Source organism: Nostoc sp. (assembly GCF_036917315.1).
In the GTDB taxonomy this organism is placed as follows: domain Bacteria; phylum Cyanobacteriota; class Cyanobacteriia; order Cyanobacteriales; family Nostocaceae; genus Nostoc.
On the sequence record NZ_JBALDR010000053.1, the window covers coordinates 1 to 57,671 of the forward strand.

45 protein-coding genes and 3 pseudogenes (1 of these 48 running past the window's edge) are annotated in these 57,671 nt (G+C 41.5%); 23 read left to right on the forward strand and 25 right to left on the reverse strand.

Translation table 11 applies throughout. From position 1 onward, the window contains the following. Window positions 1-825: 825 nt before the first annotated feature. On the forward strand, window positions 826-1,197 hold the full coding sequence (locus V7K84_RS25815; RefSeq protein ID WP_292719525.1) for a DUF2237 family protein: 372 nt from the start codon (window positions 826-828) through the stop codon (window positions 1,195-1,197). Between the two features lie 118 nt (window positions 1,198-1,315). Here V7K84_RS25815 and V7K84_RS25820 read toward each other — a convergent pair whose 3' ends face one another. The 6 genes from V7K84_RS25820 to V7K84_RS25845 all read right to left on the reverse strand — a co-directional run bounded on the left by V7K84_RS25820 (window position 1,316) and on the right by V7K84_RS25845 (window position 7,816). Next, a complete protein-coding gene (locus tag V7K84_RS25820) occupies window positions 1,316-3,544 on the reverse strand; it encodes a hybrid sensor histidine kinase/response regulator (protein ID WP_334842296.1) in 2,229 nt (742 codons plus the stop codon). A gap of 4 nt (window positions 3,545-3,548) precedes the next feature. Further along, window positions 3,549-4,121: a chemotaxis protein CheB gene (locus V7K84_RS25825; protein WP_334842299.1), complete on the reverse strand. Its 573-nt coding sequence runs from the start codon at window positions 4,119-4,121 to the stop codon at window positions 3,549-3,551. Window positions 4,122-4,185: 64 nt separating this feature from the next. Further along, entirely contained in the window at window positions 4,186-5,049 is an 864-nt protein-coding gene (locus tag V7K84_RS25830) for a metal ABC transporter permease (RefSeq protein ID WP_334728224.1), read from the reverse strand. Between the two features lie 24 nt (window positions 5,050-5,073). Then, a complete protein-coding gene (locus V7K84_RS25835; RefSeq protein ID WP_334842302.1) occupies window positions 5,074-5,853 on the reverse strand; it encodes a metal ABC transporter ATP-binding protein in 780 nt (259 codons plus the stop codon). A 150-nt stretch (window positions 5,854-6,003) separates the two neighbouring features. After that, window positions 6,004-7,005: a metal ABC transporter substrate-binding protein gene (locus tag V7K84_RS25840; RefSeq protein ID WP_334842304.1), complete on the reverse strand. Its 1,002-nt coding sequence runs from the start codon at window positions 7,003-7,005 to the stop codon at window positions 6,004-6,006. Between the two features lie 670 nt (window positions 7,006-7,675). Then, window positions 7,676-7,816, reverse strand: coding sequence for a hypothetical protein (locus V7K84_RS25845; protein WP_334842448.1), 141 nt, complete (start codon window positions 7,814-7,816; stop codon window positions 7,676-7,678). Between V7K84_RS25845 and V7K84_RS25850 the strand changes: the two genes are divergently transcribed. The 5 genes from V7K84_RS25850 to V7K84_RS25870 all read left to right on the forward strand — a co-directional run bounded on the left by V7K84_RS25850 (window position 7,798) and on the right by V7K84_RS25870 (window position 12,329). Continuing rightward, window positions 7,798-8,298 carry a DUF2231 domain-containing protein gene (locus tag V7K84_RS25850; RefSeq protein ID WP_322637220.1) on the forward strand — a complete coding sequence of 167 codons (501 nt, stop codon included), beginning with the start codon at window positions 7,798-7,800 and terminating at the stop codon, window positions 8,296-8,298. The genes V7K84_RS25845 and V7K84_RS25850 overlap by 19 nt on opposite strands. After that, entirely contained in the window at window positions 8,295-8,912 is a 618-nt protein-coding gene (locus V7K84_RS25855) for a DUF2231 domain-containing protein (RefSeq protein ID WP_334842307.1), read from the forward strand. The genes V7K84_RS25850 and V7K84_RS25855 overlap by 4 nt, the downstream gene beginning before the upstream one ends. 88 nt (window positions 8,913-9,000) lie before the next feature. Further along, on the forward strand, window positions 9,001-9,915 hold the full coding sequence (locus V7K84_RS25860; RefSeq protein WP_334842309.1) for a cytochrome c oxidase subunit II: 915 nt from the start codon (window positions 9,001-9,003) through the stop codon (window positions 9,913-9,915). A gap of 13 nt (window positions 9,916-9,928) precedes the next feature. Further along, window positions 9,929-11,590 carry a cytochrome c oxidase subunit I gene (ctaD, locus tag V7K84_RS25865; protein ID WP_334842310.1) on the forward strand — a complete coding sequence of 554 codons (1,662 nt, stop codon included), beginning with the start codon at window positions 9,929-9,931 and terminating at the stop codon, window positions 11,588-11,590. A gap of 136 nt (window positions 11,591-11,726) precedes the next feature. Beyond that, entirely contained in the window at window positions 11,727-12,329 is a 603-nt protein-coding gene (locus V7K84_RS25870; protein ID WP_334842311.1) for a cytochrome c oxidase subunit 3, read from the forward strand. Window positions 12,330-12,443: 114 nt separating this feature from the next. On the opposite strand, the gene V7K84_RS25875 is transcribed toward V7K84_RS25870, so the two are convergent. The 3 genes from V7K84_RS25875 to V7K84_RS25885 form a co-directional block, all read right to left on the reverse strand. Next, complete coding sequence (locus V7K84_RS25875) at window positions 12,444-13,040, reverse strand: hypothetical protein (protein ID WP_292723666.1); 597 nt, start codon at window positions 13,038-13,040, stop codon at window positions 12,444-12,446. Window positions 13,041-13,242: 202 nt separating this feature from the next. Next, window positions 13,243-14,595 carry a helix-hairpin-helix domain-containing protein gene (locus V7K84_RS25880; RefSeq protein ID WP_334842314.1) on the reverse strand — a complete coding sequence of 451 codons (1,353 nt, stop codon included), beginning with the start codon at window positions 14,593-14,595 and terminating at the stop codon, window positions 13,243-13,245. A gap of 227 nt (window positions 14,596-14,822) precedes the next feature. After that, window positions 14,823-14,948: a hypothetical protein gene (locus V7K84_RS25885; RefSeq protein WP_334842317.1), complete on the reverse strand. Its 126-nt coding sequence runs from the start codon at window positions 14,946-14,948 to the stop codon at window positions 14,823-14,825. On the opposite strand from V7K84_RS25885, the gene gatA reads away from it, so the two are divergent. Beyond that, complete coding sequence (gene gatA, locus V7K84_RS25890; RefSeq protein WP_334842319.1) at window positions 14,947-16,407, forward strand: Asp-tRNA(Asn)/Glu-tRNA(Gln) amidotransferase subunit GatA; 1,461 nt, start codon at window positions 14,947-14,949, stop codon at window positions 16,405-16,407. The two genes, V7K84_RS25885 and gatA, sit on opposite strands and share 2 nt — an antisense overlap. Window positions 16,408-16,581: 174 nt before the next feature. On the opposite strand, the gene V7K84_RS25895 is transcribed toward gatA, so the two are convergent. After that, window positions 16,582-17,046, reverse strand: a complete 465-nt coding sequence (locus tag V7K84_RS25895) for a helix-turn-helix domain-containing protein (RefSeq protein ID WP_334842322.1) — start codon at window positions 17,044-17,046, stop codon at window positions 16,582-16,584. Between the two features lie 294 nt (window positions 17,047-17,340). After that, on the reverse strand, window positions 17,341-22,794 hold the full coding sequence (locus tag V7K84_RS25900) for a Calx-beta domain-containing protein (RefSeq protein WP_334842324.1): 5,454 nt from the start codon (window positions 22,792-22,794) through the stop codon (window positions 17,341-17,343). 519 nt (window positions 22,795-23,313) lie between these two features. Here V7K84_RS25900 and V7K84_RS25905 point away from each other — a divergent pair. Beyond that, window positions 23,314-24,441, forward strand: coding sequence for an acyltransferase family protein (locus V7K84_RS25905; RefSeq protein WP_334842325.1), 1,128 nt, complete (start codon window positions 23,314-23,316; stop codon window positions 24,439-24,441). A gap of 264 nt (window positions 24,442-24,705) precedes the next feature. After that, a complete protein-coding gene (locus V7K84_RS25910) occupies window positions 24,706-25,410 on the forward strand; it encodes a CAP domain-containing protein (RefSeq protein WP_334842327.1) in 705 nt (234 codons plus the stop codon). Between the two features lie 139 nt (window positions 25,411-25,549). Here the strand turns inward: V7K84_RS25910 and V7K84_RS25915 are convergent, their stop codons facing one another. From V7K84_RS25915 to V7K84_RS25935, 6 genes and pseudogenes are all read right to left on the reverse strand, one after another. Beyond that, complete coding sequence (locus tag V7K84_RS25915; protein WP_334842329.1) at window positions 25,550-26,932, reverse strand: carotenoid oxygenase family protein; 1,383 nt, start codon at window positions 26,930-26,932, stop codon at window positions 25,550-25,552. A gap of 131 nt (window positions 26,933-27,063) precedes the next feature. After that, on the reverse strand, window positions 27,064-30,255 hold the full coding sequence (locus tag V7K84_RS25920; protein ID WP_334842331.1) for an efflux RND transporter permease subunit: 3,192 nt from the start codon (window positions 30,253-30,255) through the stop codon (window positions 27,064-27,066). 120 nt (window positions 30,256-30,375) lie between these two features. Further along, a complete protein-coding gene (locus V7K84_RS25925) occupies window positions 30,376-31,965 on the reverse strand; it encodes an efflux RND transporter periplasmic adaptor subunit (protein ID WP_334842333.1) in 1,590 nt (529 codons plus the stop codon). Window positions 31,966-32,331: 366 nt separating this feature from the next. Continuing rightward, window positions 32,332-32,388: pseudogene (locus V7K84_RS34345) on the reverse strand (hypothetical protein); the annotation flags it as partial. A 529-nt stretch (window positions 32,389-32,917) separates the two neighbouring features. Beyond that, window positions 32,918-34,207: a glycosyltransferase family 4 protein gene (locus V7K84_RS25930; RefSeq protein ID WP_334842335.1), complete on the reverse strand. Its 1,290-nt coding sequence runs from the start codon at window positions 34,205-34,207 to the stop codon at window positions 32,918-32,920. Window positions 34,208-35,073: 866 nt separating this feature from the next. Then, complete coding sequence (locus V7K84_RS25935) at window positions 35,074-35,652, reverse strand: PEP-CTERM sorting domain-containing protein (protein ID WP_334842336.1); 579 nt, start codon at window positions 35,650-35,652, stop codon at window positions 35,074-35,076. Window positions 35,653-35,904: 252 nt separating this feature from the next. On the opposite strand from V7K84_RS25935, the gene glyS reads away from it, so the two are divergent. Together glyS and murD are read left to right on the forward strand one after the other, a co-directional pair. Further along, complete coding sequence (gene glyS, locus V7K84_RS25940) at window positions 35,905-38,058, forward strand: glycine--tRNA ligase subunit beta (RefSeq protein WP_334842338.1); 2,154 nt, start codon at window positions 35,905-35,907, stop codon at window positions 38,056-38,058. An 84-nt stretch (window positions 38,059-38,142) separates the two neighbouring features. Beyond that, the gene (gene murD, locus V7K84_RS25945) at window positions 38,143-39,636 is read left to right on the forward strand and encodes a UDP-N-acetylmuramoyl-L-alanine--D-glutamate ligase (RefSeq protein ID WP_334842339.1); all 1,494 of its coding nucleotides are present in this window, start codon (window positions 38,143-38,145) and stop codon (window positions 39,634-39,636) included. Window positions 39,637-39,775: 139 nt separating this feature from the next. Here the strand turns inward: murD and V7K84_RS25950 are convergent, their stop codons facing one another. The 4 genes from V7K84_RS25950 to V7K84_RS25965 form a co-directional block, all read right to left on the reverse strand. Beyond that, the gene (locus V7K84_RS25950; RefSeq protein WP_292719064.1) at window positions 39,776-40,000 is read right to left on the reverse strand and encodes a type II toxin-antitoxin system HicB family antitoxin; all 225 of its coding nucleotides are present in this window, start codon (window positions 39,998-40,000) and stop codon (window positions 39,776-39,778) included. Then, the gene (locus V7K84_RS25955) at window positions 40,000-40,191 is read right to left on the reverse strand and encodes a type II toxin-antitoxin system HicA family toxin (protein WP_334842341.1); all 192 of its coding nucleotides are present in this window, start codon (window positions 40,189-40,191) and stop codon (window positions 40,000-40,002) included. Before V7K84_RS25955 ends, V7K84_RS25950 begins: the two co-directional genes overlap by 1 nt. Before the next feature lie 136 nt (window positions 40,192-40,327). Further along, window positions 40,328-40,936, reverse strand: a complete 609-nt coding sequence (locus V7K84_RS25960; protein WP_334842343.1) for a hypothetical protein — start codon at window positions 40,934-40,936, stop codon at window positions 40,328-40,330. Between the two features lie 175 nt (window positions 40,937-41,111). Further along, window positions 41,112-41,699, reverse strand: a complete 588-nt coding sequence (locus V7K84_RS25965) for a thylakoid membrane photosystem I accumulation factor (RefSeq protein WP_334842345.1) — start codon at window positions 41,697-41,699, stop codon at window positions 41,112-41,114. Between the two features lie 364 nt (window positions 41,700-42,063). On the opposite strand from V7K84_RS25965, the gene V7K84_RS25970 reads away from it, so the two are divergent. The 3 genes from V7K84_RS25970 to V7K84_RS25980 all read left to right on the forward strand — a co-directional run bounded on the left by V7K84_RS25970 (window position 42,064) and on the right by V7K84_RS25980 (window position 44,985). After that, window positions 42,064-43,401 carry a Mur ligase family protein gene (locus V7K84_RS25970; RefSeq protein WP_334842347.1) on the forward strand — a complete coding sequence of 446 codons (1,338 nt, stop codon included), beginning with the start codon at window positions 42,064-42,066 and terminating at the stop codon, window positions 43,399-43,401. A gap of 56 nt (window positions 43,402-43,457) precedes the next feature. Continuing rightward, complete coding sequence (locus tag V7K84_RS25975) at window positions 43,458-44,276, forward strand: type 1 glutamine amidotransferase (RefSeq protein WP_334842349.1); 819 nt, start codon at window positions 43,458-43,460, stop codon at window positions 44,274-44,276. An 85-nt stretch (window positions 44,277-44,361) separates the two neighbouring features. Beyond that, complete coding sequence (locus V7K84_RS25980; RefSeq protein WP_334842351.1) at window positions 44,362-44,985, forward strand: Uma2 family endonuclease; 624 nt, start codon at window positions 44,362-44,364, stop codon at window positions 44,983-44,985. Window positions 44,986-45,088: 103 nt separating this feature from the next. On the opposite strand, the gene V7K84_RS25985 is transcribed toward V7K84_RS25980, so the two are convergent. Both V7K84_RS25985 and V7K84_RS25990 read right to left on the reverse strand, forming a co-directional pair. Then, the gene (locus V7K84_RS25985; RefSeq protein ID WP_334842352.1) at window positions 45,089-45,655 is read right to left on the reverse strand and encodes a hypothetical protein; all 567 of its coding nucleotides are present in this window, start codon (window positions 45,653-45,655) and stop codon (window positions 45,089-45,091) included. Between the two features lie 112 nt (window positions 45,656-45,767). Further along, complete coding sequence (locus V7K84_RS25990) at window positions 45,768-46,364, reverse strand: DUF4360 domain-containing protein (protein ID WP_334842353.1); 597 nt, start codon at window positions 46,362-46,364, stop codon at window positions 45,768-45,770. A 1,122-nt stretch (window positions 46,365-47,486) separates the two neighbouring features. Here V7K84_RS25990 and V7K84_RS25995 point away from each other — a divergent pair. The 6 genes from V7K84_RS25995 (at window position 47,487) to V7K84_RS26020 (ending at window position 53,167) form a co-directional block, all read left to right on the forward strand. Beyond that, window positions 47,487-47,882, forward strand: a complete 396-nt coding sequence (locus V7K84_RS25995) for a hypothetical protein (RefSeq protein ID WP_334842355.1) — start codon at window positions 47,487-47,489, stop codon at window positions 47,880-47,882. Between the two features lie 241 nt (window positions 47,883-48,123). Beyond that, window positions 48,124-49,044, forward strand: a complete 921-nt coding sequence (locus tag V7K84_RS26000; protein ID WP_334842357.1) for a DUF4351 domain-containing protein — start codon at window positions 48,124-48,126, stop codon at window positions 49,042-49,044. A gap of 27 nt (window positions 49,045-49,071) precedes the next feature. Further along, complete coding sequence (locus V7K84_RS26005; protein ID WP_334842358.1) at window positions 49,072-49,311, forward strand: DUF4351 domain-containing protein; 240 nt, start codon at window positions 49,072-49,074, stop codon at window positions 49,309-49,311. Between the two features lie 292 nt (window positions 49,312-49,603). Continuing rightward, window positions 49,604-52,234 (forward strand): bifunctional aconitate hydratase 2/2-methylisocitrate dehydratase, encoded by a 2,631-nt coding sequence (gene acnB / locus V7K84_RS26010; protein WP_334842443.1) that lies wholly within the window; start codon window positions 49,604-49,606, stop codon window positions 52,232-52,234. 256 nt (window positions 52,235-52,490) lie between these two features. Beyond that, window positions 52,491-52,937 (forward strand): DUF29 domain-containing protein, encoded by a 447-nt coding sequence (locus V7K84_RS26015; RefSeq protein WP_334842359.1) that lies wholly within the window; start codon window positions 52,491-52,493, stop codon window positions 52,935-52,937. Window positions 52,938-52,966: 29 nt separating this feature from the next. Next, the gene (locus V7K84_RS26020) at window positions 52,967-53,167 is read left to right on the forward strand and encodes a type II toxin-antitoxin system HicB family antitoxin (RefSeq protein ID WP_334842362.1); all 201 of its coding nucleotides are present in this window, start codon (window positions 52,967-52,969) and stop codon (window positions 53,165-53,167) included. Window positions 53,168-53,225: 58 nt separating this feature from the next. On the opposite strand, the gene V7K84_RS26025 is transcribed toward V7K84_RS26020, so the two are convergent. Then, window positions 53,226-54,329, reverse strand: coding sequence for an endonuclease NucS domain-containing protein (locus tag V7K84_RS26025; protein WP_334842364.1), 1,104 nt, complete (start codon window positions 54,327-54,329; stop codon window positions 53,226-53,228). A gap of 341 nt (window positions 54,330-54,670) precedes the next feature. On the opposite strand from V7K84_RS26025, the gene V7K84_RS26030 reads away from it, so the two are divergent. From V7K84_RS26030 to V7K84_RS26040, 3 genes and pseudogenes are all read left to right on the forward strand, one after another. Beyond that, complete coding sequence (locus V7K84_RS26030; RefSeq protein WP_334842367.1) at window positions 54,671-55,090, forward strand: endonuclease domain-containing protein; 420 nt, start codon at window positions 54,671-54,673, stop codon at window positions 55,088-55,090. A gap of 375 nt (window positions 55,091-55,465) precedes the next feature. Then, window positions 55,466-57,083: pseudogene (locus V7K84_RS26035) on the forward strand (NAD(P)H-quinone oxidoreductase subunit 4). A 215-nt stretch (window positions 57,084-57,298) separates the two neighbouring features. After that, window positions 57,299-57,598 carry a helix-turn-helix domain-containing transcriptional regulator gene (locus V7K84_RS26040; protein ID WP_334842445.1) on the forward strand — a complete coding sequence of 100 codons (300 nt, stop codon included), beginning with the start codon at window positions 57,299-57,301 and terminating at the stop codon, window positions 57,596-57,598. A 61-nt stretch (window positions 57,599-57,659) separates the two neighbouring features. Here the strand turns inward: V7K84_RS26040 and V7K84_RS26045 are convergent. Further along, window positions 57,660-57,671: pseudogene (locus V7K84_RS26045) on the reverse strand (GUN4 domain-containing protein) (its annotated part continues 177 nt past the right edge of the window); the annotation flags it as partial.

Sequence of the window (57,671 nt, forward strand, 5' to 3'; positions counted from 1 at the left end):
GCCGAACCAACCGATGTAGATCCGGTTGTTGGTGCTGGTGATCCATTCGCAGAATCGATCCCATACGTTGGCGCTTTCGCGACGTTGTAAGGTTGCTGTCATGGTTTTATAAGTGCGGTTAGTTATTTATGAATCAGGCGGTTTCGTCTTTGCCTGTGAAACTACTTTACACTGCTTTACAATTTTTAATCAACTTTTGTTACTACAGTAAACCTGATGCTAGTTATTAGTTTTGCTTATTTAAAAGCAAACAAGAAGGCAGGAATAGGCCGAAGTTATCTTTATATATGACATCACATATCTGGTTATATGCCTCTTTAGAATCGGTGTCTGATTTATGTCTACGATTGCTGAATGGGAGTAACCCTCTATTCGCGCAGCCTTTCGTAGAAAAGAGAACAAGAAATTCTGATGTTGGAGGCTACAAGTATTATTTGCTTACTTCTCTGGGAATAATAAGTTTGTATATTACCGCTATTCTAAAAAAATTAACCCTCAGCTTACCACTGAGGGCTTTTTTTGTTTGGCAAAATGGCATATCTGTCAATTAGAGGGTTGCTATGGTATTTGAGTAGGATACATTCCATGCGAAAAGTACTGACTTGCATTACCCCTGGTAGTTAGCCAGGGGTTTTTATTTAAACTGAGAGCGATCGCTCTTAAATATTCTGCTGAGAAATTTATTTTTAGCGATTTTGAGATAGGTAATTTTAGAATTCCCTGCATTTGGAAATTAATTAGCGATCGCGATTTTAATTCAACCAGGGAATTGACAATAAATATAAGCTTATATCAAGTGGAAAAATCAAGTACAACGAATTAACGATGACAGACGCTAAAAATGTAATCGATGGAAACCTAGAGGTTTGCTGTACTTCTCCCATGACTGGGTTTCACCGCGACGGTTTTTGTCGTACAGGTGGTCAAGATTTCGGGTCGCATGTCGTATGTGCCCAAGTGACATCAGAATTCCTGGAGTTCACCAAATCGCAGGGGAACGACCTCAGTACAGCTGTTCCTGATTTTAATTTTCCTGGATTGAAGCCTGGCGATCGCTGGTGTTTGTGTGCTTCTCGCTGGCAAGAAGCTCTAGAAGCTGGCGTTGCTCCACCCGTAATACTTTCAGCAACCCATGCTAGAGCTTTGGAAGTGGTTTCTCTAGACGAACTGAAAAAACATGCCTTAACTTCGTCTTGATTGGGCATAAGAGGCAGAGGTCTAGGGGAACAGAGGGGAAAACTACTGTAACTTCTCCCCTGCTCCCCTGCTCCCCTGCTCCCCTGCTTCCCTGCTTCCCTGCTTTCTCCACTCCAAATCAACTCACTGGAACTTCAATAGGCAGTTCTAATATATTGGCAACCGCAGCAATCAATTTATTGGGGTCAATTGGCTTAGATAAATGCTGCTGAAACCCTGCTGAAAGGGCTTTCAAGCGGTCTTCCTCTCGCGTGTATGCTGTTAAAGCGATCGCGGGGATGCGTCCGCCTTTTTCTGGTTCTAAAGAGCGGAGTTTCCGAATCAGTGTATAACCATCTTGCCCTGACATACCGATGTCGCTAATCAGGATATCTGGTTTTGCTTGTTCAAGTACTGCTAGCGCTTCATCAACGGAAGCTACGGCAGTAGCAAAAGCCCCATACTCCTCAAACATAAAACTGAGAAAGTTACGGGTATCTGCTTCATCATCTACAACTACAACTCTTAATCCAGCAAGGGGCGTCGATGGCACAGACGAAAAAGTTTCTCCTGTCGCTTCTCTACTCGTCCTGCCACCCCTATTGTCTTGTAGCAGTGGTAGTCTCACAGTAAAGGTTGCTCCTTGTCCACTACCTAAACTTTGAGCAAAGATTGTACCTTTGTGCAGTTCCACTAGATGACGGACGATCGCTAATCCTAGCCCTAATCCATTGTGCGATCGCGTTGTGGTACTGTCTGCTTGCCGGAACCGCTCAAATACTTTGGGTAAAAACTCGGAACTGATGCCAATGCCTGTATCGATAACTTGAATTTGGGCGTACTGAGATTTTGAATTTTGAGATTTTGCGGAAAGTTTAAGACTCGGCTCTCGACCATCAGAATTTTCCAAGACGGATTTTAGATTATTGCTTTCTTCAGTGTTTGAAGAATCTAAATTTTCACTATGAGATTCAAATCCAAAATTGTTCGACTGGGTTGTACTGAGGCTTGTGGAAGTAGCGCTCACACCAAAGTCTGAAATCGAAAATCCAAAATGCTTTGATAGCCTAACCTCTACTCTACCGCCTTTAGGGGTAAACTTTATTGCATTAGTTAGTAGGTTCCAGACAATTTGCTGTAGACGGGCTGGATCGCCATAGACTGACCCGATCGAAGTATCCAGCACAGTACTTAATTGAATATCTTTCGGTTCTGCTAGAGGACGAACTGCCTCTAATGCCGCCTCCATCACTGTGAGCAGATTTACCGCAGATACGTTTAACCGCAACTGACCACGGATAATCCGAGATACATCCAAGATATCCTCAATTAGTTGCATCTGAGATATGGCGTTGCGTTCGATCGCCTCCAAAGCGCGGGAAGTGGCTTTTTCGTCAAGTTTCTTGGCGCGGAGAATTTTTGACCAGCCAAGCATTGAGGTTAGAGGTGTGCGGAGTTCGTGGGAGAGAACAGCTAGAAACTCATCTTTCATCCGATTTGCGGCTTCTGCTTCCTGTCTTGCTGTCTGTTCTCGAATCACTTGAGCGCGAACTTCTTCTGCTTGCTTGCGTTCAGTAATATCTTCAAGGGTGCCGACATAACCCAACAATTCCCCTTGACTGGAAAGCATCGGTGATGAGCGAACTTGAACCCAGCGAATGTTACCATGAGCAGCTTGAAAGCGAAATTCTTCTGAGTATTCCCGACCTTCACAAATGTAAGCAGACCAACTAGCGATCGCTCGTTCTTTATCTTCTGGATGAACAGATTCTAGCCATTTCTTTTCTAAACTCTCTGCCGCTTTCAAGCCACAAATTACCTGATAACGGGGATTAGTATATTTACAGTTGCCTTCGGTATCAGTTTCAAAAATGCCAACGGGTGAGCAGGTACTTAGCGATCGGAATCGTTCTTCACTTTGCCTGAGTTCAGTATTCACAGCTACCAGTTGCGCTGTTTGTTGCTTGACGGCTTCTGTTTTCTTAAATAGTTCTACGAATACTATGACTTTAGAAGTCAAAATATTAGGGTCTAGTGGTTTGAGCAGATAATCAACAGCACCCAAGGCATAACCTTTAAACAGCATTTGGTCGCTGGTGCTAAAGGCAGTGAGAAAGATAATTGGAGTGTGACGCGATCGCCCCCGATTACGAATTAAGGTAGCAGTTTCAAAGCCATCCATCCCAGGCATTTGCACATCCAGCAAAATCACCGCAAAGTCTTGATGCAGCAGACACCTCAAAGCTTCTTCCCCGGAAGTAGCTCTCACGAGATTCTCCCCTAATTTTTCTAGGATTGCCTCTAGTGCCAGCAAATTTTCTAGTTTATCATCTACTAGGAGGATGTTGACTTTGGGTTCCATCTGCATCGGTTTATTTCTGTGATGATTGACAAAGCTTGACCATCTGGGAAGCAATGTTTGAGAGTGTCAAAATCCAGTCTACTGTAATAGCAGAAATTGCTGCCTCTGGCATAATGTCGCTCTCCGCTGTGGCAGGTTCTTGTACAATAGTAATTCCTCCCCGCGCTTTTATTTTCTTAAAACCTTGCATACCATCTTGGTTTGCTCCTGTCAATATTACACCAATAACTTCCTCTGTGTAGACATCGGCTGCCGACTCAAACAGCACATCAATAGATGGTCTAGCATAAGAAACAGGCTCATCAGTCGAAAGGGCAAAGTGACCTGGTTCAACCAGTAAATGATAATCTGCTGGGGCTATGTAAACATATCCCGGTAGGATTTCGTCCTTGTCTTCCACTTCTCGAATTTTCAACAAAGTGGATTCTTGTAATAAATCCTGGAGTGTGTTGCTAGACTCTTTATGACGGTGTTGCACGATCGCGATCGGTACAGAGAAGTCTGCTGGTAAATTGCCCAGGATGATTTTCAATGCTGATAATCCGCCTAAAGAAGTACCAATTACCACAATTTTAAACGACACTTGTTTCGCCCTCACACCTGCGGAATGGGGGTTACGTAAATAGCAAAGGCTATTTCATACTGAATCAGTCAGTGTTTTCTTGCTTCTTTGCTCTTACCAATAACCCATGTTTAGGTGCAAAAATCATTGCTATGACAAACAACAAGGTTTGCAACACAACTATGCAACCCCCTGTTGCACCATCGATATGATAGCTGATGTAAGTCCCCATAACACTAGAAAATACACCCGATGCCATTGCAATTAGTATCATGTGGTCGAAGCGGTCTGTTAATAAGTAAGCCGTTGCTCCCGGAGTAACTAACATAGCTACAACCAGAATAATTCCCACTGTCTGGAGTCCGGCGACAGCAGTTAGCGACAGTAATGATAGTAAAATATAGTGCAGCACTCCTGTATTCAAGCCAATGGAACGTGCATGAGTGGGGTCAAAACAAAATAATAGTAAGTCTTTGCGTAAAACAGCTATTGTTACTAAAGTAATTACGCTAATAATCACCGTTTGGATAATGTCTTCATTAGAAATACCTAAGACATTCCCAAACAAAATATGCGTCAAGTCAACGCTGCTTGGAGTTTTGGAAACTAGTACCAAACCCAGAGCGAAAAATCCTGTAAATACAAGTCCAATGACAGTATCTTCCTTAATTCTCGTCTTCGCTTTGATATAACCGATCGCAATAACTGAACCCACTCCAAAGACAAAAGCGCCCACAGCAAAAGGGATATTTAAAACATAAGCAATTACAACCCCAGGCATTACCGCATGGGAAACAGCATCTCCCATTAATGCCCAACCTTTGAGGGTCATAAAACAAGATAAAACAGAACAGACCACCCCAACTAAAGCACTTACACAAATTGCCTTCACCATGAATTCATGCTGTAGGGGTGTGGTTAACCAGTCTAAGAATGCAAGAGTATTCATATTTTTAACAATATTAATTAATGATTAATCAGATTCATTTTGATTTCTGCGGATTATCTGGCTTTTGCTGAGGGATAAATCTCCCAGAGAACCGCCAAAAGTGCGTGAGAGATTTTCTTCTGTGAAGACTTCGGATGTATCACCATAAGCTAAAATAGTCCGATTAATTAGTACTACTTGGTCACAGAAAGTAGTTATAGAAGCCAAATCATGAGTAGAAATCAAAATTGTATGACCTTCTTCTCGCAATTCCAGCAATAAGTCAATCATCGCTTTTTCTGTTTTGATGTCTACCCCAGTAAAAGGTTCATCTAATAGTAAAACTGTTCCTTTTTGTGCTAAAGCACGGGCGAGAAAGGCACGTTTTTTCTGCCCGCCAGAGAGTTCTCCAATTTGGCGATCGCGCATTGACCACATTTGCACCCTTTCCAAACTCTCCCTCACCACTCTTTGATCGTTCGCCGACGGAATTCGCAGTATATTCATGTATCCGTAGCGTCCCATCATCACCACATCATGGACACTTACTGGAAAATTCCAGTCTACTTCTTCCGACTGTGGTACATAAGCAACCAAGCTTTTTTTTTGTACAGTTTTTATCGGTAAACCATTAATCAAAACCCGTCCTGTAACTGGCTTCAAAAAACCCATAATCGCCTTAAACAGGGTTGATTTACCGCTACCATTCATCCCCACTAAACCACTAATTGAACCTGCTTGAATTTGCAAAGAAGCGCCATGTAAAGCAACTTTGCCGTGGTAAGCAACTGTCAAATTTTCGACATCAATACTAGTAGATTTCACTAAAAATCACCTCTAAGATTAATCATTAGTTTGTAATGAGCGGCTCCAGCCTTTTTTGCGAATACTTAACATTTTCTAGAGAACAAAATAGGACTTTAGTCCTTACTACAAGCTAATTCTAAATAATTAAATTTATTCTTGCATACTTGCTCACTTTTCCTCTAATCCCTGAGTTAGAGTATTAATATTAAGTTCTAGCAACTTGAGATAAGTTGGTGCTGGCCCATTCGCTGGAGAGAGGGAATCAACATAAAACACTCCACCAAACCTTGCTCCCGATTCTCTAGCTACCTGACGTTGCGCTCCATCATTGACTGTACTTTCACAGAAAACTACAGGTATTTTATTTTTTTTAACTATATCAATGACTTTTTCTAGCTGTTTGGGAGTAGCTTGTTGTTCAGAGTTGACTGCCCAGAGATAAGCTTCTTTCAAGCCATAATCGCGGGTAACGTATGAGAACGCGCCTTCACAGCTGACCATGTAGCGCTTGTCTGCTGGAACTACCGATACGGCTTTTCGCAGTTTCTCATCGACTTCCTTAATTTTTTGGCTGTATACTTTGGCGTTGGTGTTATAAGTCTCTGCATTCGCTGAGTCCAAATTAACCAATGCCTTGCGAATATTATCTACGTAAATCAAGGCATTTTGTGGTGACATCCAAGCATGGGGATTAGGCTTCCCTTTGTAGGCATCCTCCGTAATTTCTACAGGTTTAATTCCCTCACTTAGAGTAACGTGAGGTACATTAGGGATGCTATTATACAATTTCTGTGCCCAACGCTCTAAATTTAGACCATTATTCAAAATTAAGTCTGCTTTTTGTGCCCTCACCAAATCGCTAGGAGTTGGTTCGTAACCATGAATTTCCGCCCCTGGTTTGGTCAAAGATTCAACAATCGCCTTGTCTCCCGCTACGTTTTGCGCCATATCTGCAATAACTGTAAAGGTGGTAAGAACCACTTTTTTACCTTTTTTATCTAGGTTGCTGGTGCTAGTTGTGCTTGAGTTTGGAGTTAACTGTGATTGAGAATTGGAGGTTGACGGGCTACACCCACTCAAACACAGCCCCAATAGCAGCACAGACGCTACAACCAATTTTTGTCCATGCTGCGGTAGTTGCATCTGAAAGTTATTGATATTAAATCTCATTATAGCAATTTCATAATCTTCTCACTTTTGTCTCACTTTAGCAGAAGTAAGTTAAAAATGAAAGAATTATGAAAATAATATCAGAGAAAAAAGCCAACCTGTTGCAATAAACTATATTTCTGAGTTCTGACTTAACCTTGATTTCTTACTTTTCTTTTTTTAAGGGGCTTTCTGAGTAGTTCAAATATTTTTGTTATTTGCATCACAAACTAATATTTTCTTATTGTGAAATACCTTACAGACAAATATTCTATTTCGAGTTTTTTATATTTAAAAAAATGCAAAAATAAATACATTGTGAAAATAGTTTTTTGTTTGTAGACTAACTTTTAAAAGTTTAATATTTATTGTTTTGACAATTCATAAAAATTTACTTAAGCTAAAGGATAGGTTAAGCAAATCAACAAACGACAGCGATTTGATTTAGCTACATCAAGAATTGCTGTTGCAGACTATTGGCATAAGGAAATGAATCAAAACAAAAATTATTCCATGTAGGCAATTTAACCAAATTTGGCTACAAAAAGCTAAGACATGATTAAGCGTATTGAACCGCGCAGATATTGAACAGAATCCGATCAATTATGGATGGATACTTGTGGTGATGTTAGTGAGTATCCATAAATTATTGAAGCTTGACTAGCGATTTTAGATTTTTGATTAGGGTCTTCTAGTTTATATCTCGTCTGGGACGGAATAAATCTAAAAGACGCTCGCTAAGACTGCGCGATCGCCAATCCAAAATCCAAAATTTATTGACCAAAGTGCGGTAGATATGTCTAGGAGAAGACGATGATTGAGTATTTGACATCCTTGAACGACCACAATTTGCCCTATCCAGATACGATTCATCCCATCGTTGTCCACTTCGTAATTGCGATGGTGTTGTTTTCCTTCTTCTGCGATGTAATTGGCTATTTTACTGGTAAATCCGGTCTTTTTGAGGTGAGTTGGTGGAATATGTTAGTTGCCACGATCGCCATCTTCGTCGCGATCATTTTTGGTCAGTTTGAAGCAGGATTAGCACAGCCTTACAGTTTAGCGAAATCGGTGCTGAATTTACATACGCTAATTGGTTGGTCGCTTTCAGGAATTATCACAGCGATTACAGCTTGGCGCTATGTAATTCGTGCCCGCAATCCCCAAAAAGTACCGATTTATTATTTGGGAGCCGGACTAATTTTAACCTTAATAGTTGGCTTACAAGTATATCTCGGCGATGAGCTTGTTTGGGTATATGGATTGCATACCGTACCAGTTGTGGAAGCAGTAAAGGATGGTGTGTTGCGATGAACTCAGAATTGATTAACCAATTAACCGACTCTCTAGGCGCAAACGGATTACCTTACACAATTCCCATTCATCCCAACTTAGTCCATCTGACAATAGGTTTATTCATCATTGCGATGACCTTTGATATTGTTGGTGTTCTCTTCCCCTTTGAAAAATGGGTCTTCAAATTTTTGGCAATTACTGTCGAACGCGACAACTTATTTGATGTCGGCTGGTACAACATGTTAGCTGCCAGCATCATCACATTTTTCACAGTGGGAGCAGGCTTTTACGAAATGCTATTGGCAACACCACCAGCGGATCTGAAGAGTGCCTGGGGATTGCAGGCAATGGAAACTATGCTTTGGCATGGTGTAGGTGGTGTGTTCTTATTAGCGCTGATTGTTGGCATGACCATCTGGAGAGCATGGCAGCGCTTCGTTTGGGGCAAACAAGAATATAAACAGACAGATAGAGAAGTGCAATGGATCTATCTGTTCGCAGGCATAGCAATCATGTTCATTCTGTACATCCACGGCACACTAGGAGCGCAACTAGCCGCCGAATTTGGCGTACATAATACAGCAGATAATTTGCTGCGATCGCACCAAGACCTCAATACAACACTCAAGTAAGTCATTTGTCCTTAGTCCTTAGTCATTTGTCCTTTGACTAATACCCAATGCCCCATGGCCAATTCCCAATGCCCAATAACCAAAGACCATGAAAATCCAGAAGATTTTAAATATTTTGACGCTGCTTACAGGCGCGATCGCAGTGACTTCTATGAGTCTCTGGATCGGCAAGCAGTCTTACTCTTGGCTTCCTCCCCAAGCAGCAGCCGAATCCCTACTGATTGATGATTTGATTAGCTTTTTAGTAACCCTCGGTGCCTTCATCTTCTTGGGAGTAACAAGTACTCTGATGTATTCTGTCATCTTCCATCGGGCAGTCAAAGATGACTTCACTGACGGCCCCCCGATTGAAGGTAACGTCGCCTTGGAAGTTGTCTGGACAGCAATCCCAATTCTGTTAGTCTTTTGGATTGCAAGCTACAGCTACCAAGTTTACGAACAAATGGGAATTCAAGGCCCATCGGAAATAGTTCACTTGCATAATCCCCTGGCAATGGAATCAGCTTATGCAGCACCAGCTAAAGCCTTAGCAGAACCCGTTGAGAAAATCGACGTACTAGCTAAACAGTGGGCGTGGGTTTTTCATTACCCAGAAAGAGATATTACCAGTACCGAATTGCATTTACCAAGCGATCGCCGGATACGTTTAGCACTGAAATCACAAGACGTTCTCCACGGCTTCTATATTCCTGCGTTCCGCCTCAAGCAGGATATTATCCCTAACCACGCGATCGACTTTGAATTTACTCCCATCCGCCCCGGCAAATACCGATTGACCGATTCTCAATACAGCGGTACATACTTTGCGACGATGCAAGCGAATGTAGTTGTTGAATCTCCTGAAGATTATCAGCAGTGGCTAGCGCAAGCTGCAACTCAAAAGCCATCCCCAGCAAAGAATCAAGCGGCTTCTGAGTATGCTCAAACATCCAATCAATCAGTCCAAACTGGTTGGGTTACAGTTCCACCTGCTGCACCTCCTCTAGTCAATTCACCTGGTTGAAAGGAAAGTAACCATGACTAATGTTCCTATTGAAGGCATCCTTCTCCCTGATGAGAAGCCTAACCACGAATCTCCGAGTAGCTGGAAAGAATACTTCAGCTTTAGTACTGACCACAAGGTAATTGGTATCCAGTATCTCGTTACCTCATTTTTCTTCTTTCTCGTCGGCGGTATATTTGCGATGGTGATGCGGGGAGAACTGATGACACCCGAATCAGATTTAGTCGATCGCACCGTCTATAACGGTATGTTCACCATGCACGGCACTGTGATGCTGTTTTTGTGGACATTTCCCTCACTCGTTGGTTTTGCCAACTATCTAGTGCCCCTGATGATTGGGGCGCGAGATATGGCATTTCCCCGCCTGAATGCCGTCGCCTTTTGGATGGTACCGGTAGTTGGGATTTTGATGATGGGTAGCTTCTTTGTCCCTGGAGGCCCAGCCCAAGCCGGTTGGTGGTCTTACCCACCAGTCAGTCTCCAGAATCCCACAGGTAACTTGATTAATGGTCAAGTTCTCTGGCTGTTAGCAGTGGCAATATCCGGCGTATCCTCGATTATGGGGGCAGTGAACTTTGTCACCACCATCGTCAAGATGCGGGCCCCAGGAATGGGCTTCTTCAAAATGCCGTTGTTTGTCTGGGCAGTATTTAGCGCCCAAATCATTCAACTATTTGGACTGCCAGCATTGACAGCTGGTGCGGTGATGCTGCTACTCGACCTCACAGCTGGCACTGCCTTTTTTGACCCCGCCAAGGGTGGAAATCCAGTGATGTTCCAGCATTATTTCTGGTTCTACTCTCACCCAGCCGTTTACGTGATTATTTTGCCTGTCTTCGGCATTTTCTCAGAAATCTTCCCAGTTTATTCACGTAAACCCTTATTTGGTTACAAAGTAGTTGCCGTTTCATCCATTTTGATTGCAGCAGTCAGTGGCATTGTTTGGGTACACCACATGTACGTCAGCGGTACACCAGGCTGGATGCGGTTGATTTTCATGCTGACAACGATGTGCGTGTCTGTCCCCACAGGAATTAAAGTATTTGCTTGGGTAGCAACTATTTGGGGAGGTAAACTGCGGCTAAATACCGCCATGCTGTTTGCCTTGGGCGGATTAATCATGTTTGTGTTCGCAGGAATCACAGGCATTATGCTTTCCTCCGTGCCCGTTGATGTCCACGTTAATAATACCTACTTTGTAGTCGGACACTTCCACTACGTCCTCTACGGCACCGTGACGATGGGCTTATTTGCAGCCATCTATCACTGGTTCCCCAAAATGACTGGAAGGATGTACTCCGAAAGCTGGGGTAAAATCCACTTTTGGTTGGCCTTCATCGGCACCAACCTCAACTTTTTGCCTATGCACCCCTTGGGATTGCAAGGAATGTTACGCCGAGTTGCTTCTTACGCCCCAGAGTACCAATTCTGGAACATCATCGCCAGCCTCGGTGGATTTCTCTTAGGAATGTCCACCTTGCCCTTCATATTCAACATGGTGATTTCTTGGATGCAAGGCGAGAAAGCACCCGCTAATCCTTGGAGAGCAATCGGACTAGAGTGGTTAGTTTCTTCACCCCCTCCAGTAGAAAACTTTGAAGAAACTCCCATCATCATCTCCGAACCCTACGGCTACGGCAAATCAGAACCCCTAACAGCCAACCTCCCAGAATAACGCCAACCATTGGGAAGACGCAAAAAGCCTCTGCGTACCTCTGCGCTTCCCTCCGCGACGGCAGTCGCTCATGGGGGAGACCCCCAAGACCGCGCTGCCTCTCCTTTGCGTTTCAAACTCCCCCTCAAAAACCAAAATGGACAGCTATATCAATTCCCACGAATTGCCCCACACAGCCGCAGAACATACCCACGACGAAGAAGGCAACAAAATGTTTGGCTTCATCGTCTTCCTCCTCTCAGAAAGCGTCATTTTCTTAAGTTTTTTCGCTGGATATGCCATCTACAAAACAACAACCCCTAACTGGCTACCAGCAGGTGTTTCTGGACTAGAAATAAAAGAACCAGCAATCAACACAGTAATTCTTGTTGCTAGTAGCTTTGTAATTTACTTAGCAGAACGCGCCCTTCAACGCCACGACTTAGTAAAATATCGTTTGTTTCTATTGGCAACAATGGCAATGGGAACTTACTTTTTAGTTGGCCAAGCGATTGAATGGAACGGCCTCGCCTTTGGTTTCACCTCTGGGGTATTTGGTGGAACCTTCTATCTGCTTACAGGCTTCCACGGTTTGCACGTTTTTACAGGTATCCTGTTGCAGTTAATAATTTTGATCCGTTCTTTCATCCCTGGAAACTACGACACAGGTCACTTCGGCGTCAATGCAACTTCATTGTTTTGGCACTTCGTCGATGTTATCTGGATTATTTTGTTTGTCCTTATCTATGTTTGGCAGTAAAGATTGATGGGAAGGAAAACCCAGATAATTTCTCTGGGTTGGTGTATGTGGCATTGTTAATTACTTTTATGCCCCATACACCATTCACTGTAATAACTATATTTGGGTCTTAGCTCAACCTTTCAAATTCACCTTCTCCTCAAACTTTGATCCATCTTGATGAGATAAAAATTTTTCACTACTGTGATAACTTCTTCGCCATTGTTCGAGCTTATCTATAGATATTGATTTAGATGTGACATTCACACCATTTCCTCGCCAAGCAACTTCTGCATCTGTTGTGAAAACCCCGCACTCTAATTGGTCTAGCCTCATATTCCAATATTCGCTAAATCTACCTTTTAAAGTGATAACTTGCTCAAATACCTTGTTTCTATGCTTATTTCTTCTTTTTCGTTCTGTTGCTCCAGTTGCTTCTGTATCAATAAACTTAGTTTCAATTAAAAACAGACTACCTTTAAAGGTTAGGAAGACAAAATCACATTTTCCTAAATCTGTATAGTCTGAAATTGGAGACTTTTCAAACAACAGCAATTCAGCACACGAAGGAAACAATTCTTTAATATTCAGAAATAAATAAGCTTGCAATAGAAGTTCCTTATCATAAGGAAACAAGATTACTCCTTCAAAAAATTTTTGAATGTCATCGTGAGTTTGGGGTTGAATTTTTTTACAGTATGAAACAAATCTATGTAGCTCGTTGACGATCATCAAGTTCTAACTCCTTCCCCCGATCGCAGCCTTAAGGGTCTTAGCATAAAAAGATACCACTCCCTCAAAGAAATTATCATCAGCATAAGTAACTAAAAAAACGATTAAAATCCTCAATACTTAAGACAATTTACTGTTGACAGTTCAATAAAACTAATTTTCAAGCTGCTTTTCAGTATTGGTGGATTTTTTACACCTGGCCTCAGCTACCAGTCAGCGATTTTATATGAGCAGGAAAACTGGCATTTTGCAAAGCTTGAACAGTTATTCGAGAATCTTGTACGCAAAATTGCCAACCTAAGCGAACAAGTTTACGAGAAGTTTCAGTTTGAATAATTCCAATTACTGGCATTTTTGCCTTTTCTTTGTCTACTGAATGATCTTGTAAAATCGTTTTCAAGCGATGTAAATCTTCCATATTACCTGCTTGCTGGGGATTTAATTCCACCATTACCATTTGTACTGTTTCCACTGGTTCTGCATCTTCAAGAATAAATTGAGTTTGCTCGTCACGTCGGTCTACTTTTCCCCAAATAATCAATCTAGTATCAACTTGGAGTATGGAACTAATGCGTTCGTAAGTTTTCGGAAAAACTACAGCTTCTGATTGTGTAGTTAGGTCTTCTATTTGCAAGATTGCCATCTGATCGCCTTTTTTCGTCACCACTTTTTTCACGTTATTTAACATCACAACTGCACAAAGCCTCGTTTCTTCTCTTTGATCTGCCAGTTGGGAAAGGTTAATTGGTGTCAAAAGTGGTGCTATTTGTCGTAAGGATTTCAGGGGATGATCTGATACATAAAAGCCTAGTAATTCTTTCTCCTTTTGCAACTTTTCCTGGGGGGTAAAATCCATTATAGGTTTAGATTTTGGAGCAGTTTCAAAGGCATTACTTGCTCTTTTATTCTGAGTCGCAGAAAAGCCGTCGCCCAATAAATCAAATAGATTCCCTTGACCACTAGCTCTATCTTTCGCACGAGATTGTGCCCAATCATACACTAATTCTGAGTCGTTAATTAACTGTTGGCGGTTAGATTCAATTTTGTCAAAGGCTCCACAGTAAATCAACGACTCCAGAGTTCGGCGGTTAACAGCACGCAAATCCACGCGATCGCAAAAATCAGCTAGTGATTTAAATTCTCCTGTCTCATTTCTCGCCTCCAAAATACAAGCGATCGCATTTTGTCCCACGTTACGCACTGCCGAAAATCCAAACAGAATCTTTCCTGCCGTTGGCGTAAAATCAACACCAGAACGATTGATATCTGGCGGATCTATGGATATCCCCATATTTGTACAGTTAGTAATGTATCTCTGTACCTTATCGGTATCGCCACTGTTCGCTGTTAACAGCGCCGCCATATATTCCAATGGGTAATTAGCTTTTAAATATGCTGTTTGATATGTTACATAACCATAGGCTGTCGAATGGGATTTATTGAAACAATTAGCAGCTATTAAGCCATTTTTTATGGTAAAATTATGGTCGCGTTCAACCCCAATGTCATAAACATTTTGTTTGGCTAAATATTTACGTGTGGCTATTTTTATCATCCTACCTTACCTCGAAAAATTTTGTGGAATCGAATAAAATTATGAAGTTTGTAGTATTAATAAGGTTGTAATACAAAATTATATCATTAGAAAACACTGCTATACTCTTACACAAAAGTAGCCAATATATATGAAAAGTTTGGCAAACTATTCAATAGATGGTTGATAGCCATGTATTTGCTGTTTTTAAAAACGTATTAAACACATTTCAATACATATTAATCCGCTTAGTCAAATGAATCGGGAATGACAAGCAGAGGAAAATAAGCAATGCTCAAAGCCCAATAACCAATACCCAATTTTGACCAATATGTACTAGAATCAATGACTTGAGTCACAAAGAGAGCAATCATGGCATCCATCCGCGAGTTGCACCAACAGCTGGTTAAAAAAGAACGTTCTGCCGTTGAAATTACCCAAGAAGCTTTAGAGCGCATTCAAGCGTTAGAGCCGAAATTGCACAGCTTTTTATGTGTGACGGCAGACCGGGCATTAGAGCAGGCGGGTGCTGTGGATGCCAAAATTGCCGCAGGAGAAGAAATTGGGCTGCTAGCGGGCATTCCTGTGGGGATCAAGGACAATATGTGTACCAAGGGGATTCCTACCACCTGTGCCTCCCGGATTTTGGAAAATTTTGTGCCGCCTTATGAATCAACGGCGACGCAAAAACTGGCAGATGCTGGGGCAGTAATGGTTGGCAAAACCAACTTGGATGAGTTTGCAATGGGTAGTTCCACAGAAAACTCTGCCTATCAAGTCACGGCTAATCCTTGGGATTTGTCACGAGTTCCAGGTGGTTCTTCAGGGGGTTCGGCGGCGGCGGTGTCTGCCCAAGAATGTGTAGTTGCTCTCGGTTCTGATACTGGCGGTTCGATTCGCCAACCTGCATCTTTCTGTGGTGTGGTGGGGATGAAACCCACTTATGGTTTGGTTTCTCGTTATGGTTTGGTGGCTTACGCTTCGTCTTTGGATCAAATTGGGCCATTTGGAAACACAGTAGAAGATGCGGCAATTTTATTAAGTGCGATCGCAGGTTACGATCCCAAAGACTCTACTAGCCTAAAAGTTGCCATTCCCAACTATGCTGCTAGCTTAAAACCAAACTTCAAACCCAGAGGTCAACTGAGAATTGGTATCATTAAAGAAACTTTTGGTGAAGGTTTAGACCCTGTAGTGGAACAAGCTGTTACCAAAGCAGTAGATCAACTACAAAGCTTGGGAGCGGAAATTCATATAATTTCTTGTCCCCGTTTTCGGTATGGCTTACCCACCTACTACATTATCGCCCCATCCGAAGCATCAGCAAACCTGGCTCGTTACGATGGCGTGAAATATGGGTATCGCGCTCCTGATGCCGATAATCTGCTATCAATGTACACTCGTACCCGTGCCGCTGGTTTTGGTACAGAAGTCAAACGCCGGATTATGATTGGCACTTACGCCCTTTCGGCTGGCTATTATGACGCTTACTACCTGAAAGCGCAAAAAGTCCGTACTTTGATTAAGCAAGACTTTGAAAAGGCTTTTGGTGCAGTTGATGTGTTAGTTTGTCCCACATCTCCCACTACAGCATTCAAAGCAGGGGAAAAAACTACTGACCCCTTGAGTATGTATCTAACTGACTTGATGACTATTCCTGTGAATCTTGCTGGTTTACCTAGTTTAAGTTTGCCATGTGGTTTTGACGAACAGGGGCTACCGATAGGATTACAGCTAATTGGCAATGTTCTGCGAGAAGACCAATTATTTCAGGTAGCTTATGCTTATGAGCAATCTACTACTTGGCATCTGCGTAAACCGCAAATATCTTGAAAATTGTCATTTGTCGCTTGTACTGAGCTTGTCCTGAGCGTAGCCGAAGGGCGTAGTCGTTGGCGCAGCCTCTCCAAGAGTTGTATTGGTCATTTGTCATAGATTCTTAATTCTTCTCCTCTACTCAGTAGAGACGCGATTAATCGCGTCTCTCCACTCTTTCTGCTTTTTTGGTCATTTGTTAGTCTGATTACTGACTATTGACTGTTGATTATTATCTTCTGGAGTCAGGGATTCAGCTGTAAGCTGTGGATTAAGTATATGAAGAAGACCAGCAGATGCACCGACCAATAATAAAATATAGGTCAGAACAAGAGGTATGTATGTATTTTGTTTGTTGTCTGAATTGTGGTAAGCATTTTTAGAATCTTGACAGACAACATTGGTTATAAGGCTGTACGATAAAGCATTTCCATCCAGCCCTAAAGCATCTCCATAACGACGGATGAATCCTTGCAGAAAAATCGGCTCAGGCAATTCTTCAAATCGATCTTCTTCTAACGCTTGCAAAATACCTACTCGAAGCATTGTCTGAGAGGCTATTTCTTCTATGCGAATAGATTTTTCTTGTCTTACTTGTCGCAAGCGTGTGGTTATTTCCTTTAGTTGCTCTACTTGAGCTTCATTTAAGAGCGTCACAGTCTTCTCCTGTATGGGCTAATTCTACTATTCATTGAGAAGACTTCAATCCGCATACGTAATTTTACTGAATATTTGATTTTAGGATAATTTTTTTTGAGAATGGCTTAATCCTGGATTGTAAAATGCTAGTCGAACTCCCGGTAAGTATAGTTTTAGTTGTAATTAATACTTTTGCTTTGCAAAATTTGGGCGCGAAAATCAAAAAATAGTAATTTATCATACAAGTATCTTGCCGACACCACTCTGGGCTGGGATAATTGCAGCGATCGCCAATGTTCTGCTCAATAACGATTAGTCATCATTCTTGATTGTGCCAACTCCTTGGTTATTATTAAATATGGCATTTGCTGCACCATAGATATTGACAAAAAATGTTTCATTGGGTTCAACTTTATTATCACCTCTGACGCCAATACTAATAACTTTGCTAGTTTCGCCAGGGTTGAAAACAATTGTCCCCAACCCGAAATTGTAATCCGAGTCAGACTCTTTGGCAGTACCATCACTCGTACTGTAATTTACGACTATCGGTTGATAGAATTCATCTGAGAGAGTGACGACAAAATTAGCATTAGTTATCATCCCTGTTGTGCCTTCTTTAAGTGACACATCTGCAATGCTAATGATGGGGGGATCATCATTTATGATAGTAGCCACTCCCAAGCTATCAGTAATCGTGGTGTTTGTAGCACCGAAGAGATTGACAAAAAATGTCTCCTTAGTTTCAGTTTTGTTATCACCTATGACACCAATAGCAAGAGTTTTGGTGGTTTCGCCAGGATTGAAAACGATTGTCCCGAAAGCAGGGTTGTAATCAGAGTCAGAAACTTTAGCAGTGCCATCACTCGTGTTGTAATTTACAGTAACCTGCTGTAAACTCGGTGCGGAGAGAGTGACGATAAAGTTAGCATTAGTTGTTGTGCCTGTGTTACCTTCAGCAATTGAGACATCCGAGATACTGACAGTTGTTAGGTTGTCATCATCAATGATGGTAGCCATTCCTAAACTATCTGCAATCGTGCCATTTGTCGCGCCTGAAAGATTGACAGAAAATGTCTCGTTGGCTTCACTTTGGTTATCGCCTATGACGCCAATACTAAGAGTTTTGCTAGTTTCACCAGGATTGAAAGTAATCGTCCCGAAAGCAGAGTTGTAATCAGAGTCAGAAACTTTAGCAGTGCCATCATTCGTGTTGTAATTTACAGTAACCTGCTGATAACTAGGATTGGAGAGACTGATAGTAAAGTTAGCATTACTTGTTGTGCCTGTGTTGTCTTCAGCAATTGAGACATCCGAGATGCTGATAGTTGGTTGGTTATCATCGTTGATGATGGTAGCAACTGCTAAATTATCTGCGATCGCGGCATTTGTTGCACCCAAAAGATTGACGGAAAATGTCTCGTCAGTTTCAAATTTGTTATCGCCTACAACACCAATGCTAATAACTTTGCTAGTTTCACCAGGATTGAAAGTAATCGTCCCTAAAGCAGAGTTGTAATCAGAGTCACCAACTTGAGCAGTGCCATCACTCGTGTTGTAATTTACAGTAATCTGTTGAGAACTAGGATTAGAAAGACTGATAGTAAAGTTAGCATTAGTTGTTGTACCTGTGTTGTCTTCAGTAACAGAGACATCCGAGATGCTGATAGTTGGTTGGTTATCATCGTTGATGATGGTAGCAACTCCTAAACTATCTGCGATCGCGGCATTTGTTGCAGCCGAAAGATTGACAGAGAATGTCTCGTCAGTTTCAGTTTGGTTATCACCTCTGACGCCAATACTAATAACTTTGCTAGTTTCACCAGGATTGAAAGTAATCGTTCCTAAAGCAGAGTTGTAATCAGAGTCAGAAACTTTAGCAGTACCATCACTCGTGTTGTAATTTACAGTAATCTGTTGAGAACTAGGATTAGAGAGAGTGACAATAAAGTTGGCATTAGTTGTTGTGCCTGTATTGCCTTCGGTAACTGAGACATCTGAGATACTGATAGTTGGTTGGTTGTCATCATCAATGATGGTACCAACTGCTAAATTATCTGCGATCGCGGCATTTGTTGCACCCGAAAGATTGACAGAAAATGTCTCGTTGGTTTCAGCTTTGTTATCACCGATGACACCAATGCTAATAACTTTGCTAGTTTCGCCAGGATTGAAAGTAACCGTCCCGAAAGCAGAGTTGTAATCAGAGTCAGAAGTTTTCGCAGTGCCATCACTCGTGTTGTAATTTACAGTAATCTGCTGATAACTGGCATTGGAGAGAGTGACAATAAAATTGGCATTACTTGTTGTGCCTGTATTGCCTTCAGAAATAGAGACATCCGAAATACTGATAGTTGGTTGATTATCATCGTTGATAATAGTACCAACTCCTAAGCCATCTGCGATCGTGGCATTTATTGCACCCAAAAGATTGACGGAAAATGTCTCGTCAGTTTCAAATTTGTTATCGCCTACAACACCAATGCTAAGGGTTTTACTGATTTCGCCAGGATTGAAAGTAATCGTCCCTAAAGCCGAATTGTAATCAGAGTCAGCAGCATTAGCAGTACCATCACTAGTGTTGTAATTTACAATAACCTGCTGAGAACTGGGATTAGAAAGACTGATAGTGAAGTTAGCATTAGTTGTTGTACCTGTGTTGCCTTCAGAAACTGAGACATCTGAGATGCTGACAGTTGCTTGGCTATCATCGTTGATGATGTTTACTGTAGCCGAACTGTTAGTAATTGTGGAATTTGGCGCTCCAGTTATGATACTGGGGTTACTCAGAATAACAGTAATGTCTTCATTGGGTTCAAATGTGTTGTCACCTAAAACATCCGCTGTAATTGTCTTTATGGTTTCCCCAGCAGCGAAGCTTAAAGTTCCAGATGTAGCAGTTCCTCCACCCGGAACTTGAATATTGTTATAGTCACTGCCAAAACTTGCCGTACCGTTAAAAGCATAATTTACGGTACTAGCCACGCCAATACCACCACTGCGAGTAACCGTGAAGGTAACAGCTTGAGTACCGCTATTACCTTCAGTTAAAGTTGAAGTGAGAGTGGAAATTGCATATTGAATTGCATCATTAGCGGCAATAGTTAGAGTAGTTTCAGTTATTGTCCCCAAATCAGCCCCTGTTAGCGTGCCGAAGTTGAGTACAACTGTTTCTGCATTCTCTGGTAAATCGTCTGGGTTAATAGTAAAAGTAATTAGCTGTGTTAAATTTGCGCCTGTTGCCCCAGCAGTAAAGGAGATGGTAGCGGGGGAAAAAGTGTAATCGTTGCCATTACTAGCAGTACTATTATTTTTGACGACAATAGGAACTGTGACAGTGGTTTCAGGAGAGGCATCTAAGGTAACAGAAATAGTTACTGTAGTGGCGGTACTATCTTCTGTTGTATTGTACGTAGCAGCACCAAAATTGACTTTTGGAAGTACATATTCAAATGCTCCAATATCAATTCTCCCGCTTTCAATACGGTTAAAATCTATGCCGCGTTGGTCGGTATTTAAGCCACCACTGTAAGCCGGATCGCCAGCATTCCTGGCAGGACTGTTAAAGTATAGAGCATGAGTTTGTGTCGAACCACCGTAATCTCCTAGTGGTTTGAGTCCGGGGTTGGGGTTAATAATATCTGTACCTGTTCCTAGAGTCCCAGATGATTTACCAGCAATTTTGCCAATTAGGTTGTAAGCATTACCATTGAAGTTGTTACCAAAGACATCGGCACCTTGATTACCTGGGTCAATATTGCCAGCAATGATGCTATTGCTGATGCTCGCCGTGCCCCCAGATTTATAAATACCCCCACCATCACCTTGGGTATTGTTATCACTATCAGCAGTGTTCCCAAAAATAGTGCTATTGCTGACTGTGGTATTGTTGGTGCTGTAGATGCCGCCACCATGAGTTTTTGCTGTATTGGTAGAAATAGTGCTATTGCTGATGGTGACACTAGTGCTACTAAAGATGCCACCGCCATTGCTATTCGCAGTATTGCCAGAAAGAGTACTATTGCTAACTGTGGCATTGGCGCTGTAGATGCCTCCGCCAAGGTTTGCTATGTTGCCAAAAATACTGCTATCGGTGACTGTAGCAATATTGCTGTAAATGCCGCCGCCGTTAGTGTTTGCGGTATTGCCAGAAAAAATACTATTGCTGACTATGACACTACTACTGCTGTAAATGCCGCCGCCGCTAGTGCTGGCAGTATTGCCAGAAAAAATAATATTACTGACTATGACACTACTGGTACTGTTGATACCGCCACCATTTGCTGCCTTTCCTCCAGTTATGTTCAACCCATCAATTGAGAGGGAGGCACTGGCATTAAAAACACGGGAAGTATTATTACCACTGATGGTAAGTTTATTAACCCCAGTTCCTTGAATAATGACTCCTTCATTAATAGTCAATTCCCCAGAAGTGAGGGTAATAATGTCGGGGGTAGCATCACCGAATATTCCAGTCTGATCAAAGAGGATTGTCTCAATCCCTGGATCGTTATTAGCATTGATAATAGCTTGCCTTAAGGAGCCAGCACCGCTGTCATTGGTGTTAGTTACTATATAGGTGGTGCCATCTACTTTGACAGATACATCATCAATGGCTAAACCATGATCGTTGCCTGTATCATCTATGTCTTCCCAACGCAATATAATCTCTTCACCGTTAACTATTGGGGTAGCTAGGTTAAATATTACAGGCGCTATAACAACTCGATTGGCACCTTGATTGCCAATTAGGGAACCTGCGGTTGCAGTTGCAATTGGCCCGGTGAAATCTAACGATGTGACAGGCGTCCATGTTCCTGTTGTTAAACTTGTGACAGTTGACCCAGTTTGATAACTAAATTTCAGCTGTTGCTGCGATGTATTACCACTATTACGCCATTGCTCACCCGTGTAACTTACTTGCAACTTAGTAATTGGTGAACCTGTGTTGTTTTGGAGGCGCAACCCATAATAAATAGCTCCTGTAGTACCAGAAGCTACAGAACCAAGTGCCCGATCTGTGGTTGTACCAAAGCTGTACAATGCACCTGTGTTATTACTGCCATTACCAGCGTTATAATTTGTTCTTGTGGAATACCAGCCTGAAATAGTTGAATCATTAGTCCAAACCTGTGTTCCGGAAGCAGCTAATGTGTTGAAGTTTTGAGAGTATGTGCCAGTAAAACTAGCTGGCAAAATAGATTGGTAAGCCTGTATTACTTCAGGTTGAAATGCTAGGGAAGCCTCAATTTTCCCTGTCTTCACCTCTAAATCCCAGTCGCCACCTAAAGCAGCACTTCCTGTTTTGTCAGTGGAAGCGGCAACATCTGCTCCAGTAATTTGGCTAATCTGCTGTACAAATTTTGTGCCTTCACCACTGGCTACATCACAGCCATAAAGTAGGATGTCAGCTTTATCAGTTAAAGCACTTGCCCACTTTTTTAACTGATTTTTGTAGCTATCCAGATTGCTAAGGTTGAAGTTGCTTGACCCTAGTTGCAAACTCCCTACACTTCCGTGGGAAACAATGTGAATTGATTGAACTGAATTGGATTCACGTTTTGCTAGAAACTCGGTGATTTGTGTTATGCCATCTCTATTGGCATCAAGAATAACAACTTCACTGCCGAGTGCGATCCCAGCTAGCAAGCTTTGGTAATCTATAACTTTTGGATCTATAAAAACAATATTTGTGCTTGCATCTATTAATTTGATAGTAGATTTATTTCTGTTTTTAGAGTGATGATTTTCTGGTACTTTTATCATAATTATTCCTGAAATAGAATTTATTAGCTTTAGCTTAGTAATATTTAGCGTGCATAACAAAATAGAAAGTGAATGACTCTGCATTCGCTTTCATTCCCAAATGAAATCGGTAATTAAACCTTTTATCTAATGAGACAAAACCGCAATATTTTTAGTTGTTATATAAGCAAGCACGCCTTAAATAAAGTTAGCCGTTTTTTAGTCACAGCTTTTGTTTATAGCAATTTATACTAAGTCAAGTGACAATACAACTGCATTTTCACTTAAATAACGATAGATAGATTGATTGAAATTTGAGTATATCTAGCTTTATTTACAGTTCTAGTACTACCAATCCTTTTTGAATAGCTAAACTAAAATTGGGTCTGGGTGCGATCGCATACTTCTAGTTTCGTACAAGATAGTATGAGCAGGAACCTTGATGAAAAACTATATTTGGTAAGTAGACCTATAAATTTTGCTTGCTTACCTGCATCAAGCGGAGTACTTTAGATACTCATGTAACATAAAATTCCGCTTATGCGCCTGACTTCACTGGATGTTTTTCGCGGCATTACCATCGCTGGAATGATTCTCGTTAATATGGCGGGTGTCGCAGATGATGTATATCCTCCCTTAGCTCACGCCGATTGGCACGGCTGCACACCAACGGACTTGGTATTTCCCTTCTTTCTCTTCATTGTTGGTGTAGCGATGACTTTCTCGCTGTCAAAATACAGCGAAGGCAATAAACCAACCTCAGCTGTTTACTGGCGGATATTGCGCCGCGCTGCTATTCTCTTTGCCTTGGGATTACTACTAAATGGCTTTTGGAATCAGGGTATTTGGACTTTTGATTTGAGTAGTATCCGTATTATGGGAGTGTTGCAGCGCATCAGCCTTACCTATCTGCTGGCTTCCCTAGCTGTTCTCAACCTTCCGCGCAAAGGTCAATGGATACTAGCAGCAGTGCTACTCATTGGCTACTGGCTAACGATGATGTATGTCGCAGTGCCAGAATATGGTGCGGGAGTTTTGACGCGAGAGGGTAATTTTGGCGCTTATGTTGACCGCCTGATTATTCCCAAACCACATTTATACAAAGGTGATGGTTTCAACTTTATGGGAGATCCAGAAGGACTTTTCAGTACTATTCCCGCGATAGTAAGCGTCCTCGCTGGCTACTTCACTGGTCAATGGATACGCAGTCAACCTGTACAGTCACGTACAAGTATCGGTTTAGGATTATTTGGAGTCGGTTGCTTAATTATAGGTTGGGCATGGGGATGGACATTCCCAATTAACAAAAAGCTGTGGACAAGTTCTTATGTAGTATTTACAACAGGTTGGGCGTTATTATTACTAGCAGCTTGTTATGAACTTATCGAAGTACGGCTGATGCGTCGCTGGAGTAAACCTTTTGAAATTATGGGCTTAAATGCGATCGCTCTTTTCGTTGCATCGGTTTTATTAATTAAAATTTTAGTCAAAACTACTATTGGCACTGGCAAAGACGCTCCTAGTACCTATAATTGGATTTACCAGAATTTTTTCGCATCTTGGGCGGGAGTGCTGAATGGTTCCCTGTTATTTGCCTTAGTCACCGTGTTGTTGTGGTGGGCTGTTGGTTTTCTGATGTATCGGCAACGCTGGTTTCTGAAAGTGTAAAAAAGATTTTTGTTATTATTTACGTTTTAGTGTTTTCAATGTTACAACAGGTGTTAAGTGATAGATTGTAACACTTTAGGAACAAAGGCAATCGCAACTTTATCAATATTATTAGCGCGTTAATCTGCGCTTTCTTTAGCGAACTCACTTAAGTCCTGATATTGTTTCTAACGGTAGAAGCGTCTACAGACTTATCTGTGCGTTTAAAATTCTTATTTCTTCTAATTCACTAAATTAATCCATAAAAAAATTGTGAGGTAATGGATGCGTCGCATGAAATTTTGGGTATTTTTGCCAATTGCCTTAATATTCGGCTGCTCAGATCAACTGTTTCAATCTAACCCGTCTGTAGCCAACTCTAACCCAGCAGTAGTTGAACAAACTAGTCCAACTTTATTAGCAAAAGCGAGTTACCTTTCACCGTTAGAACAACAGGTAATTGTTGAAACAAATAAGGTAAGAACAAATCCTAAAGCATACCTCCCAATTCTGGAAAACTATAGAAAGCGCTTTGAGGGGAACCGAGTCAAAATTTCTAATAATACTTATCTGCGAACTCAAGAAGGAGTCAAAGCAGTTGATGAGGCGATCGCATTTCTCAAATCAGCACGTCCTATAGGAGCGTTGAGTGCATCTAAGGGTATGTCTTTAGGAGCAAAAGATCACGTAAAAGACCAAGGCCCAAAAGGTGCTATAGGTCATGATGGTAGTGATGGTAGCAACCCCTTTACTCGCATCAACCGCTATGGTAAGTGGCAAACAACCGCAGGCGAAAATATCAGTTATGGGCCAAACAGCGCTCAAGATATCGTCATGCAGTTAATTATTGATGATGGTGTGCGCGATCGCGGCCATCGAAAAAACATTTTTAATGGTGCTTTTAAAGTCTCTGGTGTTGCTTATGGAACTCACAAATCATATAGAACAATCTGCGTGATTGACTACGCTGGCGGATATAGGGAAAAATAATTTGCGATCGGGAATAGAGAGGATTCTACCTGGAGATTAGAAATCGCGGTTACACAAACCAAGTCCACCTGCCAAAAAATTTGAAACCCGCCTAAGCGGGTTTTTTCTGTGTAGACACGGTTTCTAACTGCCCATTTAGCTATTCCTCGGCAAACCAAGCACCATGAAACCCATAAGGCACTCGTTGGGGAATTATCACCCGCGCTACAGGTTTAGCTGTTACATCTTGAGCATTCACTACTACTAATTCTGAGGTGTTTGAATTCTCATCGTGGACGAAAGTTATGAGCCAACCATCATCCTCAGCCGTTGCACCAGGACGCGGCGCAAATACAGCTTCACCGTTATAGCGCCCCTGTCCAAATTCATGTGTTTGAGATTTTCCACTGCTGAAGTCGTATTTGATGATACCGTCAAATAAAGGTACGGGACTGTTTGCCGCTTTGTTAGTGTAGCCATATCGGTTTTGTCGCCCCAATCGGTTTTCGTTGACGCGGGGGAATTCCGAAGCTACATCATCTAACATCTCTTCACGCACTGTCCCCGTGTTGAGGTTAAATCGCCAACGATGCAGACGGGGAATATTTGCGTTTGGATCTGGTTGCGAATCATCAGAACTCAAAACAGTTGTAGAACTCATGCGACAGGCAATCAACACTACTTCATCTCCCTCTTCGTAAGCATTGAGGGTATGAAAGACGTAGCAAGCAGGACTTTCAAACCAGCGGATATTACTGTTGTCACCGTGACGTGGTAGAATGCCAAAACGACTGGGGCGATCGCGCTCAAACATCATTACAGGTTCTCCCCGTTGCGATCGCTCGAGGTTAAAAGTCAGCGGCAAATCCATGAAAATTGTGTAGTTTTCAGTGATGGCAAAATCGTGCATCATCACCCCTATTGGCAGTTCAATTGGCACTGTTCGCAAGAGTTCGCCTTCTGCTGACACCACACTATATTGCAGATACGGTGGCGCAAACAGAGAATAGCCAAAGAAGATCATTTCCCCTGTAACGGGGTCTACTTTGGGATGGGCTGTGAAGGCAGAAACCAGCTTGCCATTGTAGGTATACTCGCCAATGGTTTCTAATTCAGGCAGCTTGATGGCGTAAGGTTTACCCCCCTCGTTCAGCGCTAACATCTGACCAGCGTGCCACACTAAGGCAGTATTGGCAGTATTTTTGTAGCGACCGTGAGGGTTATCCATTTGTGGCGGTTCTAACAACCCAGTCCAGATAGCTTTACCTGCTTCTCGTTCTTTTTTCCATCCGAAAGTCTGGACGTAGCGGTTACGATAAGTGGCTATGCCGTTGCTAATTTGCACACCATGCAACATCCCATCCCCATCAAACCAATGATATTGACCGATAGGTGTCCATTGGGGGTTAGGGCCATTACGCACAAACATCCCTGATAAATCAAGGGGTAATTCACCGATGACTGACAATTTGTCGGTGGTGATTTCTTCATGGACTGGAGCAAAATTGCCATCGAGATAGGGATTGACTGCTATTGTTACCATTGTCTTGATTTCAGCGTACATTCGTACTATACATTCTGGTTTGTTATCATGCCCACATGGAAATTTTGAGAGCGTTGTAGAATTTTTGCAAGTCCCTAAATTGATTTGCTTCAATCGATAGCGAAAGAGAATCAATCCTCAGCTTTTGGTGAATATACAGCAGTACTACCATTTAATGACACTGCTTCTACTGGTACTTCTTGATGTCGATTTGGTTTGATAAATCGCTCTGTTGTCGTTTTAATCACGATATACAAAATCGGTACTACAAACAAACTCAAGAAAGTCGCAATTAACATTCCGCCAAAAACTGCTGTTCCTAAAGATTGGCGACTACCCGCACCGGCACCTGTGGCAACAGCTAACGGAAAAATCCCCAATAGTGTAGAAAAAGCAGTCATCAGAATTGGACGTAACCGCTCTTGCGAAGCCTCAATTACTGCTTTAGTAATCGAAAGCCCTTGTTCTCGTAATTGGTTAGCAAATTCCACAATCAAAATTGCGTTCTTACTAGCTAAACCGATCAACATTACTAGACCAATTTGACAGTAAACATCATTCGCAAAACCCCGCATGGATTGAGCTATAAGCGCTCCAAAAATAGCTAAGGGAACTGATAACAGAATGATAAAGGGATCAACGTAGTTCTCATATTGAGCGGCTAGTACCAAGAATACAAAGATTATTCCTAATCCAAAGATTAGCGGTGCTAAACCACCAGAATCTATTTCTTCTAATGCAGTTCCTGACCATTCGTAACCATAACCGGCAGGTAAAACTTCTTTAGCAACTTTTTCCATTGCTTTAATTGCGTCTCCTGAACTAGAGCCAGGAGCGGCGGAACCATTAATTTCAATTGAGCGGAACAGATTATAGTGATTTATCGTTTGCGCTCCCACAGTCTGAGTAACTGTGACTAAGTTACTCAAAGGAACCATTTGATTCTTTTGAGAACGAACGTATAGTTTGCCAATATCTTTGGGATTGGAACGAAACTGTTGATCTGCCTGGATATACACCCGATAATTACGCTGCTGGAGATTAAAATCATTTACATATTGCGATCCCAAAGCAGTTTGTAAAGTACTGAAGACATCATCTATGGAAACTTGCAATGATTTGGCTTTATTGCGGTTCACTTCCACAAGCAATTGTGGTGTATCTGCGGCAAAGGTGCTAAATACAGCTTGTAATCCTGGTGTTTGATTAGCTTTACCCAGCAACTGACCCATCGACTGGACTAGATTTTCTAAGCCACTGTTACCTCTGCGGTCTTGCAGTTGAAAGACGAAGCCGCCAAAATTGCCTAAACCCTGAATTGGTGGCGGATTTACAGGAAAAACCCTGGCTTCTGGAATTGCCAACAACTTCCCTTGCAAGCTGCCAATAATCGCCTGTACTGATTGATCGGGTTTTGAGCGCTCATCCCAAGATTTTAAAGTGGTAAATATGATGCCGCTATTGGCGGTACTACCACTAAAACCAAATCCACCGATCGCAAAAGTCCCCAGTACTTCTGGAATTTGCAGAATTTCTTTTTCTACCTGTGCAATCACATCGCTAGTATATTGCAGCGAAACGCCTTGCGGCCCTTGGATAATTGTAATGAAGTAGCCTTCGTCTTCATCGGGTAGAAAGGCTGTTGGTACTGTGGTGTACAACCAAGCAGTCATTCCCAAAGAAACGATAAACAACCCAATGACAATAGCTTTGATGTGTGTTAGAAAGGTCAGCGATCGCTTATAACCATTCTGTACCCAGTCAAGAAACCGATTAATCTGGCCAAAAATCCAGCCTAACCAGCCTGAAGGTTTTTGTCCTTGACGCAGCAGCAGCGCACACAGGGAAGGTGTCAAGGTCAAAGCCAAAAAAGTTGAAATCGCAATGGAGAAAGCGATCGTCAGGGCAAATTGCCGATAAAGTGCGCCTGTGGTTCCCGGAAAAAACGCCACTGGCACAAACACCGCCATTAATACTAATGAAGTGGCAATAACCGCGCCAAACAGTTCCTTCATTGATTCACTAGCGGCTCGACGAGGATTTATGCCTTTATCCTGAATAAAACGGCTGATTTGCTCAACTACAACAATCGCATCGTCTACCACCATCCCCGATGCTAAAGTCAGACCAAATAAAGTCAAACTATTGATGGAAAAGTTAAAAACTTTGACAAAGGCAAATGTCCCAATTAAGGAAAGCGGAATGGTAAGTGCTGGAATTAAAGTAGTTCGCCAGTCCTGCAAGAACACAAAAATTACAATTACAACTAGCACTACCGCTTCAATCAGAGTCTTGATAACTTCTGACATCGACTCTTCTACAAAGGATGTCGTGTCAAAAGCTACCTGATATTTCAGCCCTGGGGGAAAACTCGGAGCTAATCGCGCTAGTTCGTCTTTGACTCCCTTAGCCACATCCAAGGCATTACTACCAGGAACTTGATAAATCCCTAAACCGACAGCATCGTTACCACGAAATCGCAGAAATGAACTGTAGTTTTCTGCACCCAGTTCCGCTCTACCGACATCTTTGAGCTTGACTAATGTGCCATCATCTCCAGTTTTCAGGACAATTTCTTCAAATTCTGATGGTTCTGCTAATCGGCTAGCAGCACGCACATCAAGTTGATATCTTTGCCCTTCAGGAGCCGGTTCTTGTCCAATTCTCCCTGCACCAACTTGCAAGTTTTGTTCAGATAAAGCATTCGCTACATCCTTGGTCGTTAGTCCCCGACTAGCAAGGCGACTCGGATCTAGCCACAGGCGCATTGCATAGCGACGTTCGCCAAAAATTTGAGCGTTGCTCACGCCTTTGACTCTTTTTAGGGCATCTGCTAAGTAAAGGTCGGCATAATTGCTTAAGAATATATTGTCGTACTCTTTATTTTCAGCGAATAAACCAATCGCTAAGAGAATATTGCTAGATTCTTTCGATACTCGCACTCCCGTGCGTTGCACAGAGTCTGGTAGTTGTGGTTGGGCAACAGAAACACGGTTTTGCACATCCACAGCCGCAATATCTTTATCCCGTGATGAATCAAAGGTGGCTGTAATGGTACTTGTACCATCGTTGCTGCTGCTAGAAGTCAGATATCTGAGTCCCTCAACCCCGTTGATTTGCCTTTCTAAGATATTTGTCACACCGCTTTCTACGACTTCGGCACTAGCTCCGCTATAGTTGGAAGTGACAGTGATTTGGGTGGGACTAATTTCTGGAAACCTAGCGATCGGTAGTGTGGGAATACTGATTAATCCGATTAAAAGGATGACGATCGCACATACCGACGCAAAAATTGGCCGCTTAATAAAGAAGTCAACAAACATAGTTTAAAAATTGGGCATTGGGTATTTGGTATTTGGCATGGTGCATGGGGGCATTGGGCATTGGTTATTTCCCCCCTGCTCCTCTGCTTCTCTGCCCCCGCGCCCTCATCTTCTCTTCAGCTAAGGCTTCTGGCTACCAACTTCTTGTGTTTCAGGAGTAATGGGAGCGCCATTGGTTAAGTTAAGAATGCCGGAAACAACAATTTTGTCCCCCGCTTTTAGTCCTTCGATAACTTGATAATTATTCCCCTCAATAACTCCTAATTTCACCGGTTTTTGTTGAGCTACTAAAGCTGGCGCTCCAGGTTTAGACTTTTCCTGCGGCGCTGCTTGCGCCACAAATACAAAAGTCTCTCCACCCAAGCGAGATATTGCTGTAACTGGAATTAAGATTCCTGGACGTTCGTTCCAGATCACTTTGGTTTGCACTGACTGAAGATTAAGCAGTCGATTTCTCGAATTACCAAAGTTGGCTTTTACCAAAACTGTCTGCGAATCGGAACTAGCATTTGGGGAGATAAAACTGATTTTACCGGTTGCGATGGGTTTGTCTTGGACATCGAGCATTTGCACAGGTAAGCCCAAGCGTAACTTTCTGGCTTCAGCTACGGGAACAGAAATATTCAGTTCTAAAGAGTCGTTTCTGGTTAGTGTAGTCAGCTGATCTGCTTTTTCCACATAATCTCCCACCTTTGCTGGAATATCACCAACAATGCCAGTGAAAGGTGCAAGGACTTTTGTGTATTGCAGTTGCACTTGGGCGGCTTGAACTTGGGCAGCTGCTTGAGTTACTTGCGATCGCGCTTGGGCAATTTCTTCTGGACGCGAACCATTTTCTAGTTGTCTTAAGTTTTGTTTCTGTTGTTCCAAAGCACCAGCTAGCTCATTAACACTCGATCTTCTGCTTTGACGGAGTTGATCTAAGCGTTTCTGGGCTACGACCAGAGCAGCTTCAGCACTTTGCTGTTCTTTGACATATCCTTCTAAGGTATCTTGGGAAACTGCGCCCTCTTTTCTCAATTGTGCATATCGTTTGGCGCGTGACTGTGCTAATTCCACATCAGATTTCGCTGACTGAATTTGAGCCTCAGCCTGAGCAATTTCTTCTGGTTGCGATCCCGATTGGGCATCTCTAAAGCGAGCTTGGGCTTGGGTTAACTGCGCTCTAGCTTGAGCAACTTCTTCTTGTCGCGTACCTGCTTTGAGTTCAGCAAGACGTGCTTGAGCTTGTTGGAGTGAGCCTCTAGCTTGTAACAATTGAGCTTGGACATTATCACTTTGCAGACTAATAATGACTTGCCCTTGTTGAACGCGGTTGCCCTCTTGGATGAAAATCTCGGTAATTCGCCCTTCAACCTGTGGCTTGATGATTACTGAACGTGGAGCTTCTAAGGAGCCAATAAACTCCGAACTTTCTTGAACGGTTTCAGTTTTCACTGTCGCTAGCTTGACTGGAACTGCTCTAGGTTGACTAGCATTTGCTTCAGCACCACCTTGTGCTTTGCTAGCATTACTAGTTTGCCACCAGCGCCAACCAAAACCTACACCTGCAATTAATAAGACGATTCCTAATAGTAGGGGCCAACGACGTTTTTGAGGTGGCTTAGGCGATCGCTGTGGCAATTGTTGCGACTCTTGACTAGAATCAGTAACAGCAGGCTGTTCTATTTCAATGGGTAAGGGAGAGTCAGGGAACTCAGAATGGGACATCTTCGTTTTCTCGTCTTGTGGATTTAGACTTGGGCAATCTACTTTTCGCTAAAAAAGCATTATTTGGAATAGTTTTTTAGCCCTTTTTTCTATATGTTGATGAAAAATATGTTTGGGTATTTGGGCGATCGCTCACGATGTCTAGCACCTAAAATGAAGCAATTTTGTTCAGCATATTATGGTTGATTTGTACATTACCTAACTCCGTTCAATTTCTTAAAGTGTAATTTATAGTTTTTTGTTAGTCAGTATAAACCCAGTGCCTTAGCTCAGAGAGAAAGCACGGTTCATGTTGTTGCAGTTCAAGCTTCTGCCTGTAAAGCGATGCTTCGGTAATTAGAGCAAGTTAGTAGTTGCTTTTCAGTTTTAGAAATGACGAAATAAAGTTACCTCATTGACCGCAGCAACACGAGCAATTTCTCGTGTTGTCGCTGTGGTTAAACTTGCCGTTGCAAATACCTTAGTTGCTGACTAGATCGAGGTGCATAAGTTTGTGCCGTACTTGACGCTAAGTTTTGTATGAGTGTTTGCAAGCGCTTGCTTGCATTATAACCACATAGCAGACAAGATTGGTATAAGTTACAGATGAGTTTATCCCCCTTGAGTACTAGTGAATACTGATCTTAAGGAAGAAAAAATCTGGAGCGATGCTTTGTTTACGAGACGCTTGTCTGCGACACGCTATGCGTAGCTTTACTTCTTTGCAGGAGTAAGCCGACGCTGATTAATTCAGCTGTCTTAATCAAAGTTGCGAGTTTCATCAAGTTATCCTCACCAAGAACGACGTGCAATCAGCCAGTGTTCTCTAGATTCCTATTTTTGAGCAGTCTCAACTTCCTACAGTTAGTTCACCCGATCGGTTGATCTTTAACTCACCCGAATGGGTGAGTTAAAGATCAACCGATCGGGGTTTTGTTTGTGTAGCCAACGAGTGAGAAATCCTCAATCCCCTTCAACCATCTACAACTGATTTTTTAGAATCGAATTTTGGTAAAATCCCCACAGTTGATTTTCGGTTGGTAACAATATGAGAAAAAAGCCACTCATACCGATCGAGCGCTTGCTCTAAGGAATAGTTTTCTTCGGCAAATTGTCTTCCTGTGCTACCTAGCTTCCTCCCTAGAGCCGGATTAGCATATAAATCATGCACCGCAGCGGCCATTGCCTGGGGCGATTCTGGTTCAACAACTATCCCACCACCGCTGAGTTCGATGGCTTTAGCAGCAGTACCAGTGGCGGGAACTGAACCCACAATTGGGCGACCACTCGCCAACAAAAGTGGTATTTTTGAAGGCATATTGAACGAAATCACATTGTGCTTTTGCACAATTAGCCCGACATCAGAAGCTGCTAGCATTTCAGGTAGTTTTTCTCGCGGCTGTAACGGTAGTAGCAAAACATTATCTGCTCCATTTGATAAACAATATTCCTGCAACCTTTGCAATGCTATTGATTCGCCAACAATGACAAAGACAATATCTTTGATATGACGTAAACAAACGGCTGCTTCGATTACTGTCTCTAAACCTTGCGTTAGAGCAATATTGCCTGAATAAAGTACTACAAATTTCCCATCTAGTTGATGGTTAGATATCCAAGAGTTGCTCTGTTTGGGTAACGGGCGAATGAAATTTACATTTACCCAATTGGGAATACAAACGATTTTATTAACCGGTACTCCCTTATTTACTAAATTCTCCCGAAACCCATCAGCGATCACACTAATAGTATGTGCAGTCCGATATGCAAATTTCTCTAAAGCTGCAAGAGTTCGGATCATCCACTTGTTTTTTAATAACCCAATACGCACAGCAGCTTCTGGTAAAATATCTTGCACATTTAGAACTACTGGGCAGTTGTATAACCAGCCCAATGTTGTTGCTGGCAAAGTACCTAGTAGCGGCGGAACTGTTAAGATAATCACATCTGGTCGCCCACCTTTAAAGGCTTGAGGTAAGCTCGTGAAAACAAAGCTCAACTCCAGTAACAGCCGATCTATGAGGTTAGGTTTAGACTTAATTCGTACGTAACTTCGCTCAATTGTGACGCCATTTTTTTGTTCCGTAAGATACCATTTATTCTGATACCCATCGTAAATTTCGCGCTGAGGATAGTTGGGCATTCCCGTAATCACCCGCACTTGATGACCTCGCTTTACTAGTCCTTCTGCCAATTCAGTCATTAACGGAGCAATTCCAATTGGCTCTGGATGATAGTTGTAGGAATAAATCAGAATATGCATGAATTATTTGTGAATTTTGTGAAGATAGCATGAGACGAGCGGATTACTTATGAATAGCCAGTGGGGCTGCTATTTTTATTATTTACAGATTTTTTTTGCATGAAGTACAAAGCTACCGTTTTGGAAGCAGTAGGCAGAGATAGAAACTGTTTATATCTGATTTGTATCCCTGCATTTTGTTACCTCATTTATTTACAAATGCTGTATTTTGACTGGTTAAATTGTTTGATTAAAAAAAATGTGTTAAACATTGCTTATAAATTTTCTTCGTAGTTTTCAAAAGATAATTTTTGTACTGCATAAAACACTTAAAAATTAAAATATGACTTTGTATACACAGCTTAGGCTATTGATAAATATAGACTTTATTTTCTAGTGATTATGACAATAGTTGGTCTGTTTATCTCCGAACTAATGCCTCAATTTATACTGGGAGAATTGTAACATTATATTCACTGTTATGCATATAACCCTCATTCCGCCTTTTCAACTGGCACATGAAGTATTTTTAACCAAGTTATCAGTATTGTATTCATTCAGCAAAATCCAACTTTTTGAGTAGTTCAAAGGCACTGAGCAAAACAGTGTTGGATGCTGAGTCATAAATGCTGGGGTAAAAGTAAAAATTAATTTCACTCAGCCCTGTAGCTTTGTAAAAGTGTTGATGACAAACTAATAGACATTTGGTGAAATTAAATATGCGTTATCCAAAATCCTTGTAGAGACTTAGCACCGCTAAGTCTCTACATTCTTTTTCACTCATATTTTAATCAGGTTATATGATAGCCCCACTAGTTAACTGAACTAGTAGGGCTAGAATAGAGATTCAGTAAATTTGGCAAGCTCTGACTAGAAAGCCCTAATTTCTAGTAAGAGGCTTGCTTTTTCTTGAAAGTTGAAGCTACACCCAAACCAGCAAATGCTAGCAAACCCAAGAGAGAAGCAGGTTCAGGGACTTTGGATACTTGGATAGAACCAGAATTTTGATCTAGTGTTGTTGACGTTCCCTGTTGATCGACATCCTGACGTAAGAACAAAGAGTCGCCAACCGTTCCCTGAAAGAAATATTCTCCAATTACACCCGTTCCTCCAGCGACATCAAAGGGGCCAAATAATGTCTGAGTGGAAGTATTAAAGTTGAAAGCAAAGAAGCTAGATTCTGACACTCCACCACTAACAGTGTTATAGGTTCCCAGAAGATTTTTAGATGGATCTAAGAAGGAGACATTCAAAGATTGTAAAAAGTTGGTGGCTCCACTACCAACTTCTGAAATGATTGTTGGTGCTGTAGTTTCGTCGTAGCTGAATGAACCCGTTGCTGAGTAACCAGCATCACCTTGCCAGTTAAAGTTTAATTCAATAGCTTGGGCTGGGTTGTTAGCACCAGCCGCGATCGCAGCAACCAGTGTTGCGATCGCGGTGATTTTGGCGAAAATATTTTTCATGGTCATAACTCCGAAATTGATTGTCATGATGCATATATCAGTGCATCAATCAAGACTAAGCTTACGATAGAAATATATATCCGTAAATACCGCACAAAACACGGTATGTAATGTAATGAATTTATGAAGAGAAGCACTTGTTTTATAAAGTTTTGCATAAAATGTCAAGTCTATGATTCAGCTAAAAATCACGAGCGATCGCCTGAGAATAACTGATAAAGTTGAGCTACGCAAAGTTGAAAACAGTGTTATATGCCTGGGTTTCTATTAGAAGTTGGTACAGAAGAACTACCTGCAAGTTTTCTCAGTGATGCTTTAGTGCAATGGCAGGAACGCATTCCCCAAAGCCTGGAAGTAAACGGTCTCAAGTCCGAAAGTGTCAAGGTGTACGGTACTCCCCGGCGGCTGGCGGTATTGATTACAGGTCTACCATCGCAGCAACCAGATCGAGAAGAAGAAATTAAAGGGCCCCCCGCCCAAGCCGCCTTTAAAGATGGTCAGCCGACAGCCGCCGCCGCAGGTTTTGCCAAAAAGCAAGGTGTGGAACTGGATGCGCTGTCAGTTCGCCCCACTGACAAAGGGGAATTTGTCTTTGTGCAAAAAAGAATTCCCGGTCGTCCTGTGGCGGAAATTTTGACAGAACTTGTTTCCCAGTGGATTTGGGGGTTAGAAGGTAAGCGGTTAATGCGTTGGGGAAACGGGGATGCGAGGTTTTCGCGACCAATTCGTTGGCTGGTAGCTTTGTTAGATGAGACAGTGCTGCCTTTAGAATTAGTGAATGGTTCTAAAACGGTTCAGAGCGATCGCATTTCCCAAGGTCATCGGGTTTTGCATCCTGAACCTGTGACAATTGCCCAAGCTACTGATTATGTTACCGCCCTCAAGTCTGCTTATGTCACCGTTGACCCAGAAGAACGGGTAAATCTGATTAAAGAGCAAGTAAATGCAGTCGCAGAGAATTTAGACGGGTATACAGTAATTTACCCCGATTTGTTAGCGGAAGTAACCAACCTTGTAGAATATCCCTCCGCAGTTGTTGGTAAATTTGAACCAGAATTTTTAGAATTACCAACTGAGGTAATTACTGAAGTGATGGTTACTCATCAACGTTATTTTCCTGTATTCAAACCAGGGAGTTTTGAGCAAGAATTATTACCAAATTTCATCACCATTTCTAACGGCGATCCCAAGAAATCAGATATTGTTGCTGTTGGAAATGAAAGGGTAATTCGTGCCAGATTAGCTGATGGCAGATTTTTCTACGAAGCTGATTTAACTAAACCTTTAGAAAGCTTTTTACCGCAATTGGAAAAAGTCACTTTCCAAGAAGAATTGGGTTCGGTACGTGCCAAGGTAGATAGAATTGTTCAAATTGCCGAGCAAATTAGCAGTCAATTAGAATTAGCGGAAGATCAAAGCCAAAGAATCCAACGTGCTGCTTTATTATGTAAAGCAGATTTGGTGACACAAATGGTGTATGAATTCCCCGAATTGCAAGGTATTATGGGAGAAAAATATGCCTTAGCTAGTGGTGAAGATGCGGAAGTAGCAAAGGCAATTTATCAACATTATTTGCCAAAGGGAGCCGGTGATGTATTACCTGAAACACTCACGGGTAAAATTGTTGGTTTGGCAGATAGATTAGATACTTTAGTGAGTATCTTTGGTTTAGGTTTAATTCCTTCGGGTTCCTCCGATCCCTTTGCCTTGCGCCGTGCTGCTAATGCTGTAGTTAAAATTGTTTGGTTTGATAATCTGCCAATAAATTTAGATGATTTATTGAAGGAAATAGCAACAGACTTTGCAGCCAAATATCACAAAGATCGAGCATCATTAACCACAGCATTACAAGAGTTTTTCTTGCAACGCATCCGCACTTTATTACAAGAAGAAAAACAGATTGATTACGACTTAGTAAATGCAGTTTTAGGAGAAAACGATCCAGAATACACAGAACGGACGTTAAAAGATTTATTGGATGTCCGCGATCGCGCCTTATACTTACAACAAATCCGCAATGACAGTACCTTAGATAACATCTACGAAACCGTTAACCGTTCCACACGATTAGCCGCCCAAGGTGATTTGGATACAAAACAGCTAGAACCAACAGCCGTAGTTCGTCAAGAATTATTCCAAAAACCCTCTGAGGCAGCTTTGTATAATGCACTAATCGAATCAGTACCGGAAACTCAAGCAGCACAGCAGACACGAAATTATCAACTATTAGTAGCAGCACTCACAAAAATTGCTCCAGCAGTTAGTAACTTCTTTGATGGCCCGGATAGCGTTTTAGTTATGGACTCCGATCCAGAAGTCAAGCGTAATCGGTTACATCTGCTGGGACTAGTTCGCAATCATGCCCGTGTTTTAGCTGACTTCGGTGCGATCGTCAAAAATCTGTAGCGTAGGTCAACAAAAACTGGTGTAATTTTTGCCAAGAAAGGCTACTATAGGGAGTGCTTAACCAGGGACACTCTGCTGCAATCTATGTCCAAAGCTCATGTTGTTGGATTGGGAAAGTCCGGTGTTGCTGCGGCGAGATTGTTGAAACGGGAAGGTTGGGAGGTAGAGCTGAGCGATCGCAACACCTCCAAAACCCTCCTAGAACAACAACAAGAACTCGCTGCCGAGCAAATAACCGTGAAACTAGGACAATCCCTAGAATTGAATGGTGCTAATTTACCCCAATTAATAGTCGTTAGTCCTGGCGTGCCTTGGGATATTCCCGTATTAGTTGAGGCACGCCAACTAGGTATTGAAACCATTGGCGAAATGGAACTCGCTTGGCGAAATTTGCAATCGCTACCTTGGGTAGGAATTACCGGCACTAATGGCAAAACTACTACCACAGCTTTAATTGCTGCCATTTTCCAAGCAGCAGAATTAAATGCACCCGCCTGCGGTAATATTGGCTACGCTGCTTGTGAAGTTGCCCTATCCCAGAAGGGCAGGGGGGCAGAGGGGCAGGGGGGCAGAGGTGAAGGAACTGCGATCCAAAATCATGTTGATTGGGTGATTGCGGAAGTTAGTAGCTATCAAATAGAATCTTCGAGTTCTCTTGCTCCCCGGATCGGTGTTTGGACGACTTTTACGCCGGATCACCTCAGTCGCCATCAGACTTTAGAGAACTATTACAACATCAAAGCCAAATTATTACGTCAGTCTGAGTTGCAAGTGTTCAATGGCGATGATGCCTACTTGAGCCAGCTAGGTTTAAGTGCTTGGCCTGATGCCTATTGGACAAGTGTGAGAGGAAAAGATTTTCTGATTAGCGAAAAAGGCTTTTACATTGAAGACGGCTGGGTTGTGGAAAAATTGACTGCAACCTCGACACCAGAACCGATTGTGAAAGTATCTAGTTTGCGAATGGTGGGAGAACATAACCAGCAAAATCTATTGATGGCAGTAGCAACAGCAAGATTAGCGGGAATTAATCGTGATGCGATCGCACTTGCAGTTCGGGAATTTCCTGGTGTTGCCCATCGTTTGGAGCATATCTGCACATGGGAAGGTATTGATTTCATTAACGACAGCAAAGCCACCAACTATGATGCTGCTGAAGTTGGTTTAGCATCTGTTAACAGTCCAGCAATTTTAATTGCTGGTGGAGAAGCTAAAGCGGGTGATGATACTGCCTGGCTAGCACAAATTCAAACCAAAGCTGCTGCTGTGCTATTGATTGGTTCTGCTGCACCTGCATTTGCCAAACGTCTCCGAGAGGTGGGGTATCATAACTACCATATCGTGGAAACTATGGAAAGGGCAGTTCCCAAATCGGCAGAATTAGCCAAGCAGTATCAAGCGCCTGTGGTGTTGCTATCTCCGGCTTGTGCCAGTTTTGACCAATATCCGAATTTTGAGGTGCGGGGCGATCGCTTCCGTCATCTATGCCTTGCTTGGGCAGGAGGCTGGAAACCCGCCGGAGTAGAACTCCCCGAACTTGAAAACTCTAGTCAAGAGTCAATAGTTCAAAGTCGATAACCATCGTTTCTTAACAAATTCGTAGTAAGGACTTTAGTCCTTGTTTTCTAAGCACTAAAGTCCTTACTATAAACTTTCAAAACTAACTTGACAAAATACTAGAAGGATTATTTGGTACTAATTTAGTAGTTTTGTATAATTATATTTTGCTATAGTTTGCAACTTCAACCTCATGAGCAATGCTTGTAGGTTTAGGAATAGGTAAACCATCTTCTAGCATTCCTTCTATATGAAATTCAATAGCCTCTGCAATCATCTGCTTAACTTCTTCTAAAGTTTCACCCACAGCGACACAACCTGGTAAATCAGGGACATAAGCGCCGTAGCTAGTTGCTCCCTTTTCAATCACAACTGTATAACGCATCAGTCTTCCTCCAATTGAGCTTGTCTCCAGATATTTTTCAGAGTACCAATTGGCACATCCACGTTTGGCTTACCAGCCACTGTTACAGTACCAGCTTTATCAGGATGTTTGAACTGTCGATGACTACCTTTAGTTCTAGCAAGATACCAACCATCAGCTTCCAGTCGCTTGATTACATCACGTACTTTCATGTTACTACTTATCTGTACAGGTAAAATTTCTGTTACAGATAGAGTGCCTTATTGAGAAAGCAAAGTAAACACAATTATGTCGCAATTCTGTCCGTCATTTTGTCGTGGGTTTCAGTATTGCTACCATACATATCAATCAACCAATGGGGCGATTTCCGGGATTGACTGCATGAATATATTCACTACCCGATCGCGGTCTTCCTCGTTTATAATAAGCTTCTTCTGGTTTACCCCATCCTAACTGCAAAATCATTTCCAAAAAATTAGAATTTTCCCACTTGCACAAACTTGCCCACTCTGTTCTTTGAACAATTCTATCTACATCAGATGTCACAATTTGTTGGTGTTGTTTACTATTATTGAAACTCAAGTATAAATCCATTCCTATAGTGACTTCATACCAAAATTCTACGATGGAATTTTTAGCGGCTTTTAATATCTCTAAGTCACCATTGAGGGCAATTAACTCAGTATCTATTTCGGGATAGTGCAAGTTTTTTCCTTTAACTGTCACTTCTCGCCAAATAATACCAGAAACTCGATTTTCTTTCTGATACTCGTGAATTGCAGTTTTGAAATCTTGATAGGCAGTAAACTGTTGCAACCCATCAGTGCTGATAAACTGGTCAATTACAGGATTGCCAGAGATTTTTATTTCTAACTTTAAGCGTTTTCCTTTGAGGCAAGCTTGGCGCTCGGCTGCCAAAATTTGAATTAGCTCCTGGGTGGTGTAAACCTTTGACATCAGAATACACTCTGTTAATTATTGGGCAATGGGCATTGATTACGGACTTTAGACTATGGATTAATTTCCTCAATTGTTAATACAGATATTTCAATATTATGCTTTGACATCGGCGGCAATGTAGTAACAGATATAACTAAAAATTAGGGCAGACCAATTTGGTCTACCCCATAGGTTACTTAGCTAACTCACTACTAAACTCATTAAAAGCTCGCCGCTTTAGCTGTGCTGTTTCAGTACGTGGTAATAAATCAAAGATTTTACGAAATTGATCGTCTATATCTTCAAAAGGTACTTGACCCTTTTTATTCAAAACTACTTCACCTGACTTATTTAACACCACTACTTGAGGAACGCTTCCAGCATAGTAATATCCTGGTTCAGTTGGGTCGTAGCTCTCTTTCTGCGGGATAGTATCTACACTAATCGGCATAATCTCTGCTACCCGACCATAGAATTCCTGTACCCGTGAGATAGAAATGGCATATCTTTTGGAATCGCTGCTATCATCCAGATAAAAAGCCAAAAATACGGGTTTATGCTCCGCTAAAGTCTGTGCGAGTGTCTGTCTGGGAGGAACCAATGAACCATTGCCAGCATAAACGACAAAGATGTTGCCATCATATAAATCATTATTCAGACCAGCAGATGCAGGTTGCATACTTATAATGAAAAGACTTACAAGCAACAACAGGCATTTGGACAACCACCTTTGCCAGCTAGTAATTTGTTTATGTAAAAAAAGAAACTTTGTGCTATTCATCAAAAGGAACCTTGCAAGCTACTACTTGTTGTGAGTTTGTGCTGAATTTGGCCAACTGGGCTGGATATGTAATTACGCCCACGCACTATTTTTTAAGATAACGCCTACTGAGATTATCTCTCGCAAGTGGCTGGTATCGCTACGCAGAATTCAAAACAAAGGTAAAGTAGCGCAACGCAACAATCCAAAATCATTCGACTGACCGTAGCCGTACCCTTCTGAGGAAGCAAGCAATGTGTAGCATTCCGCAGGAAGTCTAAAATTCAAAATTGCGAATACTGGCTTTTTTAGCCAGGATTCGCTAAACTCACAAGATTAAATTTGCACTTTTAATTAACAACCGCCAGAACACTAGGGTACAGATGTGGGAAACAAAATACAATTCATAGATAGACTGCGATTGGGTTTCGCGGTGTCAGTGGCAAAGAGTGTGACTTTTATAGTGCGATCGCTCCGTCTGGGTGCTGCTAGTGTATTACCAGGCTCGATTGCTCGTCGCATTGAACCCAGACTCTTACAATTATTGAGTCAGCAAGTTAAAAATGGGGTGATTTTAATTGCTGGTACTAACGGCAAAACTACTACAGCGCTGCTTTTATGCACGATATTGGAACGCAAAGGTTTTCGCGTCACTCATAATTCTACAGGTGCAAATCTGGAAAATGGCTTGATGACGGCGCTGTTAGAAAGTACCAACTTACTAGGTACGCTAAATACTGATTATGCCATTTTGGAAGTTGATGAAAATATTGTACCAAGAGTATTAGCGCCACTCCAGCCACGAATCATTCTCTGTTTAAACTTGTTCCGCGACCAACTCGATCGGTACGGCGAAGTAGATACAATTAGTAAGCGTTGGACAAAAGTTATTTCTACCCTACCACCAGAAACGGTGGTAATTCCTAATGCTGATGACCCAACTTTATCTAACCTCGGTCAGCAGTTACCCCAACGGGTGTTATTCTTTGGCTTGAATGAACCAGAACATTATTTAGAAGCAATTCCTCACGCTGTTGATTCTATTTATTGTCCCAAATGTGGACATTCCCTAGATTACAAGGGTGTTTATTTGTCTCATTTGGGAGATTTTACTTGTCCTAAGTGTGGTTTTAGTAAAAGCAAACCGACTCTCGAAAGTAATGAATGGTCGCAAATCCTGGTTGGTTTGTACAACAAATATAATACTTTGGCGGCTGCAACTGCGGCTATTGAGTTAGGAGTTGATGAAGTAACAATCAGAGATACTATTAATACCTTTCAAGCTGCTTTTGGTCGGGCTGAAGATTTGGTAATTAATGGTAAACGAGTGCGAATATTGTTATCAAAAAATCCTGTGGGCACGAATGAAACCATTCGCGTAGTTACTCAAAGCACAGATAAAACCACATTGCTGGTATTGAACGATCGCACGCCCGATGGCACTGATGTATCCTGGATTTGGGACGTGGATACCGAGAAATTAGTCGAACGCGGCGGGACTTTAGTAGTGAGTGGCGATCGCGTCTATGATATGGCACTACGTCTACGTTACAGCCAAAAGTCCCCTGAGAGTAACTTAAATTTAATAGTCGAAGAAGATTTACGACAAGCGATCGCTACTGCATTAGAGCATACACCAGAGAATGAAACTTTGCATATTCTGCCAACCTACTCAGCCATGCTAGAAGTGCGAGAAGTTCTGACTGGTCGTAAAATTCTTTAAATTTGTCATTTGTTATTGGTCATTTGTCATTTGTAATCGTCCCATTCCCTAAATTTATGACTTCTCAAAATTTAGAATTAACAATTGGTTGGCTTTATCCGACGCTGATGAGTACTTATGGCGATCGCGGTAATGTAATTACTATAGAACGTCGCGCTCAATGGCGGGGATACGATGTGAAAGTATTACCCTTAGATCAAAATTCCACAGCCGCAGATATTAAAACTGTAGATGTCATAGTTGGTGGTGGCGCACAAGATCGTCAGCAAGAAATTGTCATGCGTGATTTACAAGGTGCAAAAGCTGACGCGATGCGCGAGAAAATCGAAAATGGTACACCGGGAGTTTTTACCTGTGGTTCACCCCAATTGCTGGGACATTATTATGAACCAGGTTTAGGACAACGGATTGATGGTTTGGGAATACTCGATTTAGTTTCCGTGCATCCTGGTGAAAATACTAAGCGGTGTATTGGCAACTTGGTAATTGAAGTGACAGCCTCACGTCTAGCGCGAGATTTAAAAGAGATGACTGGTAGCACACCATATTTGGTAGGCTTTGAAAATCACGGCGGACGTACCAAGTTGGGAAAAGTGGAAGCTTTGGGACGTGTGGTATACGGCTTGGGAAATAATGGTGAAGATGGAACTGAGGGAGCATTTTATCAGAATGCGATCGCTACTTATTCTCACGGCCCTTTATTACCGAAAAATCCCTTTGTCGCCGATTGGTTAATTCAAACAGCACTGCGGCTAAAGTATCAACAGGAAATTACCTTAAAACCTTTTGACGATAGCCTCGCTACACAAGCACGAGAAGCGATGTTTAAGCGATTGAAAGTGAGTTTACCAAATGCTGCTGCGGCGAAAGTTTAACCTAAGTTCGCTGATTAAGCCTCTCTCCGTGTCGGGGAGAGGTTTGGAGAGGGGTCAAATTTGACATCAAGCAAGAGGGCAAAGTATGACTCAAGCCTTAACCAAACAAGTAACATTTGATGAATTTATCGTCTGGTATCCCGAATCTTCAGACAGGCGTTATGAACTACATGATGGGGTAATTGTTGAAATGCCTAAGCCAAGAGGCAAGCACTCAGAGATAGCTGGGTTTATAAATGGTTCTTTGTTTATTGAAATCACCCGTTTGTCCATCCCTTGGTTTATCCCTAAAGAATGCGTCATCAAGTCACTTAATACTGATTCAGGTTATGAACCAGATGTCATTGTTCTTGATAGACAAGCTCTCAGCAACGAACCACGCTGGAAAAAAGAATCTATCATTATGCAGGGTAGTTCCGTCAAGTTGGTTGTAGAAGTTGTTTCCACCAACTGGAGCGATGATTATGCTTTGAAGCTTGAAGATTACGAGTCTCTGGGCATTCTTGAATATTGGATTGTAGATTATCTAGGTTTAGGCGGTAGGCGGTTTATTGGCAATCCTAAACAACCAACTATCTCGATTTACCAATTAATTGAAGGTGAGTATCAAGTTAAGCAATTTCGGGGAAATGACCGTATTCAGTCGCCAGCTTTCCCAGAGTTGAATTTAACTGCTGAACAGATTTTTCGGGCTGGAGAAGTCGCGTAAAAAACAGATATCTTGCAGCATTCTTAATTAGTAGCCGCGATCGCACCACCCCAACATATTACTGTTCTTCATCTTTCTCCTGAAGGAGCGCTAAAACCAAATTTTATTGTTGTTGAAGTGCAAACTTCATTTCTGTCAACTCTAATTCTCCTCCGTTCGTCATTAATACTAAATTAACGCCTAAAACACTTTTTCCTGTAGTTGTATAGTTAGTTGGAGGTATTTGATTAGTCAAATCAAAATTCATAGCACTTCCATAGATCATTTGATATGGAGTTGGTTTATTGCCAAGTAAAAATGATGTGATAGCTACTCGTGCTGGTGATTTCTTTACTACACCTTTTACAGCTAAAGGCACGAGCCTAAATTGCTTTTGGGTATTAGAGGTATCAATTCTAACGATACATCTAGCCCTTGGCAATTGTGCATTTACAGTTATCGGAGAGCGAAGTGTAAACTGATTTATTTGCGGATCGAAACTTATATTACATCTCCTACTAACCAAAAAATTTGGCTGGTTGTCTATTGCAGCAGCAGTACTAGATGAATTGCCATCATAACAATAGAAAAAAAACAAGCATATTAACATGAAAAAATTACGTGCATCACTTAATCTCAACATAACTTCCTCTCCGTCAACAGAAATTTGTAATATTAAAGAAGAATACATTCGGTAGATTCAATGAGTGGGGGATTTAGATCCATCACTCATTGAAGACCACCAAATTTGGAATTTGGTTCGGTGTATCACCATCTATCCGTAGAATCGCTAAAAGCAAGTACTAGCAACGTCTTAGGTCAAAATAAAGCCTTACATCCCCAGCATTGATATCGGCTGTATCAACGAAAATAGAACTTGCTCGTGAGGATTGTGCAATCATATTAATACCTAATAGTCCTTGCCCACCACCACTACATAAACCTGTAGCAGCTAGAACAGTAATCTCATCTTGCTCGGCAAATGCCTTACTAGATGTAAACTTGGTAGTTTTGGGGGGAGCTACGGCTTGACCAAGAGCACCACCACTAAAGCTATAAGTTCTGCTTAAGCTGGTACCTTTACTCTTGCTATCAATATCAGTAGTTCCTTGGTACAGTACTTGTACATCTTGGACGATGAAACCACTTGGAATAAAAGTTTGAACGCGTAAAATACATTTTTGACGCTGACCATTGAATGCACTAAAGTTATCCAAGACGATCGATAAGCTTCTACCATCATCTCCAGGAAGCTGATCGGCAACACTACATCCACCAGAACCGAGTGCATCTCCAAAAGTAATACTAGGCGAATCTCCAGCCAAAACCTTGGTCGTAAGCACATTCATTCCAAGAATTGTAGATAGAGACAGTAATACACCAAATTGTTTAAAGTTCATATTGATTGTACCTATGTTGTTAAAGTTGTTTTTTCATGGAAAATGCAGTCAAAATGCATCTCCCCCAACTATTTAACTAGTGCAGGATAAATGTCTAGAAGGTTTACTTTATTTAGAAACTAAATCGTTTTTAACTGTGGCAGGAATTAACTTAGTGTAGGTATAGCATCACCTACGTAGGATTCACCTGTAATAGCCTAAAGTCTTGAGATTAAAAAATGGCACTTTTTCTGTAAAATCCATGAGAGAACTCTCCTGTAGATGCAAAAGTAGAATTAAGCCTCAATACCTTTGCTAAAAAAAGAGGTAGTCTAGCTTTTGCCGAAAGACCCCAACGCAAGAAGGCTGTAAACCCTCAAGCTAATTAATGCAATAGTTGAGTGTCTCTATCTTGAAGTTACAAAAAGAATCTGAGGAACTTGTGAGGAAATATAGTACTTATTAAAACTTAAACTTTGTCAGTACTAAGGCTATCACCAACAAACTTTAGTCATCAATGTTATGAGGTTGACTCTTAAGGTTACAGCATAAAGCCTTAGAGCTAAAACATAAAGCCTTAAGGTTACAACATTAAGCCTTAGAGCTAGAACATAAAGCCTTAAGGTTACAACATTAAGCCTTAGAGCTAAAACATAAAGCCTTAAAGTTACAACATTAAGGCTTAAAGTTAGAGCGATCGCTGTTGACATAGAATACAGACTATTTGTAGGGGCACAGCATTGCTCATTAGTGCCAACTTAAGCTTAAAACCAGTCTAGAAAAAGCTTTTAGCAGATTATCTTGTTATCTCGTTCCCAGCCTCAGACTAAGAATGCCCGTCGTTGAGGTTTCACCTCTTGAGTGGTAGCAGAGCGGCCAGGAGTAGCATTTCCAGGCAGAAGCTGGAAACGAGATTTTAAAAGAGTTTTGGCTTAAGTTGACACCAATGAGCATTGCTGTGCCCTATTGTCTATTGCTTAAACATCATATTATTTGGCCGAAAATCAACCTTTGATGATTAAATTCCGAAAAATCACGGGTATCAATAAAAACTTTTACTACGAAAAATGTGTTTTTTGCTGAACCAGAATCCAGGTTAATTGAGAGAAAATAGCTCTGTAAAGCTTTTAAAAGTGTAAAATTATGACTCGAAGAAAACGTAGTTCCCGGATTTTAGAAAAAGCTGAATTTAGAGTTGCCGGACTGAAAGCTATCGATCCAAAGATCAATTTTGATGATACTTACAACTTGCAAAATCTGACTCAATTAATAGACAATTTTCACAATATGCTTGATGAGTATAACGCTGCTATAGCTATGATTGACTCTTCTAGAAAAAAGCTAGATGAGATGGAAAAAACCTTAAGTCAGGTTTCAGACAAAATGCTGATGGGGGTTGGTTTCAAGTACGGCAAAAACAGCAATGAATATGAACTTGCAGGTGGCGTTAGAGACAGCGAACGTATCCGTAAAAGCAGATTGACACGCTTGAAAGCTAACACAGATAAAACATCAGATGAAAATGCAATAACCGCCTAGTAGCGCAAAGCGAAAGTAAAAAGTCAAAAGTTAACACTAAGCGGAGTCGAAGTGTTAAAAGTCAAAAGGCTTATAAAATCTGCTTTTAACTTTTTTAGAATGGTATCTGTGAAAATCAAAAGTGTCCAGCAGATCCCCGGCTTATCAAAGAAGTCGGGGATCTATTTCATCACAAATGATTCAGGACTGCTATATAATAAGACTTTGCATTAACCCAGAACTTGCGAAATCTTAAAATTGAATGACCAGGTTTATCCATGATAAATTCGCCAAAGACTATCTAGAAGAACTACTAAAAGATTACGGAGAAGTCAAGGCATCAGAAAAAGTATCAGGAGAGATTAAAGAAATAGATGTTTTATTCACTCCCGATAAACAGCAAAACTCTAATTTACAAATATTGGGTTTGTTAGGGAGATTTGCCCAACAGCCTGCAATTATAGAACCATACCGCAATCCAGCTTCTACCGATGAAATCTGCGACTGTATTCTCAAATTATTAGAAATCAAGGCTCTCTTACGACGAGAAGCTAAAGCCAATAAAACCAAACTTCAGGACTCAGAAATTCCCAAATTGTGGGTTCTTACACCAACCATATCTGAAACTAGATTATCTAGCTTTGGAACTATGCAAAAAGCAGGTTGGTTATCAGGAGTATATTTTCTGGCAGATGCCTTGCGAACAGCAATTGTAGCAATACACCAACTACCCCAAACACCAGAGACATTATGGTTGAGGCTTTTAGGTAGGGGAAGCGTGCAGTCACAAGCGATTATCGAGTTGCAAGCGTTACCATTAGATCATCCATACCAAAAAGCAACTCTTGAATTAGTTTACAACTTGCGCGAAAACTTGAGAGTAAATCAAGAGTTAGAAGCAGATGATAGGGAGTTAATTATGCGATTAGAACCACTTTATCAAAGAGACAGAGAACAAGCCAAAGAAGAGGGAAGACAAGAGGGCAGGCAAGAGGGCAGGCAAGAAGGAAAACAAGACTTAATACTGCGTCTACTAAATCGCCGTATTGGTGAGATTGATACGTCATTAATCGAGCGAATTCAAGGCTTATCGCTTGAACAATTAGAGAATTTAGGAGAAGCATTACTAGACTTTTCTAGTGTTGCTGATTTAGAAAGTTGGTTAAACCAACAATCAATCTAATTCATTTCGATTGATAAAGAGTTAATTATGCGACTAGAACCACTTTATCAAAGAGACAGAGCGCAAGCTGTACAAGAAGGAAAGAAACAAGGAGAACAACGTTTAGTTATACGTCAACTAAATTGCTGTATTGGTAAAATTGATGCATCATTAATTGAGCGAATTCAAGGTTTATCCATTGAACAATTAGAGAATTTAGGAGAAGCATTGCTAGACTTTTCTAGTGTTGCTGATTTAGAAACTTGGCTAAACCAACAATCAATCTAATTTATTATTACTACACCTTACGGCTAGAAGTCGCGGCTATACAGACGGAACCCACTTCCGTGGGTTAAAAATCCTTGATTTACTCTTAGTCCACGGAGGTGGACTTTGTTTGTGTAGAGGCGAATTCCATAGAATTCGCCTCATACTTTCCAAACTTTCAGTATAAAAAAGTTGCTAATAACCGATTACCAGTAAGGCTTTCATCATAAAAGTAAGCTAAAGTCTTATAGCTAAGTATTGACTAAAAATATTTCATAATTAAAGATAGAACATCCCAATGGAGAACATAAAAATGCTAGAACAATATCGTAAACACGTTGCTGAAAGAGCAGCACTCGGTGTTCCTCCTTTACCATTGGATGCGAAGCAAACCTCAGAATTATGTGAATTACTGAAAAATCCGCCAAAGGGTCAAGAGGAGATATTATTACATTTATTGAGCGATCGCGTTTCTCCTGGTGTCGATCCAGCAGCTTATGTCAAAGCTGGATTTCTCACCGCGATCGCCAAAAAGGAAATCACCAGTCCGTTGATTGCGCCCATAGAAGCGGTGCAATTGCTGGGCACAATGATCGGTGGTTACAATGTGCAATCCTTAATCGATTTGCTGCAATTGCCCACTGTATCCGTCTCCGACTCATCCGAAACACCTCTGGTAATGGGCGGACAAGGAAAGGAACCCATCGCCGCTTACGCCGCCAACGCCTTAAGCAAAATTCTTTTGGTGTATGACGCTTACCACGATGTTTTAGAGTTATCTAAAACTAATCCTTTCGCCAAGCTAGTGATTGACTCTTGGGCGGAAGCTGAATGGTTTACCATGCGCCCCACAGTTCCAGAAGCGATTACTGTCACCGTTTTTAAAGTTCCTGGCGAAACCAATACCGACGACTTATCCCCTGCCCAAAGCGCCACAACTCGCCCGGATATTCCCTTACACGCCTTAGTGATGCTAGAGTCACGGCAACCGGGAAGTTTACAAACCATTGCCGAATTGAAGAAAAAAGGGCATCCTGTAGCTTACGTGGGGGATGTAGTTGGTACAGGTTCCTCGCGTAAATCTGCCATCAACTCAGTATTGTGGCACATGGGAAATGATATACCTTTTGTGCCAAACAAACGCGCTGGGGGTTATGTTTTAGGTGGTGCGATCGCGCCAATCTTTTTTAACACAGCAGAAGATGCCGGTGCTTTGCCTATTCAGTGCGATGTCACCCAACTCGAAACAGGCATGGTAATTACCATCCATCCCTACAAAGGCGAAATCACAAACGAAGCAGGCGAAGTCATTTCCACCTTTGCCCTCAAACCTGACACCATCCTCGATGAAGTCCGCGCAGGTGGACGCATCCCCCTACTTATCGGCCGTACCCTCACCGATAAAACTCGTCTTGCACTTGGTTTAGAACCCAGCAAAGTTTTCACCCGTCCCCAGCAAGCCTTTGATACAGGCAAAGGCTACAGCCTAGCACAGAAAATGGTAGGTAAAGCTTGCGGATTACCTGGTGTGCGTCCCGGCACATCTTGCGAACCCATCATCACCACCGTTGGTTCTCAAGATACCACAGGCCCCATGACCCGCGATGAATTAAAAGAACTCGCTTGTCTTGGTTTCAGTGCAGACTTAGTAATCCAAAGTTTTTGCCACACAGCAGCTTATCCCAAACCAGTAGACATCAAAACCCATCACGAACTCCCCGACTTCTTTGCCTCTCGTGGCGGTGTCGCCCTCCGTCCCGGTGATGGTATCATCCACTCTTGGTTAAATCGGATGCTGCTACCTGACACTGTGGGAACTGGCGGCGACTCTCACACCCGCTTCCCCTTGGGTATTTCTTTCCCCGCCGGTTCTGGATTAGTCGCTTTTGCAGCCGCCTTGGGTGTCATGCCTTTAGATATGCCAGAGTCAGTTTTGGTAAGATTTAAAGGTGAATTGCAACCAGGTATCACCCTGCGCGATGTCGTGAATGCCATACCTTACGTGGCAATTCAAAAAGGTTTGCTGACAGCAGAGAAGCAGAACAAGAAAAATATCTTCTCCGGGCGAATTCTGGAAATAGAAGGTTTGCCAGATTTAAAAGTTGAACAAGCCTTTGAACTCACCGATGCTAGTGCCGAACGTTCTTGTGCCGGATGTACAATTAAGCTGAGTGTAGAGACAGTTTCTGAATATCTGCGTTCTAACGTAGCGCTGTTGAAAAATATGATCGCACGGGGCTATCAAGATGCGCGTACCATGCTGCGCCGTGTGGCAAAGATGGAAGAATGGTTAGCAAATCCCGTGTTATTAGAAGGCGATGCCGATGCGGAGTATGCCGAAATAATTGAAATTGATTTAAACGAAATCAAAGAACCAATTGTTGCTGCTCCCAATGACCCCGATAATGTTAAGTTATTATCTGAAGTTGCTAACGATCCAGTGCAAGAAGTATTCGTCGGTTCTTGTATGACGAATATTGGTCATTATCGGGCAACAGCGAAAGTTTTGGAAGGTGCAGGTGAAGTTAAAACTCGCCTGTGGATTTCACCACCAACCCGCATGGATGAACACCAATTAAAAGAAGAAGGTGTATACAGCGTTTTTGGGGCTGCGGGTGCGCGTACAGAAATGCCAGGATGCAGCTTATGCATGGGAAATCAGGCGCGAGTTGCTGATGGCACAACAGTGTTTTCTACCTCTACCCGCAACTTCAATAATCGCATGGGTAAAGATGCGCGAGTCTATCTTGGTTCAGCAGAATTAGCCGCAGTTTGTGCGCTGCTGGGACGCCTTCCGACAGTGCAGGAATACTTGGATATTGTGGCGAGTAGAATTGAGCCTTTTGCCGATGATTTGTATCGGTATTTGAACTTCGATCAAATCGTCGGTTTTGAGGATGAAGGGCGAGTGATTTCTAAAGAGGAGCAGGCTTTGTTAGTATAGTTTAATTAGGTGGGTGTTATGCCATTGGTGTCAACTTAACGTGAAACCCTTGTCAAAACGCGCTTCCCATCACGATCTGCGTTACCCCACCCTAACCCTCCCCTTATAAAGGAGAGGGAACTGGATTTTCTTGTTTCCCCCCTTTATAAGGGGGGACTAAGGGGGGTAAAACACATGTGGAATAAGCGTTTGAGCTTAAATTGACACCAATGGTGTTATGCCCACCTAATTTTTAGCATTTCCCAGAGGAATATTAATGACTAATCCATCTTTTATAAACGAAAAAAATCTATATGAGCAAGACTTTTACTTGTGGACACAAACAATTGCCCATAATTTAAAACAAAATAATTTTAATGAAATAGATATATCTAATTTAGTTGAAGAAATTGAAAGCATGGGGAGAAGTGAAAAACGCGAGTTAAAAAATCGATTAATTGTGCTATTAATGCACTTGCTGAAATGGCAATATCAACCAGAAAAACGTAGTGAAAGTTGGCGTAGTACCATTTCTGAACAACGTATCTGTATTGAAACATTATTAGAAGATAGTCCCAGTTTGCAACCTCTACTTGCAGAAGTATTTGAAAATTGTTATCAAAAAGCTCGTCTCAAAGCATCTGATGAAACAGGGATTAAATTAAGTTTCTTTCCTAAAGAATCTCCATTTACATTAGAAGAAACGTTAAAGAATACTTATTAAGTTGGAGGAAGGAATGAATTTTTATACTGTTGTACTCACAAAAAAAATCTGGCTATTGGGTTGCTTTATGTTTAAAAAACGGCATTGTCGGGCAGGGAAATAGTCAAGAAGATGCAATTAAAAAACTGAAAGAAGCAATTGAATCTTTTGAAATTGTTTATGAGTCTGAAAGTAATATTTATAAATCTCCCGTTTCAATAGATGAATTACATGAATTTTTATTTGTTTAAGGTAAATACATAATATTGTATTTCACTGCATTAAAACCAACCTAAAACTCAACTTATTTTAACTGATTCTTTCTAGCCATATTTTTAACGATCGATTAATGATATGTTTAATGTCATCAACAATTATCTCATCATTCGCTGATTTTTTAAAGATTAACTGTCCACCTTTAATATGAGTAATATTGTCTGGCTCTAGTTCCTTAACCATTGAATTGAAATTTTTGAAATAAAGAAGATTTTTTGAATTTCCTGGAACGCTATAAAATGTATAATCAATACTAAGATATGATAGTTTTTCCCAAGATATAATTCCTTCTTTTAAAGGAATATATCGCCAATAGGTTAAGTATTCATCCGTTGCAATTGTATCAATTTGCATTCTGACAATAGTTTTATTTTGGCGGTTGGGAATAATTAGCCATAGAAATAAGAGTATTTTTTTCGATTTTCTATCAAAACATAACTCTGCACATGGTCTTATCTTCTCCTTGCCATATTTACTTGCATATATAATACTTTTATTCACTACTGTTTCTTCTAACCTACGATCAAAAGTTAATATCTGATGTCTAATTTTCGTTAAATTTTCTATTTCTGTGTTTGTTAAAGAACCTAACCAATCTAATAATAATCTTGGTGGCTCAGGAATATTATCGGTTTCTTGATTTTGAAAATTAACTTCTTGATAATTAATTTTTATAATCTTTGTTTTTGATTGGTTATGAATCTGAGATAAATGAAAATAAAATTCATTATTTTCATAAACAATAAAAAAATTAAATAAATTAAAATTTAATCTGCTGTGCTTTTCATCAATTAAATTATGACGATGGAAGCTCGGACAGATTGCTAATAAACGAATTTGCTCATCATAATTAATATTATGTTTTAAAGGTTGTTCTTCTAATAAATTGTCATAATAGCGTGTAAGTTGATTAATCACATATCTATCTTCTGTATTTTTCAGTTCAATAATAGCTAGTTGATTATTTTCTCCTGTTGCTAAGATGTCACAAATTTCTCCTTTTATAGATAATTGGCGAGTTAAGGGCTTTAGTTCAAATATTTCTTCTAAATTATCCCAAACAAAAGTTTCTAATTCAGACTCATCAATAAATTTCCAGCCTTGCTCGGTTTTACGTAATGCTACGTTCTTTTTCATAGTTTAAGTTAAGTAATAATAGGTAGACAAATAGATTGATTTTTTAAGCTATGATGAGACAAAAAGCTTAATTGATAGTAAGCTTTTGCTGAGGTATTGTTTAAAAGCTATATAGACTTATGTATTTAATTTATACTAAAAATTATCTGATGTCCTTGTTTGGACAAGTGAAGGTAGTGAAGTGCGATCGCATCCTCGCACTTCGCACACAGACCTAACCCCCCAACCCCCTTCCCTACAAGGGAAGGGGGAGAAATCCGGCTCCCCTCTCCGCTTCGGAGAGGGGCTGGGGGAGAGGTCAATCATAATGTAAAGTTAAACACCTATTTAATACTTTATAAATGAATAATCCAACACCCGAAGAACCCTATCCACTGACAAAAGAGGGAACTCGCAATATTGTAATCGGATACAAAGCAGACTTAGTTAAAGTACAACGTGCCAAAGAACTTCGTCAGCAAATGACACCAGAAGAAAAAATTCTTTGGCAACATCTTCGTGCTAATCGCCTGAATGGTTTGCACTTTCGCCGTCAGCAGATTATCAATGGCTTTATTGCAGATTTCTACTGTCACGCAACTGCATTAGTGATAGAAGTAGATGGCAAAATTCATGAACAACAAGGCGAATATGATGCAGCACGGGACAAGGTTTTGTTAGCTAGGGGACTGCGTTTGTTGCGAATCAAAAATGAAGAAGTGAGACACGAACTTGATAAAGTCCTGATGCGTATTTCCACAGCTTGTTCTCAACAGACCTAACCCCCTTCTTCGCTACAAGGGAAAGGGAAGAAATCTGGCTCCCCTTTCCGCTTCGGAGAGGGGTTGGGAGTTAAATCTATGACTCAACTTAGAAGCATAGACTAGATAGCCCTGACAATGGGGCTGAAGCAGGAAATGTAACTGTATTGTAACGGTGGCTTTAGTTGACGTTGCAAAAGTTTACATTTAGAATGGAATCGTCAAAAACAGATAAGTATTTATTCTTATTTATCCTGATAATTTGACATTCAATGAGTATATGTTCTTATCTAGGTCAAAAATTTAATATTCTAGAGTTAAAGAATGTTTACAAAACTATTGATTCCTTAATAGAATGAAATTAAAAGCGATAAGCCAAATTGATTGTCAGAAGTGATGAATGCTATTGAATTTCCCTGGCTAACAGCCATAATCCTTTTACCCTTGGTGGCTGCCTTAGCCATTCCCCTAATCCCAGACAAAGAAGGTAGAACTAACTGTTCGTTGGTATGGTCTGGGAGTTGCTTTTGCCGACTTTGCACTGATGATTTATGCCTTTTGGTATAACTACGACTTCCAGAGTTCAACACTCCAACTTGTAGAAAACTATCCTTGGATACCGCAGTTGGGTTTGCATTGGGCTGTGGGGGTTGACGGTTTATCGATGCCCTTACTGCTTCTGACAGGCTTAATAAATACCCTCGCAATATTCGCGGCTTGGAAAGTTACCACCAAGCCGCGATTATTTTATGGTTTGATGTTAGCGATGTACAGCGCCCAACTTGGCGTATTTGTTGCCCAAGATTTGCTGCTGTTCTTCCTGATGTGGGAAATCGAGTTAGTGCCGATTTACCTGCTGATTTCCATCTGGGGAGGACAAAACCGCCGTTATGCTGCTACCAAATTCATTCTTTACACCGCTGCTGCATCAATATTTATCTTGATTGCCGGTTTTGCAATGGCATTCTCTGGAGATACCGTCACCTTCGATATGGCGACTCTAGGAATGAAAGAATATCCCAAAACCTTAGAATTGTTGGTTTATGCAGGTTTCTTGATTGCCTTCGGTGTGAAGTTACCAATTTTTCCTTTACACACTTGGCTACCTGATGCCCACGGTGAAGCATCAGCACCCGGTTCGATGATTTTGGCTGGTGTGTTGTTAAAAATGGGTGGTTATGCTCTTATCCGCTTCAATGTGGAAATGTTGCCCAATGCCCATGTAACTTTTGCCCCAGTGTTAGCAATTTTGGGTGTGGTTAACATTGTCTACGGTGCTTGCTGTGCCTTTGCTCAAACCAATCTAAAACGCCGTTTGGCTTACTCTTCAATTGCCCACATGGGGTTTGTGATGATTGGGATTGCCTCTTACACAGAGCTGGGTATCAGTGGTGCAGTGTTACAGATGGTTTCCCACGGCTTGATTGCTGCTAGCTTGTTCTTCCTGTCTGGCGTGACTTACGATCGCACCCACACCTTGATGATGGATAAAATGGGCGGTATGGCTAAGGTAATGCCCAAAACCTTTGCTCTGTTTACCATTGGTTCAATGGCTTCTCTCGCTTTACCCGGAATGAGTGGTTTTGTGGGTGAGTTGATGGTATTTCTGGGTATCGCCAGCAGTGATGTTTACAGTTCCAGTTTCAAAGTTGTAGTCGTGCTGCTGTCAGCGGTTGGCGTGATTTTGACACCGATTTATTTACTGTCGATGCTGCGTCAAGTGTTCTACGGTGAGCAAAATAAAGAGTTGCACTTGGATGCTGTAATATCTGATGTCAAACCCCGCGAAATATTTATTACCGCTTGTTTGCTGCTACCAATCATCGGAATCGGGTTTTATCCCAAGTTGGCAACGCAGACTTATGATGTAAAGGCAATAGAACTAGCTGCTCATGCTCGTCAAGTTCTGCCAGTTGTTGCTCATCAACAACCATCAAGTCTCTACTCGCGTATTTTCTCTGCACCAACATTGGCTACTTCTCAAGTTGAAAGTTCGATTAACATTTCTGAGTAAATTAACTTCCCATTAAGGGGTCTGCAAGTAAATTCTAAATATTAGGAGAATAAAGGGGTGGTTTCATAACCACCCCTAAAATTTTGGAATTATTGAGTTGAAATAGATTTTTAGGTAGGGGCAATTCATGTAGACGTGTGGTGGTGATAAAAGCACTCAAGATAAAGATATTGCCAAAGCAAAGGAATATTGGGAAGACTACAGGAGTAGAGATGATGCCTAAAAGTACAAGTTATCATGAAAAACTGATTCAAGACTTAAAAAATCCACTAGAAGCCGCAGCTTATATCGAAGTTGTTTTAGAAGAAGGCGATCCGAAAATGTTGAGTAAGGCGCTGAAAAATGTCATAGAAGCGCATGGTGGAATTGATCGGCTTTCTGCACAAGTCAAGGAACTCTACAATAAACTTGACCAGATGTTATCAGAAAAAGGCGAAATTGAGTTTTACAGTCTAAATTCTTTGTTGGATGCTTTAGGGTTAGATTTGGCAGTAAAAGTGAGGTATCAAAAGTAACTTATGAGTACTCGATCCAACTACTTTCCACTTTCCATCCTACGCGATCGCCAAACTTTTACCAGGCTTTTTT

What these genes read in the sequence shown, in the direction of transcription:
- V7K84_RS25815 (WP_292719525.1), top strand. Translation starts at nt 826, where the DNA reads ATGACAGACGCTAAAAATGTAATCGATGGAAACCTAGAGGTTTGCTGT.
- V7K84_RS25820 (WP_334842296.1), bottom strand. Translation starts at nt 3,544, where the DNA reads ATGCAGATGGAACCCAAAGTCAACATCCTCCTAGTAGATGATAAACTA.
- V7K84_RS25830 (WP_334728224.1), bottom strand. Translation starts at nt 5,049, where the DNA reads ATGAATACTCTTGCATTCTTAGACTGGTTAACCACACCCCTACAGCAT.
- V7K84_RS25840 (WP_334842304.1), bottom strand. Translation starts at nt 7,005, where the DNA reads ATGAGATTTAATATCAATAACTTTCAGATGCAACTACCGCAGCATGGA.
- V7K84_RS25850 (WP_322637220.1), top strand. Translation starts at nt 7,798, where the DNA reads ATGATTGAGTATTTGACATCCTTGAACGACCACAATTTGCCCTATCCA.
- V7K84_RS25845 (WP_334842448.1), bottom strand. Translation starts at nt 7,816, where the DNA reads ATGTCAAATACTCAATCATCGTCTTCTCCTAGACATATCTACCGCACT.
- V7K84_RS25855 (WP_334842307.1), top strand. Translation starts at nt 8,295, where the DNA reads ATGAACTCAGAATTGATTAACCAATTAACCGACTCTCTAGGCGCAAAC.
- V7K84_RS25860 (WP_334842309.1), top strand. Translation starts at nt 9,001, where the DNA reads ATGAAAATCCAGAAGATTTTAAATATTTTGACGCTGCTTACAGGCGCG.
- ctaD (WP_334842310.1), top strand. Translation starts at nt 9,929, where the DNA reads ATGACTAATGTTCCTATTGAAGGCATCCTTCTCCCTGATGAGAAGCCT.
- V7K84_RS25870 (WP_334842311.1), top strand. Translation starts at nt 11,727, where the DNA reads ATGGACAGCTATATCAATTCCCACGAATTGCCCCACACAGCCGCAGAA.
- V7K84_RS25875 (WP_292723666.1), bottom strand. Translation starts at nt 13,040, where the DNA reads ATGATCGTCAACGAGCTACATAGATTTGTTTCATACTGTAAAAAAATT.
- V7K84_RS25880 (WP_334842314.1), bottom strand. Translation starts at nt 14,595, where the DNA reads ATGATAAAAATAGCCACACGTAAATATTTAGCCAAACAAAATGTTTAT.
- gatA (WP_334842319.1), top strand. Translation starts at nt 14,947, where the DNA reads ATGGCATCCATCCGCGAGTTGCACCAACAGCTGGTTAAAAAAGAACGT.
- V7K84_RS25885 (WP_334842317.1), bottom strand. Translation starts at nt 14,948, where the DNA reads ATGATTGCTCTCTTTGTGACTCAAGTCATTGATTCTAGTACATATTGG.
- V7K84_RS25900 (WP_334842324.1), bottom strand. Translation starts at nt 22,794, where the DNA reads ATGATAAAAGTACCAGAAAATCATCACTCTAAAAACAGAAATAAATCT.
- V7K84_RS25905 (WP_334842325.1), top strand. Translation starts at nt 23,314, where the DNA reads ATGCGCCTGACTTCACTGGATGTTTTTCGCGGCATTACCATCGCTGGA.
- V7K84_RS25910 (WP_334842327.1), top strand. Translation starts at nt 24,706, where the DNA reads ATGCGTCGCATGAAATTTTGGGTATTTTTGCCAATTGCCTTAATATTC.
- V7K84_RS25915 (WP_334842329.1), bottom strand. Translation starts at nt 26,932, where the DNA reads ATGGTAACAATAGCAGTCAATCCCTATCTCGATGGCAATTTTGCTCCA.
- V7K84_RS25920 (WP_334842331.1), bottom strand. Translation starts at nt 30,255, where the DNA reads ATGTTTGTTGACTTCTTTATTAAGCGGCCAATTTTTGCGTCGGTATGT.
- V7K84_RS25925 (WP_334842333.1), bottom strand. Translation starts at nt 31,965, where the DNA reads ATGTCCCATTCTGAGTTCCCTGACTCTCCCTTACCCATTGAAATAGAA.
- V7K84_RS25930 (WP_334842335.1), bottom strand. Translation starts at nt 34,207, where the DNA reads ATGCATATTCTGATTTATTCCTACAACTATCATCCAGAGCCAATTGGA.
- V7K84_RS25935 (WP_334842336.1), bottom strand. Translation starts at nt 35,652, where the DNA reads ATGAAAAATATTTTCGCCAAAATCACCGCGATCGCAACACTGGTTGCT.
- glyS (WP_334842338.1), top strand. Translation starts at nt 35,905, where the DNA reads ATGCCTGGGTTTCTATTAGAAGTTGGTACAGAAGAACTACCTGCAAGT.
- murD (WP_334842339.1), top strand. Translation starts at nt 38,143, where the DNA reads ATGTCCAAAGCTCATGTTGTTGGATTGGGAAAGTCCGGTGTTGCTGCG.
- V7K84_RS25950 (WP_292719064.1), bottom strand. Translation starts at nt 40,000, where the DNA reads ATGCGTTATACAGTTGTGATTGAAAAGGGAGCAACTAGCTACGGCGCT.
- V7K84_RS25955 (WP_334842341.1), bottom strand. Translation starts at nt 40,191, where the DNA reads ATGAAAGTACGTGATGTAATCAAGCGACTGGAAGCTGATGGTTGGTAT.
- V7K84_RS25960 (WP_334842343.1), bottom strand. Translation starts at nt 40,936, where the DNA reads ATGTCAAAGGTTTACACCACCCAGGAGCTAATTCAAATTTTGGCAGCC.
- V7K84_RS25965 (WP_334842345.1), bottom strand. Translation starts at nt 41,699, where the DNA reads ATGAATAGCACAAAGTTTCTTTTTTTACATAAACAAATTACTAGCTGG.
- V7K84_RS25975 (WP_334842349.1), top strand. Translation starts at nt 43,458, where the DNA reads ATGACTTCTCAAAATTTAGAATTAACAATTGGTTGGCTTTATCCGACG.
- V7K84_RS25980 (WP_334842351.1), top strand. Translation starts at nt 44,362, where the DNA reads ATGACTCAAGCCTTAACCAAACAAGTAACATTTGATGAATTTATCGTC.
- V7K84_RS25985 (WP_334842352.1), bottom strand. Translation starts at nt 45,655, where the DNA reads ATGTATTCTTCTTTAATATTACAAATTTCTGTTGACGGAGAGGAAGTT.
- V7K84_RS25990 (WP_334842353.1), bottom strand. Translation starts at nt 46,364, where the DNA reads ATGAACTTTAAACAATTTGGTGTATTACTGTCTCTATCTACAATTCTT.
- V7K84_RS25995 (WP_334842355.1), top strand. Translation starts at nt 47,487, where the DNA reads ATGACTCGAAGAAAACGTAGTTCCCGGATTTTAGAAAAAGCTGAATTT.
- V7K84_RS26000 (WP_334842357.1), top strand. Translation starts at nt 48,124, where the DNA reads ATGACCAGGTTTATCCATGATAAATTCGCCAAAGACTATCTAGAAGAA.
- V7K84_RS26005 (WP_334842358.1), top strand. Translation starts at nt 49,072, where the DNA reads ATGCGACTAGAACCACTTTATCAAAGAGACAGAGCGCAAGCTGTACAA.
- acnB (WP_334842443.1), top strand. Translation starts at nt 49,604, where the DNA reads ATGCTAGAACAATATCGTAAACACGTTGCTGAAAGAGCAGCACTCGGT.
- V7K84_RS26015 (WP_334842359.1), top strand. Translation starts at nt 52,491, where the DNA reads ATGACTAATCCATCTTTTATAAACGAAAAAAATCTATATGAGCAAGAC.
- V7K84_RS26025 (WP_334842364.1), bottom strand. Translation starts at nt 54,329, where the DNA reads ATGAAAAAGAACGTAGCATTACGTAAAACCGAGCAAGGCTGGAAATTT.
- V7K84_RS26030 (WP_334842367.1), top strand. Translation starts at nt 54,671, where the DNA reads ATGAATAATCCAACACCCGAAGAACCCTATCCACTGACAAAAGAGGGA.
- V7K84_RS26040 (WP_334842445.1), top strand. Translation starts at nt 57,299, where the DNA reads ATGCCTAAAAGTACAAGTTATCATGAAAAACTGATTCAAGACTTAAAA.